Source organism: Syntrophotaleaceae bacterium (genome assembly GCA_041390365.1).
GTDB lineage: Bacteria > Desulfobacterota > Desulfuromonadia > Desulfuromonadales > Syntrophotaleaceae > JAWKQB01.
The window spans coordinates 229,842-287,512 of the sequence record JAWKQB010000003.1 but is presented as its reverse complement, the minus strand read 5'-3'; the positions used below and the strand labels follow the sequence as shown (position 1 = coordinate 287,512).

The 57,671-nt window shown below is 59.1% G+C and carries 41 protein-coding genes and 2 tRNA genes (2 of these 43 cut by a window edge); 17 read left to right on the top strand and 26 right to left on the bottom strand.

Translation table 11 applies throughout. The annotated features are described in order from the left end of the window. From nuoL to R2940_13625, 18 genes are all read right to left on the bottom strand, one after another. Positions 1–1,078 carry the 5' portion of an NADH-quinone oxidoreductase subunit L gene (gene nuoL / locus R2940_13710; protein MEZ4600838.1) on the bottom strand. It extends 779 nt beyond the left edge of the window, so only the first 1,078 of its 1,857 coding nucleotides appear in the window; its start codon is at positions 1,076–1,078; the stop codon falls past the left edge of the window. Beyond that, entirely contained in the window at positions 1,075–1,380 is a 306-nt protein-coding gene (gene nuoK, locus R2940_13705; protein MEZ4600837.1) for an NADH-quinone oxidoreductase subunit NuoK, read from the bottom strand. The genes nuoL and nuoK overlap by 4 nt, the downstream gene beginning before the upstream one ends. Beyond that, positions 1,377–1,892 (bottom strand): NADH-quinone oxidoreductase subunit J, encoded by a 516-nt coding sequence (locus R2940_13700; GenBank protein ID MEZ4600836.1) that lies wholly within the window; start codon positions 1,890–1,892, stop codon positions 1,377–1,379. The genes nuoK and R2940_13700 overlap by 4 nt, the downstream gene beginning before the upstream one ends. 15 nt (positions 1,893–1,907) lie before the next feature. After that, the gene (gene nuoI / locus R2940_13695; protein MEZ4600835.1) at positions 1,908–2,438 is read right to left on the bottom strand and encodes an NADH-quinone oxidoreductase subunit NuoI; all 531 of its coding nucleotides are present in this window, start codon (positions 2,436–2,438) and stop codon (positions 1,908–1,910) included. Further along, positions 2,435–3,436 (bottom strand): NADH-quinone oxidoreductase subunit NuoH, encoded by a 1,002-nt coding sequence (gene nuoH / locus R2940_13690; protein MEZ4600834.1) that lies wholly within the window; start codon positions 3,434–3,436, stop codon positions 2,435–2,437. Before nuoH ends, nuoI begins: the two co-directional genes overlap by 4 nt. Next, positions 3,433–5,823 carry an NADH-quinone oxidoreductase subunit NuoG gene (nuoG, locus tag R2940_13685; GenBank protein MEZ4600833.1) on the bottom strand — a complete coding sequence of 797 codons (2,391 nt, stop codon included), beginning with the start codon at positions 5,821–5,823 and terminating at the stop codon, positions 3,433–3,435. Before nuoG ends, nuoH begins: the two co-directional genes overlap by 4 nt. Before the next feature lie 143 nt (positions 5,824–5,966). Continuing rightward, positions 5,967–7,232 carry an NADH-quinone oxidoreductase subunit NuoF gene (nuoF, locus tag R2940_13680; GenBank protein MEZ4600832.1) on the bottom strand — a complete coding sequence of 422 codons (1,266 nt, stop codon included), beginning with the start codon at positions 7,230–7,232 and terminating at the stop codon, positions 5,967–5,969. Then, positions 7,229–7,717: an NADH-quinone oxidoreductase subunit NuoE gene (gene nuoE, locus R2940_13675; protein MEZ4600831.1), complete on the bottom strand. Its 489-nt coding sequence runs from the start codon at positions 7,715–7,717 to the stop codon at positions 7,229–7,231. The genes nuoF and nuoE overlap by 4 nt, the downstream gene beginning before the upstream one ends. Before the next feature lies 1 nt (position 7,718). Further along, on the bottom strand, positions 7,719–10,097 hold the full coding sequence (locus R2940_13670) for an NADH-quinone oxidoreductase subunit B/C/D (protein ID MEZ4600830.1): 2,379 nt from the start codon (positions 10,095–10,097) through the stop codon (positions 7,719–7,721). Beyond that, positions 10,094–10,531, bottom strand: a complete 438-nt coding sequence (locus R2940_13665) for an NADH-quinone oxidoreductase subunit A (protein MEZ4600829.1) — start codon at positions 10,529–10,531, stop codon at positions 10,094–10,096. Before R2940_13665 ends, R2940_13670 begins: the two co-directional genes overlap by 4 nt. A gap of 206 nt (positions 10,532–10,737) precedes the next feature. Further along, positions 10,738–11,190, bottom strand: coding sequence for a ribonuclease HI (gene rnhA, locus R2940_13660; GenBank protein ID MEZ4600828.1), 453 nt, complete (start codon positions 11,188–11,190; stop codon positions 10,738–10,740). Between the two features lie 83 nt (positions 11,191–11,273). After that, positions 11,274–11,351 (bottom strand) — tRNA-Glu (locus tag R2940_13655). Between the two features lie 5 nt (positions 11,352–11,356). Next, positions 11,357–11,432, bottom strand: a tRNA-Lys gene (locus R2940_13650). A gap of 138 nt (positions 11,433–11,570) precedes the next feature. Then, entirely contained in the window at positions 11,571–12,866 is a 1,296-nt protein-coding gene (locus tag R2940_13645) for an adenylosuccinate synthase (GenBank protein ID MEZ4600827.1), read from the bottom strand. A 27-nt stretch (positions 12,867–12,893) separates the two neighbouring features. After that, a complete protein-coding gene (locus tag R2940_13640) occupies positions 12,894–14,183 on the bottom strand; it encodes an ATP phosphoribosyltransferase regulatory subunit (protein MEZ4600826.1) in 1,290 nt (429 codons plus the stop codon). A gap of 185 nt (positions 14,184–14,368) precedes the next feature. Continuing rightward, on the bottom strand, positions 14,369–15,952 hold the full coding sequence (gene serA, locus R2940_13635) for a phosphoglycerate dehydrogenase (GenBank protein MEZ4600825.1): 1,584 nt from the start codon (positions 15,950–15,952) through the stop codon (positions 14,369–14,371). A gap of 216 nt (positions 15,953–16,168) precedes the next feature. Beyond that, positions 16,169–16,369 carry a cold-shock protein gene (locus tag R2940_13630; protein ID MEZ4600824.1) on the bottom strand — a complete coding sequence of 67 codons (201 nt, stop codon included), beginning with the start codon at positions 16,367–16,369 and terminating at the stop codon, positions 16,169–16,171. A 334-nt stretch (positions 16,370–16,703) separates the two neighbouring features. Further along, a complete protein-coding gene (locus R2940_13625) occupies positions 16,704–18,200 on the bottom strand; it encodes a leucyl aminopeptidase (protein ID MEZ4600823.1) in 1,497 nt (498 codons plus the stop codon). A gap of 300 nt (positions 18,201–18,500) precedes the next feature. Between R2940_13625 and R2940_13620 the strand changes: the two genes are divergently transcribed. Then, positions 18,501–19,310, top strand: a complete 810-nt coding sequence (locus R2940_13620; protein MEZ4600822.1) for a GPMC system MBL fold metallohydrolase — start codon at positions 18,501–18,503, stop codon at positions 19,308–19,310. 67 nt (positions 19,311–19,377) lie between these two features. Further along, a complete protein-coding gene (gene fusA, locus R2940_13615) occupies positions 19,378–21,450 on the top strand; it encodes an elongation factor G (protein MEZ4600821.1) in 2,073 nt (690 codons plus the stop codon). 66 nt (positions 21,451–21,516) lie between these two features. On the opposite strand, the gene R2940_13610 is transcribed toward fusA, so the two are convergent. Beyond that, positions 21,517–21,894 carry a hypothetical protein gene (locus R2940_13610; GenBank protein MEZ4600820.1) on the bottom strand — a complete coding sequence of 126 codons (378 nt, stop codon included), beginning with the start codon at positions 21,892–21,894 and terminating at the stop codon, positions 21,517–21,519. 672 nt (positions 21,895–22,566) lie between these two features. Here R2940_13610 and R2940_13605 point away from each other — a divergent pair. The 8 genes from R2940_13605 (at position 22,567) to R2940_13570 (ending at position 37,613) form a co-directional block, all read left to right on the top strand. Beyond that, positions 22,567–24,561 (top strand): TonB-dependent receptor, encoded by a 1,995-nt coding sequence (locus R2940_13605; GenBank protein ID MEZ4600819.1) that lies wholly within the window; start codon positions 22,567–22,569, stop codon positions 24,559–24,561. A gap of 41 nt (positions 24,562–24,602) precedes the next feature. Beyond that, positions 24,603–25,475, top strand: coding sequence for a cytochrome c biogenesis protein CcsA (gene ccsA / locus R2940_13600; GenBank protein MEZ4600818.1), 873 nt, complete (start codon positions 24,603–24,605; stop codon positions 25,473–25,475). Further along, complete coding sequence (locus R2940_13595) at positions 25,468–26,235, top strand: hypothetical protein (protein ID MEZ4600817.1); 768 nt, start codon at positions 25,468–25,470, stop codon at positions 26,233–26,235. The genes ccsA and R2940_13595 overlap by 8 nt, the downstream gene beginning before the upstream one ends. Next, complete coding sequence (locus tag R2940_13590; protein ID MEZ4600816.1) at positions 26,232–28,040, top strand: SAM-dependent methyltransferase; 1,809 nt, start codon at positions 26,232–26,234, stop codon at positions 28,038–28,040. Before R2940_13595 ends, R2940_13590 begins: the two co-directional genes overlap by 4 nt. Before the next feature lie 296 nt (positions 28,041–28,336). Continuing rightward, positions 28,337–30,004 (top strand): SAM-dependent methyltransferase, encoded by a 1,668-nt coding sequence (locus R2940_13585; protein MEZ4600815.1) that lies wholly within the window; start codon positions 28,337–28,339, stop codon positions 30,002–30,004. Then, on the top strand, positions 29,995–31,314 hold the full coding sequence (locus R2940_13580) for an amino acid permease (protein MEZ4600814.1): 1,320 nt from the start codon (positions 29,995–29,997) through the stop codon (positions 31,312–31,314). The genes R2940_13585 and R2940_13580 overlap by 10 nt, the downstream gene beginning before the upstream one ends. A 435-nt stretch (positions 31,315–31,749) precedes the next feature. After that, positions 31,750–33,423, top strand: coding sequence for an autotransporter assembly complex family protein (locus R2940_13575; protein MEZ4600813.1), 1,674 nt, complete (start codon positions 31,750–31,752; stop codon positions 33,421–33,423). Next, positions 33,417–37,613, top strand: a complete 4,197-nt coding sequence (locus R2940_13570; protein MEZ4600812.1) for a translocation/assembly module TamB domain-containing protein — start codon at positions 33,417–33,419, stop codon at positions 37,611–37,613. Before R2940_13575 ends, R2940_13570 begins: the two co-directional genes overlap by 7 nt. An 89-nt stretch (positions 37,614–37,702) precedes the next feature. Here the strand turns inward: R2940_13570 and R2940_13565 are convergent, their stop codons facing one another. The 3 genes from R2940_13565 to R2940_13555 all read right to left on the bottom strand — a co-directional run bounded on the left by R2940_13565 (position 37,703) and on the right by R2940_13555 (position 40,382). After that, the gene (locus R2940_13565; GenBank protein ID MEZ4600811.1) at positions 37,703–38,599 is read right to left on the bottom strand and encodes an IPT/TIG domain-containing protein; all 897 of its coding nucleotides are present in this window, start codon (positions 38,597–38,599) and stop codon (positions 37,703–37,705) included. Between the two features lie 85 nt (positions 38,600–38,684). After that, the gene (locus R2940_13560; GenBank protein ID MEZ4600810.1) at positions 38,685–39,197 is read right to left on the bottom strand and encodes a peptidylprolyl isomerase; all 513 of its coding nucleotides are present in this window, start codon (positions 39,195–39,197) and stop codon (positions 38,685–38,687) included. A gap of 231 nt (positions 39,198–39,428) precedes the next feature. Further along, positions 39,429–40,382: a chemotaxis protein gene (locus tag R2940_13555; protein ID MEZ4600809.1), complete on the bottom strand. Its 954-nt coding sequence runs from the start codon at positions 40,380–40,382 to the stop codon at positions 39,429–39,431. 327 nt (positions 40,383–40,709) lie between these two features. Between R2940_13555 and R2940_13550 the strand changes: the two genes are divergently transcribed. After that, positions 40,710–42,404: an FAD-dependent oxidoreductase gene (locus R2940_13550; protein MEZ4600808.1), complete on the top strand. Its 1,695-nt coding sequence runs from the start codon at positions 40,710–40,712 to the stop codon at positions 42,402–42,404. 35 nt (positions 42,405–42,439) lie between these two features. On the opposite strand, the gene R2940_13545 is transcribed toward R2940_13550, so the two are convergent. Continuing rightward, entirely contained in the window at positions 42,440–44,749 is a 2,310-nt protein-coding gene (locus R2940_13545; protein ID MEZ4600807.1) for a cbb3-type cytochrome c oxidase subunit I, read from the bottom strand. 389 nt (positions 44,750–45,138) lie between these two features. On the opposite strand from R2940_13545, the gene hcp reads away from it, so the two are divergent. The 3 genes from hcp (at position 45,139) to R2940_13530 (ending at position 50,560) form a co-directional block, all read left to right on the top strand. Then, on the top strand, positions 45,139–46,791 hold the full coding sequence (gene hcp, locus R2940_13540) for a hydroxylamine reductase (protein MEZ4600806.1): 1,653 nt from the start codon (positions 45,139–45,141) through the stop codon (positions 46,789–46,791). A gap of 277 nt (positions 46,792–47,068) precedes the next feature. Continuing rightward, positions 47,069–49,984, top strand: coding sequence for a nitrite reductase large subunit NirB (nirB, locus tag R2940_13535; protein ID MEZ4600805.1), 2,916 nt, complete (start codon positions 47,069–47,071; stop codon positions 49,982–49,984). A 153-nt stretch (positions 49,985–50,137) separates the two neighbouring features. Beyond that, positions 50,138–50,560, top strand: coding sequence for a hypothetical protein (locus R2940_13530; GenBank protein ID MEZ4600804.1), 423 nt, complete (start codon positions 50,138–50,140; stop codon positions 50,558–50,560). Positions 50,561–50,748: 188 nt separating this feature from the next. Here R2940_13530 and R2940_13525 read toward each other — a convergent pair whose 3' ends face one another. From R2940_13525 to R2940_13515, 3 genes are all read right to left on the bottom strand, one after another. Continuing rightward, entirely contained in the window at positions 50,749–50,919 is a 171-nt protein-coding gene (locus R2940_13525) for a hypothetical protein (protein ID MEZ4600803.1), read from the bottom strand. A gap of 31 nt (positions 50,920–50,950) precedes the next feature. After that, positions 50,951–51,916 (bottom strand): transposase, encoded by a 966-nt coding sequence (locus R2940_13520; protein MEZ4600802.1) that lies wholly within the window; start codon positions 51,914–51,916, stop codon positions 50,951–50,953. A gap of 216 nt (positions 51,917–52,132) precedes the next feature. Continuing rightward, a complete protein-coding gene (locus R2940_13515) occupies positions 52,133–53,053 on the bottom strand; it encodes a formate/nitrite transporter family protein (protein MEZ4600801.1) in 921 nt (306 codons plus the stop codon). 974 nt (positions 53,054–54,027) lie between these two features. Between R2940_13515 and R2940_13510 the strand changes: the two genes are divergently transcribed. The 3 genes from R2940_13510 to R2940_13500 all read left to right on the top strand — a co-directional run. After that, entirely contained in the window at positions 54,028–54,177 is a 150-nt protein-coding gene (locus tag R2940_13510) for a hypothetical protein (protein MEZ4600800.1), read from the top strand. Positions 54,178–54,302: 125 nt separating this feature from the next. Then, positions 54,303–55,760, top strand: a complete 1,458-nt coding sequence (locus R2940_13505; protein MEZ4600799.1) for a capsule assembly Wzi family protein — start codon at positions 54,303–54,305, stop codon at positions 55,758–55,760. Between the two features lie 48 nt (positions 55,761–55,808). Then, positions 55,809–57,671, top strand: partial view of an SLBB domain-containing protein gene (locus R2940_13500; GenBank protein MEZ4600798.1) — the 5' portion only. It continues 645 nt past the right edge of the window; only the first 1,863 of its 2,508 coding nucleotides appear in the window; its start codon is at positions 55,809–55,811; its stop codon lies off the right edge, out of view.

Genomic DNA, 57,671 nt, shown 5'->3' with positions numbered 1-57,671 from the left:
CCAGTCGAGACAGGTCCATTTCGCCGGCGGCCAGATGGATGATGCCGCCGGCGGCCATGAAGAGCAGGGCCTTGAAGAAAGCATGGGTCAGGAGGTGGAACATCGCTCCAGACACCGTCCCCGCTCCCACCGCGAGGAACATGAACCCGATCTGGCTCATGGTCGAATAGGCCAGCAGGCGCTTGATGTCGCGCTGGGCCAGGGCGCAGGTGGCGGCGTAGAGAGCCGTCAAAGTGCCGATTGCGGCAATGACGGCCATTCCTGTCGGCGACTGGCTGATCAGGGGGAACATACGGCAGAGCAGGTAGACCCCGGCCGTGACCATGGTGGCGGCATGGATCAGGGCCGAGACGGGGGTCGGGCCCGCCATGGCGTCGGGAAGCCAGGTCATGAAGGGCAGCTGGGCCGATTTGCCGCAGGCCCCGGCCAGCAGCAGGAGCGCCAGTCCGGTGACGGTCGCCGTCTCCAGCGGTGCCTGGTTGATGGCCGGTATCGACAGGGTTCCGGTCAGCTGGAACAGCCAGAGAAAAGCGGCCACCAGGAACAGGTCGGCGCAGCGGGTGACCAGGAAGGCCTTGCGCCCGGCCGCGGCATTTTTCAGATCACGATACCAGTACCCGATCAGGGCGTAGGAGCAGAAACCAACCCCTTCCCAGCCGAGCAGCATCAGCAGCAGATTGTCGGCCAACACCACTGTCAGCATGGCAAAAACGAACAGGTTGAGCAGGGCGAAGAAGCGTACCCTGTCCTCTTTCCGCTCCAGGTAGCCGATGCCGTAGATGTGAATCAGGGTCGAAACCCCGGTCACCATCAGCGCCATGCAGGCAGCCAGACTGTCGAAGCGCAGGGCGAAAGGCACGGTCAGGGGACCGGCCTGCAGCCAGGTGAACAGTTCCGCCGCGGTTCCCGCATTACCGGCCAGCGGCCAGAGCAGGGCGGTCGCGACTGTTGATGAGGCAACGGCGGTAATCGCCACGGACTCGGTCATCCGACTTGACCAGAAGCGGCCGAACACCATGTTGAGCAGTGCTCCGGCCAGAGGCAGCAGCGGTATGAGAAAAATCAGTTGTCCGCTCATCCTTGCATTCCGTCAAAGGTGTTGATGTCCAGCGATCGTTTGATGCCGTGGAGATAGACCACCATGGCCAGGGCGATGGCCACCTCCGCTGCCATGACCCCCATGATCAGGAGCACCAGCACCTGGCCGTCGGCCTGTTGCCAACGGGCCGATCCTCCGACCAGAACCAGGCCCGCCGCATTGATCATGATTTCGATGCCGATCAGGATCATCAGCAGATTGCGTCGGGCCAGAACACATCCCAGGCCCATGAAAAACAGGAGAGTTGCGACGATCAGCACGTGGCTCAAGGGTACGATCATGATTGCTCCTCCCTCTGGATCTGACGGCGGCGCCGTCCGAGGTACCAGGCTCCGGTACCGGCGAAGAGCAGATGGAAAGAGAGGATTTTCACGGCCAGCCCGAAGCGGCTGAACAGGGTGTATCCGAATTCCCGCGGCGAGAGGTGGAAAAGGGGTATTCCAGCCGATCCTGCCGGATCCTGCAATACAATCACGCCGGCCGAAAGGAACAGCACCAGAAAGAGCAGCAGCGCCAGGACTTTTTGCCCCCTCCCGACGGCGTGCATGGCCTGGCCGGGGGCGACATTCAGCATCATGATCACGAACAGAAACAGCACCATGACGGCCCCGGCGTAGATGATGACCTCCCAGGCGGCCACCAGCGGAGCGCCCAGAAGATAGAACAGCAGGGCCAGGGCGAACAGGGCGTTGACCAGGAAAACCACGGCGTGAACCGGATTTTTTCGGGTTATGGAGAGCAGCGTCGCCAGCAGGGCCGCGGCGGACAGCACATAGAACAGAATGGATGCCATAAGAACCTTCCTCGTTCAGGGCAGGTTGGTCTTGATATCCACCGGCGGCCTTTCGTCCTGGTTGCCCCCCCGGGGATTGACCACCCCGATGCCGGCATGCCGGTAGTAATTATACTCCTGATTCTTGCCGCCGTGATCGATCAGCAGATCCTCCTTTTCGTAAACCATTTTCAGGGGATCTCTATCGCAGAATTCGAATTCGGGACTCATCTGGATGGCCAGGGTCGGACAGGCCTCGGCGCAGAGGCCGCAGAAAATGCAGCGGGCAAAGTTGATGCGGAACCAGGCAGCATAGCGGCGGCCGTCTTCCCGCTCGGCCGACTGCATGGAGATGCAGTCGACCGGGCAGGCCGCACTGCACAGATAACAGGCCACACAACGTTCCTCGCCGTCCGGGTCCCGCGTCAGCACCATGCGGGCCCGCGACCGCGGCGAAGGCGGCCGTTTCTGTTCCGGATACTGGATGGTGATCGGCCGTTTGAACAGATAGCGCAAGGTCACCCAGAAAGGCTGCACGGTGCCCTTGATGTCTCGCCAGAGTGTCATTTTGCTCCTCCCAGCCAGAGGCGCAGCCCGCCTGTGATCACCACGTTGAGCAGGGCCAGCGGAATCAGGAATTTCCAGCCGAAGGCCATGAGCTGATCGTAACGCAGTCGAGGCAGGGTGCCGCGGATCCAGATAAAGACAAAGGCCACGGCCAGAACCTTGATGACGAACCAGACGATCGGCCAGAGGAAAGGCCCATGCCAGCCTCCGAGGAACAGCACCGTGATGATGGCGCCGAGAACGATCATATTGAGGTATTCGCCGACGAAGAACAGCCCGAAACGCATGCCCGAGTATTCGGTGTGATAGCCGGACACCAGTTCGTTTTCCGCTTCCGGCAGGTCGAAGGGGATCCGTTTGGCTTCTGCCCCGACACTGATGAAAAAGATCAGGAAAGCGATGGGGTTTGTCACTGCGAAGGGCAGTGTCTTTTGCGCCAGGACGATCTCGGTCAGGGAAAAGGACCGGGCCGAAAGGACCACCGGCACGATGGCCAGACCCATGGCCAGTTCATAGGAGATCATCTGCGACATGGACCTGATCGACCCCAGCAGAGAGTACTTTGAATTGGATGCCCAGCCGCCCAGAGCCACCCCGTAAACCGCCAGGGAGGAAAGGCCCAGGAAGTAGAGAATACCGATGTTCAGATCGCAGATCACCAGCGGGATTTCGCGCCGGAAAAGGGTGACGGGCGGGGCGAAGGGCACCACGGCAAAGGTTAAAAGGGCCGTTGCCACGACCACGGCCGGCGCTATCCGGAAAAGCCTTTTGTCGGCCTGGTCCGGCGTAAAATCCTCTTTGGTCAACAGCTTGATCAGATCGGCCAGGGGCTGCAGCATGCCGCCGAAGCCGACCCGGTTGGGACCGTAGCGACGCTGAATGCGGGCCAGAATCTTGCGCTCCGCCAGCACCAGGTAGGCCGCCATGGTCAGGACCACTACCAGAATCAGACCCAGTTTGACCAGGACCAGCAGCCAGGTTATCAGGACATCGCTCATCGCGAACTCGCTTTCTCCACCTGGCAGGGGACCAAACCTGTACCGGGGTGGAAGACTTCGAGGCTCGTGCCGGGCAGGTGAGGCACGATAATCATTTTTTCGGCCATATCTCCGGAAACTCTTACCGGCACCTGAAACTCCTGGCCCATAACGGTCAGGCGAACGGAATCTCCCTCGGCAAGCTGCAGTTGCCGGGCATCCTTCAGGGAGATCCAGGCCCAAAGCTCGGGCAGAACTGGCGCCAGCGCCGGAGACAGGCGGCCAAGAGGTTCACTGCCGTACAGATTCTGGCAGGAAAGCAGCCGCCACCCCTCGGGAGCGGTCTGCTTGTGAAAAGTCATTTCCCCGGGGATCGATTTTTCGGTTTCGACCCGCAGCCCTTCCTCCCCGGCTTTCAGTCCGGCCAGCCCTTTCAGGCGCGGGTCGCTGGCGGCGATTTTGCCCTGCAGAGCGTCCAGGTCACCGGGCATGCCGATCAGGTCGGCCAGAAGACTCCAGGCGGGACGCGGCAGACTGCCGGGTGTGGCCGCAGCGAAGATGCGGGGAGGATGGCTGCCCCCGCCCGACTGCCGAATCGGCTGCCCCGGAGAAAAGACCTGGTCGAAGCGCAGCATGCGCCCTTCGTTGTTGATCAGTGTGCCGCTGCCTTCCTGGATGGCCGTTGTCGGCAGGAACAGGTCGGCTTTGCGCACGCTGGTTGTCGGCAGATGATCGAACACGGCCAGCATCTCCAGGCCGGAAAGGGCCCGGCTGGCCCTCCGCGGATCGGGACAGGCATCGAGAGGATCGGTTTCGAGACAGATCAGGGCCTTAATCTGTCCCTCCTCGATGCCGGAGAGGACCTGGTCGAAGGTCGCAGCCTGCCCAGCCAACAGTGCGGCGCCGTAACTGTTGGCTTCAGCCAGCAGGGGGAAAACCCGGCACGGCCGCTCCTCAGAGGAGAGTTTTTCGGCAGCTGAGAACAGGAGATTCAGGCCTTTATCACCAAGAAGATCCGCCCCCCCGGCGAGAACCGGTTTTTTCGCCTCACGAAGAGCCTGAACCAGTTTTCCGAAGGCCTCATCGGAGCTTTCGGAGGATGCCGTTTCGGAAAGAGCGGAAATCAGGTCCGGGAGCTTTTCCGGAGGGCAGGGATGATGCTCTGCTGCACAGGGCAACTCGACCGGCCGCGGATCGTAAATCACGACCCGTCCGCCGCTGCGCACCGCCTGCCTCAGGGCCAGGGCGAGGGCCGGTCCTTCATTCAAAGGATCGCTGCCGATGACCACGATCAGATCGGCGGAGCGGACATCGGCCAGGCTGGCATTGAGGCGGTCACCCTGGGCGGCTACTGCCCGGGCCGCCCGGTCCCTTGGCGGATGCACACTGTAGGCGGGGGCGGGGGCGCCGAGCTGCTCGCTCCACTCCCGAAGCAGGTAATTGGCTTCCAGACTGGCCCGGCCGGAACCGACCAGGGCCACTGCCGACGAGCCGTGCCGACCGATCAGATTGGCGAGACGGGTGCCCAGGGTGTCCAGTGCGGTTTCCCAGGTCACGGTATCGCCGTCAATGCGCGGATAGCGCGGTCGGTCCGGGAGATTGACGTAGCCGTACCCGTAGCGGCCCCGATCGCAGATGAAAAAGCCGTTGACTACCCTGTTGACTCCAGCTTTGACCCGCTGCAGTTCTCGATATCGGGCGCCGGGGATCACGGCACAGCCCAGGGAACAGTGGGGACAGACGGAGGGTGCCTGCTCCAGATCCCAATAGCGGGAGGTGAAGCGGAACGGCTTGCTGGTAAAAACCCCGGTAGGGCAGACATCGGTGATGTTGCCGGCAAAGGGACTTTCCAGCGGACCCTCCCGAAATCGCCCGAAGAAGAGGCGCTGGTTGACCCCCATCACGCCGAAATCGGTGCCGCCGCAGTAATCCTGATAGGTGCGGACACACCGGTAGCATTGGATGCAGCGGTTCATCTCCTGATAGACGAAGGGACCGAGATCCTGGTTCATGTAGGTTTTCTTCTTGCCGGTATAGCGGCGGATACTGTGGCCGCCGGCAATGGTCATGTCCTGGAGCTGGCATTCCCCCCCTTCGTCGCAGACCGGGCAGTCGTGGGGGTGGTTGAGCATCAGCCACTCGATCACCTGGGCCCGGTATTCCACCACCTGAGGTTCGAGGGTGGACACGACCATGCCGTCCTTGGCCGGGACCATGCAGGACATCTGGATCCCCTTGATCGGCCCGTCCACAAAGTTCATCGCACAGAGCCGGCATGCCCCCACCGACCCGAGCGCTTCGTGGTAGCAGAAGTGGGGAATGACGATGCCCAGCCGCTTGGCTGCCTCGAGGACGTTGGTCCCCTCCGGGACGGTGATGCTCTGGTTGTCGATAATCAACGTCGGCATGGCGGCCGATTTCCTTTCATTGCCATCTGTTCAGGCTGGAAGGATCATTCGAGATTCTTCCCGGTTTTTGCCTGCCGTACTCGCACGGTACGACGAAAAGCCGGGCACGCGTACAAGTACGAGTACGAAAAAACGGTGCACACCTATCCCAGCGGGCAGCGCCCCAGCTTGATGTGATCGACCACTTCCTGTTCGAAATGACGCAGCAGGCCGTCCACCGGTCCCATGGCGCCGAGTGCCAGGGCGCAGAAGGAGCGGCCGTTGATGTTTTTCAGCAGTCCGCGCAGCATGTCCACATCCTCCGCGGTTCCTTCGCCCATCTCGATCCTTTCCAGCAGCCAGCAGACCATCGGCAGGCCGTCACGGCAGGGGGTGCACCAGCCGCAGCTCTCCCGGGCGAAGAATCGCTGCAGATTGAGGGTCGCCCGGACCATGCAGGTGCGATCGTCGAACACCACCAGGCCGCCCGTGCCGAGGCGGGTTTTCACCGCTTCCAGCGGAACATAATCCATGGGTGTGTCGAAATGCTCCGCCGTCAGGTAGGGGGTGGAAGCCCCTCCGGGCAGGCATGCCTTGAAACCGAGGCCTCCCCGGACCCCTTCGCCGTACTTTTCGACCAGCTCGCCAAGAGGGGTGCCCAGGGGCAGTTCGAAACAGCCGGGGCGGTTGAGGTGTCCGGACAGGCAGAACAGCTTGGTCCCGGCACCCTCTTTGGTCAGGGCCAGATCCGAAAACCATTCCGCTCCCCCTGTGACGATGTGCTGGATGTTGCACAGGGTTTCGACATTGTTCACATTGGTCGGTTTTGCGAAAAGCCCCTTGACGGCCGGAAAGGGCGGTTTGGAGCGGGGGTTGGGCCTCTTCCCCTCCAGACCGTTGAGCAGAGCCGTCTCCTCGCCGCAGATGTAGCGGCCGGCGCTGCCGTGAACGAACAGGTCAAAACAGAAGTCTGTCCCCAGGATATTGCGACCCAGCAGTCCCGCTTCCCTGGCTTCGGCGATGGCCCTTTCCAGATTGGCCCGCCCCTTGTCGTAGGCATAGCGCACGAAGATGTAGCCGGTGGGGATGTTGAGGGCGTAGGCGGAGATGGTCATCCCCTCCACCAGCTGGTGGGGGTCCGATTCCAGCAGGGCCCGGTCCTTGAAGGTCCCCGGCTCCATTTCATCGCCGTTGCAGACCAGGTATTTCTCACCGGTGGCATCTGCCGGAAAGAGGGACCATTTCACACCCGTGGCGAAACCGGCGCCGCCGCGGCCGCGCAGACCACTGGACTTGACCAGATCGCGAACCTCCTCCGGGGTCATTTCGCCGAGGGCTTTTTTCAGTCCTTCGTAGCCGCCGGTTTTCCGGTAGCCTTCGAGGAAAACGGTTGTTCCGGGTTGGCGGTTCTTGAACAGAAGCTGGGTCATCGTCCTGCCTCCTGCCGCTCCCTGACCAGAATCTGGTCGATCTTTTCGGGAGTCAGGTCGCCATAGAGGCGGTTTTCGATGCGCATGGCCGGGGCCAAATCGCAAGCGCCCAGGCAGCAGGTCGGAAGGAGCGTAAACACGCCGTCTTCCGTGGTTTCTCCCGGAGCGATGTCGAGTCGCTGCTGCAGGTACCGGTAGACCTCTTCGCTGCCGCGACTCCAGCAGCAGATGGAATCGCAGACATGAATGACCTTCCGCCCCACCGGGCGGCGATAGATCTTATCGTAAAAGGTGGCGACCTCGTCCACCTGCAGGGGCGAAAGACCGAGTAGCCGAGCGGCCAGCTCGACCCCTTCGTCGGAGACCCAGCGGTGGCGCGCCTGGATTGCCAGCAGGACGTCGACGATCATTTCCCGCGGGGCATGGGCGGCGTCGATCCGCTGTCGCAGGTCGGCCATTTCTTCTGGAGGCAGCAGTGTCGGCATCTCAGCGATCCACATCGGAAAGAACAAAATCCACGGAACCGAGTATGGTGATCAGGTCGGCGACCAGGCCTCCCCGGCTCATCCATGAGACTGCCTGGATGTGAGGGAAGGAGGGGGTGCGAATACGCATCCGGTACGGCACCGTTTTGCCGTCGCTGATGGCGTAATACCCGCACTCGCCCTTGCTCGATTCAATGGCCCGGTAGCATTCTCCCACCGGAGGAGACGGCCCGCGGGTGACGTTGACGAAGTGATGGATAAGGCTTTCGATATCGTTCAGTCCGTCCTCCCGCTGCGGATAGGAATAACGGTAGTCATCCACCATCCAGCGGCCCGGCGGCATGTGGGCTGCAGCCTGGCGGACGATGCTCAGGCTCTGCCGCAGTTCTTCCATCCGGACCAGATACCGGGCAAAACAATCGCCGCCGGTGGCTGTCGCGACCTTGAAGTCGAACTCCTCGTATCCGCCGTAGGGCATGGTTTTGCGCAGATCCCAGGCAAGCCCGCAGCCCCGCAGATTGGGTCCGGAGAAGCCCCAGTCGATGGCCTGCTCCAGGGTCACGGTCCCGACCCCTTCCGTGCGGGCCCGGAAGATGGGCCCGTCCGTGAGCAGCCGCTCGAATTCGGCGATGCGCTGATCGAAACTCGCGGTAAAGGCATCGACAGGTTGTTTCCACCCCTCGGGAAGGTCGTTGGGCAGACCGCCGATGCGGAACCAGGCGGGGTGCATGCGTCCGCCGGTCACCAGTTCAATAATGTTCAGAATCCGCTCGCGGAGCTCGAAACAGTAGAAGACCGGAGTCATGGCACCGATGTCGTGGGCATAGGTGCCGAGCCAGACGAGATGGTTGGCGATGCGGAACAGCTCGCACAGCATGATGCGGATATAGCGGGCCCGGGGCGGAACTTCGACCCCGCACAGGGTTTCGACGCTGTGCAGGTAGGCCAGGTTGTTGAGAACGCCCGACAGGTAATCGACACGGTCGGTGTAGGGGATGTACTGATGCCAGCTTTGCCGCTCGCCCATTTTTTCGGCCGCCCGATGGTGATAGCCGATATCGGCGTCCACATCGACCAGTTCTTCGCCATCGAGCTTCAGAATCATCCGCAGTACACCATGGGTGCCGGTGTGCTGCGGACCGAGATTGAGCAGCATGGTTTCCGCGTCCCCGGCCTGCGGGCGATCCCGGAAAAACTGGTCGACGGGTCGCATCGGCAGGCTGTCGGCGGTGTCCCGGGTATAGGGCGGCATTTCCGTGCCGCGGTAGGGGTGGTCCTTGCGCAGGGGGTGCCCCTGCCAGTTGTCCGGCATGAGGATGCGCCGCAGGTCGGGATGACCGGCAAAGCGGATGCCGAACATGTCGAAGACTTCCCGCTCGTACCAGTTGGCCGATGGCCAGAGCTCGGTTATGGAAGGTGTTTCCGGGTCCTGTCCGGTCAGGGGGACCTTGATCCTCAGATAGCCGGGTTCGTCAAAGGAGAGCAGATGGTAAACCAGGGTATAGTCGTGATCCGCCCGCAGGCTCTCGTCGACGGCCGTCAGGTCTTCCAGGCGGCGATAGCGGTTGGGAGCCTCCTGTTTCAAAAACCGTAGGAGGTCCGAGGCCTTGTCCTTGCTCACGATCCAGGTCGGCATGTCCGCCGCCGTTTCGTCCTTGCGGGCACTTTCGGCAAAACGGACGCTCAGCTGCTGCTCGAGGGTTTCGGTTCCGGCGGGGAAGGTGACCCTGGGCTGGGTTGGCCGCCACATGTCTCCGGAGCGGTTCTTCCAGAAAAGCGGATGCTGCAGCGAAGTGCCGCGGAGCGGGGCATTGCCGTATCCGGGCCCCCGGGGATCGCGGCTTTTGCTGACGCCGTCGACCAGAATGGGCACTTCGGTTCCCTCGCTGCCTCCCTTTAGGCCGAGCACCGGGCGGGCCGGGCGCTCCTCCCGGGCGATCTTCTCCTGCAGCAGCTGAATGCCCTGGATGAAGGCTTCCGGCCGGGGGGGACAGCCGGGGATGTAGACGTCCACCGGCAAAATCTGGTTCACGCCCTGAATGACGCTGTAGACGTCGTACATGCCGCCGGAGTTGCTGCAGCTGCCCATGGAAATGACCCATTTGGGATTCGCCATCTGTTCATAGAGGCGCAGGATGGCCGGTCCCATCTTCTTGAAGGGGGTACCGGCGATGATCATCAGGTCAGCCTCGCGGGGCGATCCGCGCAGGACCTCGGCACCGAAACGGGCCAGGTCGAAGAGAGGGGTCATGCTGGTCATCATTTCGACAAAACAGCAGGAAAGGCCGAAAAACATCGGCCAGAGGCTGTTCTTGCGGCCCCAGTTGATGGCGTCGTCCAGAGTGGTGAGGATGATGTTGGGCGGCAGTTCGTTGTTCATGGTTGTTGTTTTACCTCGTCATGGCGGCGTCGGGGGCCCCAATCCAGTCCGCCCCGGCTCCACAGGTAGACCAGGCCGAGAAAGAGAACAACGATGAAAAACAGGATCTGGAAAAAGCCGTTCCAGCCCAGCAGGTCGTAGGCGACGGCCCAGGAGGCGACGAAAACGACTTCGATATCGAAGATGATGAAGAAAATCGCCACAAGGTAGAATGGTGCGGGTTGTCTCGGGTAGGCCGGACCGCTGCCGGCGACACCGGATTCGTAGGCCGCTCCTTTAAGAGGAGAGACTGTTTTGCGACCGAGCAGGCGGCAGGCTAGAAGTAGAAAGACGATCAGGGCAAGGGCCATCCCGGCATAAAGGCCGAGGGAGATCAGGCCCTCGATGGAGGGGGCCAGGCCGGATGAGGATATGGAGGAACCATCCAGGGGCATGGGGGCGCTCATGAAATAAAGATAGCAAAACCGTGGCAACGGAACTTCAGGCGGCCATCGAGACAGTCGGGAGGTTGCAAGGCCAAACCTGTCTTTACCCGATCAGTAAAATCCGGCCTAAGAATAACACAGTTTGAGGGGATGTCCAACCTGCAAAATCAATCGAAACAGCTAGATATCGCTGTCCAGGAGGCAACTTGCGGGTTTTAATCTTTTCGCCCGACGGCTATGGCGGAGCGGGCCAGTTCGTCGCAACGTTCGTTCTCCGGGTGACCGGCATGGCCTCTGACCCAGTGCCATTCCACCTGGTGCCGGCGGGTCAGTTCGAGCAGTCTTTCCCAGAGATCGCGGTTAGCGACATCCTGCCGATTGGAGTTTTTCCAGCCCTTTCGGATCCAGCCGAAAATCCATTCGGTGATGCCCTTCTTGACGTATTGGGAGTCGGTGGTGAGATGAACCCGGCAGGGGCGCTTGAGGGCTTCGAGTCCGGCGATGACCCCCATCAGTTCCATGCGGTTGTTGGTGGTTTCGGGATCGAAGCCGGAGAGTTCCTTGACATGACCGTCCCAGCGCAGGAGGGTGCCGTAGCCTCCCGGTCCCGGGTTGCCGGAACAGGCTCCGTCGCTGAAGATTTCCACTATCTTGTGGTCGGTCGCCATGGTCAGCTTCGCCGGATGAAAAAAGCGGGCGGTCAAACGGAAACAGCCCCATCACCTGGGGGGTAATGGGGCTGTGTTGTTGTTGGCGTCCCCAGGGGGATTCGAACCCCCGTCGCCGGCGTGAAAGGCCGGTGTCCTGGGCCGGGCTAGACGATAGGGACTTAACTGGTGAGCCGCGTTGGGATCGAACCAACGACCATCTGATTAAAAGTCAGATGCTCTACCTACTGAGCTAGCGGCTCTCGCTCACAACGGAATGCCTTTATACTGAATCGGCCAAAAAGAGTCAACCCCTTTTTTTATTTTTTCCGAGGGTTGGGAATAATTAACAAAATACCTGAAAATCAAACATTTTCAAGGTTCCCGACCTTTTCCCGCCTTTACTTCTGAAACGGATTCCGCAGCTGAATGGTCTGATCCCGGCGAGGGCCGACGGAAACCAGAATCACCGGGCAGCCGGTCACCTCCTCCAGCTTCCGCAGATAGGCCCGCGCCCGCTCGGGCAGTTCCTCGTAGGTGCGCGCTTCCGTGATGTCGCATTGCCAGCCGGGCATTTCCTCGAAAACGGGAGTGCATTCCTTCAGGGTGTCGAGTTCCTTCGGAAACTCCTCCAGCAGGTCGCCCCGATAGGCATAGGCCGTACAGATCTTGATGGTCTCCAGGTCGTTGAGGACATCCATCTTGGTAATCGCCAGTCCGGTCATGCCGCTGGCCCGCACCGCGTCCCGCAAAGCGACGGCATCGAACCAGCCGGTGCGGCGGGGGCGGCCCGTGGTGGACCCGAATTCATGCCCTTCCCGGCGCAGCTTGTCGCCCATTTCATCGGTCAGTTCGGTCGGGAAAGGGCCTTCGCCAACGCGGGTGACATAAGCCTTGGCAATGCCGATGACTTCGTCCAGAAAGCGGGGCCCGACTCCGGTGCCGATGCAGGCGCCGCCGGCGACCGTCGAGGAAGAGGTGACATAAGGATAGGTGCCGTGGTCGATATCGAGCAGGCTGCCCTGGGCCCCCTCGAAAAGCACGTTGCACCCGGCGGCCATGCTGCGGTTGATCAGCAATGAAGTGTTGTCCACATACTTGGCGAGTTCCCTCCCATAGGCCTCGTACTCCTGGATAATCGCTTCTTCGTCGAGCGGTTTATCGTTGAGATAATGCTCGAGAAGGAAGTTTTTCTCCGGCAGCATTTCTTTCACTTTCCGGGCAAAGGTATCGGGTTTGATCAGGTCGGCGATGCGGATGCCGCGCCTCCCCACCTTGTCCTCATAGGTCGGACCGATCCCCCGGCCGGTGGTGCCGATCTTGCTGGCGCCGGACCTGCTTTCGCGGGCGATGTCGATGGCTTTGTGATAGGGCATGATGACATGGGCGTTGCCGTCGATGATCAGTTGCCGGTCATCTTTCAGATAGCCACGTTTTTTAAGCTGTTCGATCTCCTGCAGGAAGACTTTGGGGTCGATGACCACGCCATTGCCGATCAGGCAGCGTTTGCCTTCATGCAGGATTCCCGAGGGGATCAGGTGCAGTACGGTTTTCTCGCTGCCGACCACCAGGGTGTGACCGGCATTGTTGCCCCCCTGAAAACGGACCACCTCGTCGGCGTATTCCGTGTAGATGTCGACGACTTTGCCTTTTCCTTCGTCGCCCCACTGGGCGCCGACAATTACAACATTTGCCATAGTTGTTATTCTCTCCTGGTCGGAATTTTACAGGCGGAAATCCGCCTCAAGCACCGACGGGTATTCGATCTGGCGCTCGTGGCCGTCGGCCAGGCGGATCAGCCTGACCGCCTGGTTCTGTTCGCCGATGACCATCACGAAGCGGTAATTCATTTTCTGAGCATAAGCGATGCTCGCTTCAAGGTCGCGGATGATGATATCCCGGGCTGCGGAGTAGCCTTTACCGCGCAGGGCTCTGGCGGCTAACTGGGCAGGCTGTTTGTCCTGTCCTGACTGGATAATCAGGACGTCGCTGAACTGCAGGGCGGTTTTGTCCAGCTCCCGGTCGAAAGCGCTCAGCAGGTTGAGCAGGTTGAAGGCGAAGCCGGTGGCTGGTGCCGGCAGGCCGTAGCGGGAAGTGAGGTTGTCGTAGCGGCCTCCGGAGCAGACCCCTCGACCCAGTCCGCTGAGAAAGCCTTGAAAAGTGATGCCGGTGTGATAATCGAGGCCGCGCAGTTCGCCCAGATCGAAAGTGACATGTTTTTCCACCCCGTAAACCTCCAGTGTCTGCAGCACCTGCCTGAGGTTTTTGAGGGCGCGTCGGGACCGTTCGTTGGCAACGACCTTCTCGGCCCGGTCGAGTACCTCCCGGCCCCCGAACAGGCGTGGCAGGGCCATCACTTCGCGGCGGGCCTGCTCGGTGAGGGCTGCACCCTCCAGCAGTTCCTGCAGGCCGGAGCTGTCCTTGCTGGCGATGGCGCTCTGCACCAGGCGGAAGTGCTCCGGCGACAGGGGAAGGTCGGCCATGACCCCGCGGAAGAACTCGACCTGGCCGATGTCGATGGTGAATTCTTCAGCTCCCAGGGCCTGCAGGCACTCGACCGCCATGGCGATCATTTCGGCATCGGCCTCGGGTCCTCCAAGGCCGATCAGTTCCACGCCCGCCTGAAAAATTTCCCGGTCCTTTCCCGCCTGCAGCTCCGTATGGCGCAGAACCTGGCCGTTGTAGGAGAGGCGCAGCGGCAGGGGGGCCTGGTTCATCCGTGTTGCCACAATACGGGCCACCTGAGGCGTGATGTCCGGTGAAAAAGCGATCAGCTGACCGTCCTGACGATCGTCGAAACGGAAGGTCTTTTCCCGCAAACCTTCCCCCAGCCCCCTTTCCAGAACGTGGAGGTATTCCAGGGAAGGGGGGATGATCGGCCGAAAAGCCCAGCGCCGGAACACTTCCTGGAGCGTCTGCTGCAGATATTCGATTTTGGCGGCCTTTGCCGGAAGGAAATCCTTGACTCCCTTGGGAAGCATGGCTTCCGACACATTCGGCAGGGTGATAGTCACTATATGCAATCCTTTTTCGTTCGCTACTCTGGCTCAATGCCATTCCCGAAGGTCCTGTTTTCGGGAATCCAGCTTTTCGAAACTTGACATCATGGATCACCGAACGAGCCACTCGTGCATGGCGACCCCAAATCGCGAATAGACGAACTTATTTGCGGGTTGTTTCGAAACGGGTTTCCGCTTGACTATAGGGTTACCTGCACGGCGGAAGTGATGTGCGGGTAGGCGCGCAGCTGCTCCAGCACACTCTCGGGGATCTTGCTGTCCACGGTCAGCAGCGAAATCGCCCGGCCGTTGATCTTGTGCCGGGACAGGTTCATCATGGCGATATTGATGCCTGCCTGACCGAGCACCTGACCGATAAAGCCGATCACTCCGGGCCGGTCTTCGTTATGCAGTACCAGAATGTGGCCGCAGGGTTCGGCCTCGACGTGGTGGCCGTCAACGCGGACAATGCGGCAGTCGTTTTCGCCGAATAGCGCGCCGCTGACCGAACTTTCCCCCTCGTCGCTGCTGACGCTGAGGTTGATGACGTTGCTGAATTCGTTCGAAGTTACGCAGCTTCTCTCGATGACCCTGATGCCCCGTTCGCGAGCCAGATGCGGAGCATTGACGTAATTGACGACCGGTCCAAGGATCGGGGTCAACAACCCTTTGAGCAGGGCGAAGGTCAGTGGCCGGGTCGGATAATCGGTGATGCTGCCGGCAAATTCTATGGTTACGCTCTTCATGCCTTTGAAGCCTCGCAGGGTCTGAAAGGTCCCCAGACGTTCAGCGAGGTCGACGTACGGCCCGATCTTTGTCAGCAGGTCGGAACTGATCGAGGGCATGTTGATTGCGTTGACCACGATCCCTTTCTGCAGGAAGTCGACGATCTGCCTGGCCACCTGAACCGTGACATTGACCTGAGCATCCACCGTGGCAGCGCGCAGGTGCGGTGTGCAGACGACCTTGTCGAGAGCCAGAAGGGGATTCCCCTTCGACGGAGGCTCCTTGCGAAAAGCGTCCAGGGCCGCGCCGGCAACCCGCCCATCGCTGATGGCATGAGCCAGGGCCTCTTCATCGATCAGACCGCCTGCGGCGCAATTGATGATCCGGCACCCGGGCTTAACCCGGGCCAGTGCCTCCTCCCCGATGATGTCGATGGTTTCCGGCGTCACCGGCACGTGGAGACTGATGAAGTCGGCCTCGGCCAGTAAACGGTTGAAGTCCACCGGTTCAGCGCCGATTTTCCGGATCATGTCGTCGGCCAGATAGGGATCGCAGACGATAACCCGCATCTTCAGGCCGAGGGCCCGCTCGGCAACCAGTTTTCCAATCCTGCCGGAGCCGATGATGCCGAGAGTCTTGCCGCTGATTTCGACACCAAGATAACGGTCCTTGTCCCAATTGCCGTTCTTGATGGCCCGGTGGGCCTCCGGGATCTGACGGCTCAGAGCCAGGAGCATGGCGATCGTGTGCTCGGCGGCGGTAGTGGAGCTGCCGAAGGGGGTGTTCATGATCACCACGCCCTTGCGGTTGGCCACTTCCAGATCCATGTTCTCGATACCGATTCCTGCCCGGCCAATGACTTTAAGATTGCGGGCGGCCTCGAGGACTTCCGCGGAGACGTGAGTGCCGCTGCGCACCACCAGGGCCTCGACATCGGTCACCGCGTTGAGCAGTTCCGCGGGTGAGATTCCGGGACGGTACAGCAACTCTATTCCCGTGGCATTTTCAAAGACCGCGAGACCTTCGGTGGAAAAGATATCGGACACCAGTACTTTCATTTCCAGCCCGGAACGGGTTAGGCCTGCCAATGCGAAAAGGAAGGAAGGCCGAAGCAACCACTTAAGTTAGCAACAGGGACCCAGGATGTCAAGAACTTGAAGTTCCGTTTCGCCCGTGGTTATTGGCATATAGAGGGGACCGGACGGAAACTGAAAAGGCTCCGCAGGGGTCTGCGGAGCCATGGCGATTGGAAGGGCCGGGAAAAGAGCCGGTATTCAAAGCTTGTTCACATTGGCGGCCTGGGGGCCTTTCTGACCCTGGGTGACCTCGAAGGTGACCCGCTGTCCTTCTGTCAGGGACTTGAAACCATCGCCGGTTATGGATGAAAAATGGACGAAAACATCAGGGCCGTTGTCCTGAGCAATAAATCCATAACCCTTGGCATCGTTAAACCACTTGACCGTACCTTGTGCCATAACTTTTTTACTCCTTTTTCAACCTGAGCGGGGGAAAAGTTGCCCCGGTCGTTCATGAAGTTGTCCGACAAGGATCCAGGGTTGCGTCGGGGAAGGGAGGAACGGCAACAGCGGGTTCACCTCAAGTTGCGGCAGCCGGCTTCATGAATGATCGGGGTTCGGACACCCTGTCCTGAAGGTCCCTAAGCCGTCGGATCGGGTGGTCCGGCGACCTTGGAAAAAACCAATAATCGTATTGACCTATAGCACAAGTTGCCGGGCATGCAATCTCCCGCCTTAGAATTTTTTCGAAAACGCACTGTCCGGCCCCAATTGCCCGTCCCATGAATCGCCCCTACAGGCCGCATTGTTTCAGATACTGCACCAGGAGCCGGACGCCGACGCCGGTTGCCCCCTTCGGACGGTAACCGCCGCCGTTTTCTTCCCAGGCGGTGCCGGCGATGTCGAGATGGGCCCAGCGGAAGTTTGCGGCGAACTTGTGCAGAAAGGCAGCTGCGGTGATGGTTCCGGCGGGCCGGCCGCCGATGTTCTTGACGTCGGCGATGTCGCTCTTGATCTGTTCCGCATATTCGTCCCACAGGGGCAGCTGCCAGAGCTTTTCCCCGGTCAGCTCGCCGCAGCGCATCAACTGGCGGATCAGCCCCGGATGATTGCCGAGAACGGCGGTGGCATGGTGACCAAGTGCGATGATACAGGCGCCGGTGAGGGTGGCGAGGTCGATGACGACACGGGGCTGGAACCGTTCCACATAGGTCAGGGCGTCGGCCAGGATCAACCGGCCTTCGGCATCGGTGTTAAGCACTTCGATGGTCCGACCGGAAAGAGAGGTCAGGATGTCGCCGGGACGAATGGCCGTGCCCGAGGGCATGTTTTCCACAGCGGGGATCACCCCGACCAGGTTGACAGGCAGCCTGAGCAGGGCGGCGGCACGGAAGGTGCCCAGAACTGCCGCGGCTCCGGCCATGTCCATTTTCATCTGGTCCATCTTTTCGCCGGGTTTGAGGGAGATGCCGCCGGAGTCGAAGACGACCCCCTTGCCGACAAGGGCGATCGGTTGGGCATCTTCCGTGCCTCCCCGATACTGCAGGACAATCAGGCGCGGTTCCCGAACGCTCCCCTGAGCCACGCCGAGCAGGGCGCCCATGCCTTCTGTTTCCATCTCCTGTTTGTCCAGTATGGTGCAGACCAGCCCATGTTCCTGTGCCAGATTGCGAGCCTGATCGGCCAGGTATTCCGGAGATTTGACGTTGCCGGGCTCATTGACCAGATCCCTGGCCAGATGAACTCCACTGCAAAGATGCTGCGCCTCCCGAATCCCGGCTTCGGCAGCAGGCAGGGAGTTTTTTTGCGACACCAGCAGCAGCAGAGACATCAACGCTGGCGTGGAGTTCTGGTCCTTGTCGGTCCGATAGCGTTCAAAACGGTAGGAGGCGAGAAGGATCCCCTCGACGACGGTTTGAGCGTTTTCCTTGAGGGCAGGTTCCGGGAACAACTCTTCCGGGAGGAGGAACGCGCAATCGGTAATGCTCCTCTCTGCCAGGAATCGGGCCGCGGTGGCAGCTGCCGAACGGAGCACCTCCCCTTCCGCTTCCCTGGTTTTTCCCAGACCGACCAGCAAAAGGCGTTCGCAGGGGAGCCCGCGCGTATGCAGAAGCAGGGTCTGGCGCCGCTTGCCGGAAAATTCACGGCTTTTCACAGCGCCGGTGATCAAACCCCCCAGGGCCTGGTCCGCTTCCTTGGCCAAGGGATGCAGCTTGCCCTCGGGAAGACACATGACCAGACAGGAGGTTTTCTGTTTCAGGGCATGGCCGGATTTGACTCGGATATCCATGGAAGTCCTTTCTTAAAATGGGTTTTTTGATTTAAATCGGTATCGGTATCGGTATCGGTATCGGTATCGGTATCGGGTTTTAGGATTCAACTTAACATTCAAGATCAAAGGCCCATCCCGATCCCGATTTGGATTTTTACGATAAGGCAAATCTTTGAAAAAGAATCCCGACGGATCCCGCCGACTCCCGCTATTGAATTATATGTAATAATAATGATACCTTAAATCACTTAATCGGGCTAAATTTTTCGCCACTGGCAATTGCGGTTGCGGCGAGGATCGGAACAGGAAAGGATTTTCATGGCGGCAAGGGCATTTCAGGTCACCCTTCTCGGGTCCGGTACAAGTACCGGGGTGCCGATGCTCGGCTGCGATTGCGAGGTCTGCCGCTCCTCCTTCCGCAAAAATCACCGCACCCGCTGCAGCGCCCTGATCACCTGTAACGGCCGGCAGATCGTCATCGACACCTCCACCGATTTTCGGCAGCAGGCCCTGCGGGCAAAGCTCGATCATGTCGATGCCGTACTCTACACCCACGCTCATGCCGATCATATCCACGGCATCGACGACCTGCGCGCTTTCAACATGGTCTCCCGAGCGGCGATTCCGATTTTCGGCACGCCGGCGACCATGGCCGTGATCCGGAGCAATTTCCGCTATATCTTCAGCGGTGCGGTCAAACCCGGATTCCGCCCCCAGCTCATTCCCTGGGAGATCGGCGGTGAATTCATGCTCTGCGGACTGCCGATACAGCCCGTTCCGCTGCGGCACGGAGAGGAGCAGGAGTCTTGCGGTTATCGCATTGGCACCTTTGCCTACCTGACCGATTGCAACGGTATCCCTGACGGGTCGCTGGCGCTCTTGCGGGGACTGGACGTGCTGGTCATCGACGGTTTGCGCTTCCGCTCACATCCCACCCATTTCAGCATTCCGGAAGCGATCGAAATAGCCGCTGTACTGGGAGCTCGGCGCACAGTGCTGACCCATATCAACCACGAGGTCGAACACCGGCGGGATGGTGCTTCCCTGCCGAAAGGGGTGGAGCTGGCCTATGACGGACAGCAGTTTCGAATGCCAGTCCCGCAGGAAAGCCGTAATCAAATTCCATAAATGTTTCAGCCGCTTGCAAGGTGTGCCAATCCTTGTATGATTAATCTCCAGCCACTTGAGAGGAGTCATGGAATCTTCCCCGTCTCTTGAAGCGATCCGCAACTTCGGCATTATTTCCCATATCGATGCGGGAAAAACCACTGTTTCGGAGCGCATTCTGTTCTATACCGGTCGAAGCCACAAGATCGGCGAGGTTCACGACGGTGCGGCGATCATGGACTGGATGGAACAGGAACAGGAGCGGGGCATCACCATTACCGCCACCACCACAACCTGCCGCTGGCACAACTGGTCGATCAATCTCATCGACACTCCCGGCCATATCGACTTCACTATCGAGGTGGAGCGTTCCCTGCGGGTTCTCGACGGGGCGGTGGTCATTTTCAGCGCCGTGGAGGGGGTTCAGTCCCAGAGCGAGTCGGTCTGGCGCCAGGCCGATCGTTACCGGGTGCCGCGCATCTGTCTGATCAACAAGATGGACCGCATCGGCGCCGACTACCGGGAGGTGCTGAAGCAGATTGCCGACCGATTTCAGGCCAGGCCGGTGCTGATGCAGCTGCCGGTCGGGGAGGAAGGTGGGTTTTCGGGGGTCGTCGACCTGCTGCGGGAGGTCATCCTGACCTTCAACGAGGAGGATCAGGGAGCGTCCGTGCATTCCTCCCCCCTTGATGGCCGGTACCGGGATGAAGTTCGCATCGCGCGGGAAAAAATCATTGAAGCCGCCGCGGATTTCGACGACGGCATCCTAACGGATTTTCTGGAAGGCCGATTTATCGAGGGGGACCGGCTTTCAGCCGCCCTGCGGCGCGGGGTGCTGGAATGCCGCCTTTTCCCGGTGTTTCTCGGGACGGCCCTGCGCAACAAGGGGATCCAGCCGCTGCTCGATGCCGTCGGTACCTTTCTCCCCTCACCCCTGGAAACCCCGCCGGTAAGGGCTCATGCCGGGCCTGACGGGAAGGACGATCTGGTCCTGCCTTGCGATCCCAAAGGGCCTTTGTGTGCCCTGGCCTTCAAGGTGCTTTCCGACGAGGGCCGGAAGCTGACCTACCTTCGGGTCTATTCCGGAACGCTGCATGCCGGGGATACACTGTTCAACGGCACCCGGCAGATGCCGGAGAAGATCGCGCGACTGTTCCGCATGCATGCCCATAAGCGGGAGAAAATCGAACTGGCAAGGGCGGGGGATATCGCCGCGGCGGTGGGACTGAAGCATGCTCTCACCGGCGACACCCTCTGCCGTGAAGATCAGCCACTGGTCCTGGAAGGGCTGACGGTGCCGGAGCCGGTGGTCTCCCTGGCGGTGGAGGCCAAAAGGATCGACGACCGGGAGAAGCTGCTGCCGGCTTTGGAAAAGCTGCAGTGGGAGGATCCGACCTTTCGGGTTCGCGAGGACTCCGGGACCGGGCAAACCATTCTCACCGGCATGGGACAGCTGCATCTGGATATCATTGTCGAACGTCTGCTGCGGGAGTTCGGCGTGGAGGTGAAGACCGGGCGGCCCCAGGTCGTTTACCGGGAAACCATTCAGCAGGCGATTGAACATCGTGAGATCTTCAATCGGGAAGCGGAAGGAAAAGTTCAGCATGGGGAGGTGCTCTTGAAGCTGCAGCCGCTCAAGCAGGGGGAAGGGCTGCGGGTCGTTCTGCCGTCCGAAGGGGAAAAATCCCTGCCGCAAGAGTGGCGCAAGCATCTGGAGAACAGCCTTTATCAATCCTGTGCGGCCGGTGTCCAGGCGGGATATCCTCTCACCGATCTCGAAGTTCGCGTTACGGAGCTGCCTTACGAGACAGGGTTGACCACCGAGGTAGGTCTGCTGGCCGCCGCACAGCGAGGACTGAGCCTGGCCGCACGCCAGGGGAAGCCGATCCTGCTTGAGCCGATCATGGCCCTGGAGCTGTTCGTGCCGACGGAATATGCGGGCAAGGCCCTCGGTTCGATTCAGCAGAAGCGCGGACGGGTGGAGGGGATGCAGAGCCGGGCCGGTATGGAAACCATCCGCGCCAAAGTTCCCCTGTCCGAAATGTTCGACTACATGACCGAGCTGCGCAGCGCCACCAAGGGCCGGGGCACCTTCACAATGGAATTCGCCTATTACGACCAGGCGCCTTTGGAAATATTGAAAAAATTCGGGTTGGCATAACCTGGTTGCTCGTGGCTCGTAGCTCGTTCAGAGGCTTAAAACCAGGGCGGATACATGGGGCCTCCCCTACGGTCCCTCATCGGTGGGCAGGGGTTCCAGGCCACGGCGGGCCAGCTCCAGTCGCACATCGTTCCGTTTTATCTGCAGGGCTTCCACCGGCGTCTCTCCGCCGACCCCCTTGCTGGCTCCCAATCCGACGGCCCCGCCGTCGAATCCGAAACCAAATCCAAGTCCCAGTCCGAAACCCAGTCCGCCTCCACCGGACTCCCGTCCTGCGATCCGGTCATCCAGCTGCCGGTAATATTCCACCAATTCCTGGTCCGTCATGTCGGTATAGTCCGTTGTCAGCAGTTCCTGGTTGGAGAGGCGGGAGGTTGAGCATCCGGTGGCAACCAGGGTAAAAAGAAGAACCGGCAAAAGAAACGGAACACAGAACCTTTTCATGTTTTCTCCGTTTTTGAAAGCGCAGACAAAGAAAGGCATATAGGTAACGATCCAGCCGCAAATCGATTCTCCATGCCCGAGGAGGTTTTCGTATCCCTGATTTCAGGACTTTTGCTCTGGATTCTCGATCAAAAACCGCCTCGGGAATGATGGTTATTAATAATAGCAGAAACAGCAATAACTTTCTGCCTGGTTACGACCATGCATTTGTCTGATTTAACAAGAAGTGGGGCCGGTTAAAAATATTTTACTTGTTCTCCGATATGTATTCTGATACATAGCGACTGTTCACATCTAAAACCTTGTTTTCTTTCTCGTTTGATCCATCGCAGCGAAACAGCGAAAATCTGCTCCGTCCAGGCATTTATCAGGCACCGGAACCTGAGCATTTCGAGGAGTTGGAAGAGCCTTTCATATCAATTGTGTCGAGACAGGCGAATCGGATTCCCTTTTCCCCACCGTTTATCCACATGACGTCATTGGAAATGGGTTATTGCGGTCCGATTGTTCTTTCGAGAGTTGGTCGGTCAGGTCCGCCCCCACGAAATGGAATGCCGTTTGGAGTCAACCTTTAGGTGCGCAATGGGCGCCGGCAGGGTTAGACCCGCTGGTGCCCTTTTTATTGGACCCGGAGACCTGTGAGGTATTCCAATTCCATTGGAGGAGGCATTAATGGAAAAAAAGAGGCTGAAAGTGGCAGCCTGGACATGGCTGTTGGTACTAATGCTTGCAGGACCATGCTACGCGGCGGAGGATGTTAACGGAGAGGTTTTCTCTCTGGGCGAAGTCATTGTTAGCGGTGAGGACCAGGTGGTTAATCTGGCAACTACCGTCAATGAAGTAACAGCGGAGGACATCAAGCAGCGCGGTGCCCAAACGGTGGCCGAGGCACTCACCCTTTTGCCGGGGCTTTATGTCGCGATGGGAGGCAAGGACCAATCTTTTGTTAATATCCGGGGTTTCGACCAAAGTGATGTCAAGCTGCTTATAGACGGCGTACCCGTATATGAACAATATTTCCGGACATTGGACCTGTCCCAAATACCAACCGACTTTATAGCTAAAATCACCGTGACAAAAGGCGCTTCTTCAGTGCTATACGGCCCTAATACCTTAGGTGGTGTAATCAATATCATTACCAAAAAAGCTGGGAGCAAACCTTCTGCTTCTGCCACCGCTGCTTGGGGGGATTATAACACTCAGGAATACAGCGTAAGTGTCGGTGCTCCGATTGACGATTTTAATTTTTGGCTGGGTTACAGCTACCGTGATTCCGACGGTTATCGCCTCTCGGATGATTTCGAGCCGGATGCCAAGTTCTATGGCGAAAATAATTTTTTGGAGGACGGAGGAAAGAGGGATGACAGTGCCTATATAAAACGTACCTTCAATACGAAAGTCGGTTGGGACCCGGCCAAAAATACGAGTCTTTATCTTACTTTTGATTACCAAAATAATGTGAAAGGTATACCTGACAGGGTTTGGACATTCACTGACTGGGAACAATACAATATCAACCTGGTCGGACAAGTGCAGATTGCCGAGTGGCTGCGCTTGAAATCACGTGTCTTTTACGTTGATCATGATGATACGATTGAAGATACTGACTTGGCTTTTACAGGAACAAGGCATTTCTTTCTAAAGTCTGCTTACGATAACTACTCAGTTGGCGGCGATGTCCAATCTTTTATGGACTTTGGAAAGTGGAGCTTCCTCAAGGTCGGTCTTTCCTTCGTTCGGGATAATTGCGAACAAACCGAAGTGCCGCTCTCCGGAGGTGGTTGGGTCGATGCAGGAGAATTTGAATCCGATACCTATTCGATAGGTGTCGAGGATGAAATTCGCCCTCTTGATTGGTTCGCTATTACGGTTGGAGCCAGCTACGACTATTATGATCCACGAAAAGCCGATGATCCGCGCAACCCCAATGATGGAGATGTGCCGTCAAGCATCGACGTTTTCAATCCCCAGATGGGCGTGGTTGTTGATGTAAGCGAAAATACGCAGCTGCATGGTTCTGTTGGAAAAAAGACACGTTTTCCGCATCTCCAGGAACTCTACAGTTCAGTTGCCGGTGGCAATCCGGACCTCGATCCTCAAAAAACGATTGCCTATGAAATTGGTGTGACCCAAGTCTTTTCCGATAATATCACTGGCACGCTGGCCTATTTTTACAATGATATTGAAGACTTGATTGAGCGTATCACCATTCCGGGCACAAGGGATAGAATCTACGTCAATATCGGCGAGGCGCGAACTCAAGGGGTTGAAGCAACGCTGGGTGTGGATATCACAGATAACTTCTGGGCAGGCTTCAACTACACTTACCTGTCTACGAAAAATAAGGATACCGGGAACGAACTGGAGGCCCGGCCACGGCATCGGGCCAATATCGACCTTCGTTACCGCTTCCCATTCGGTCTGACCACCGCAATGCAGGCATCCTACACCCAGAGACAGTATTACGAAGACTTTGACGGCAATTGGAAGAGAGGACCCGATTATTTTTTGCTCAATGCCCGAGCAGAACAGATTTTGGGCAGTCTCTATAATGTCCAAGGACGAGTTTTTATTGAAGTGCAGAATATTACCGACAAGTTCTACCATGAATCGGAGCATCTGGCTCCCGGCCGCAACTTCCTGGCCGGCCTGAACTTCACGTATTAGATGTAATGTAGAAACTTCTTTCCACCGCGAGGGCTTGTAGCATGACCCTGCAAACTGCCTCCTCTATGTTATTCAATGCGGCTGCCGGCGTTTACGTCGGCAGCCTTCTCTTTTATCTTTTTCGGCGAATCACAGTCTCGCTCTGGCTGCTGGCCGGCGGTTTCGCCCTGCACACCGTCAGCCAGATCCTTCGTTGCTGGCGCTGGGGGATGTTTTCCCTCGACGGGGTGTTCAACGGGGCGCTGTTTCTGCCCTGGTGTCTGGCTCTGCTGGGACTGCTGCTCTGGCTGAAGGGACGGCGGCAGGAGGGTGCGTCCTTGAGCTGGCTGACCGCCCTGTCGATCCTGATCACCCTGGCCCTGCCGGTGGATATTCCTCCGCCGGGTCCTTTCACCGCCACCTGGTCGTCGCCGATGTTCTTCCTGCTCGAGGTGGCGGCCATCGCTCTTTTCCTGGCTGGCGGCTGGTTTGCCTGGCGCCAGTTGCGTCTGCGCAACGGTGATATGCTGTTCGATCAGTTGGCCATCTGGGGCTTCATTTTTTACAGCCTGGCCCAGGTCGTCGGCGCCGTATGGAGCTACCTTGGCTGGGGCGGCCCTTTCCACTGGGGAGAGCGCCATCTTCAGTCGGCGGCCATCTGGTGCCTGTATTGCGGATACCTTCACACTCATTTCGATCGTTCCTTCGATATTCGCAACAAGGCTCGCTGGGCTTTTGGCGGAGGGGTGATTGTCCTGGTGGTGGCCTATGCCCTGCAGGTGGCGGCTCATCTGACCGTTCTCAATCCGGCCAAAGGGTCCGGCAGGGGTTCGGCCCATGTCACCGCCCAGGAGCAGGTGCACGGCGTTGTGCCCCATGGGGCGGTACCCAACGCCTGCCGGAACTCTGAACTGGTGGAGGAAGGCAATGATTGATCGTCTCTGGAAATTTCTGGCCGGAATCCGTCTGACCCTGTGGCTGCTGGTTCTGCTCACCGTCAATCTTTTTGTCGGCAGCTTCTACGCTAAATTCATGCCGGTGTTCGGCCGGCTCAATCATCGGCTTTTTCCGGAATGGATGCTGGACCATGCGGACATCCACAGCTGGTGGCTGTTCACACTCTTTTTCCTGCTCTTCCTACTCGGCGCAAATACCCTGGCCTGCACCCTTGAGCGGATAAATTTTCTCTGGCGCCGGCGCAATCATCACCGGAGAAGCATATTCTCCCTGCTGATGGCGCCGTCGATCATGCATTTCTGTTTTCTGTTCATCATTGGCGGCCATGCGCTGACCGAATTTGCCGGCAGCAAACAGCGCCTGCGGGCGGAGGTTGGTGAGGCCGTTACGTTGGACGACCGGGAAATTACCCTGCTGGATCGTCGCTTCGACTTCTGGCAGGAACCTCAGCTGCAGGGGGCTCTGCGCCGAGCCACGGCGATCCTGCAGCTGAAAAAGGGCGAAAGCGTCGAGCAGCGGGAAATTTCCATTCTCGAGCCGGTTTTCTGGGAAGGCTACAACCTGCATCTGGGGAGGGCCGGTAAGCCCGGAACGGATGCCCTGCCGCCGCTTGAAATTGTCGTCAAACGGGATCCCGGTCTGATGCTGATCCTGTTGGGCAATACCGTTCTGTGCCTGTTGATGCTCTGGTATTTTCCCCAGATCAACAAGATTCGCAATGGAGGACACAGCAAATGATGAGAAAGTCGGTTCTATTGCTCGGTCTCGCCGCGGTTTGGCTGCTGTCTGCCGGCCCTGTCCTGGCCATGGATGTTCCCCCGTCCTCTTCCTCCCCGGCCCTGACCATCACCGGAGAGGTCAAGCATCCCTTGAATTTGACCGTCGAGGACTTGTCCCGTTTTCAGTCGATGGAAATCAAGCTGAACGAAGTGGCCCGGGACGGGAGCTTCCACGGCGTTTACCTGCATCAGGCGGTTCCCCTGCGCACCCTTCTCGATATGGCCGAAATCAAAAAGCAGGCCCAGCCTTTCGAAAAGGAGATCGACCTGGCCATCCGGGTCACCGACCGGTCCGGCCGGCAGGTGGTGCTGTCCTGGGGAGAAATCTATTACAGCAATGCCACCGAGTATAGCGTCGCCTTTGCCGCCACGCCGATCAAACCGATGATGGCCGAGGCCCGTTGCGCGGGCTGCCACGGTCCTGAGATCTACCAGAAATCGCTGATTCAGGCGGAACGGCCGGCCATCATGCCCAAACTGCTGGTCAAGGGCGATTTCTATACGGATCGCTGTCTGGAGGGGATCACCCGCATCGAGGTGATCGATCTCTATCCCGACCTCAAGGTGGACCGGTCGGCGAAGCTCCATTCGGATGGATTTGTGGTGACCGGCGCAGTCAAGAAGGAACTCAGGCTGTCCAGCCTGAAGGGTTTCCCGAGCATGGACATGATGAAGAAGGTGGTCGGCGTGCACATGGGTTATCACGGCCTGCACAGCTACAAAGGCGTCTCTCTCGTCAAGGTGCTGGAAAAGGCCGGCGTGGGGGACGAGCTGACCAAGGTTGTGATGATTTCCGCGCCGGATGGCTACCGGGCCCTGTTCTCCTTTGGCGAGTTGTACCAGTCCTTCGCCGGAAAGCGGATCATGCTGGCGGAAAGCGACAACGGCAAACCCCTCGAGGGGCAGCGAGGCGGCAAGTGGCGCATCATCGTGCCCGAGGAACTGGTGGACGACCGGGATGTGCTGGCAGTGGATCGCATCGAGGTGATCGACCTGAAACCGACGCCGAAGATCAGCGTGATCGGGGTCGGCCCCGGCGACACCGATCTGATCACCCTGGAAGCGATCGGCGCCCTGGCCAGGGCCGATGTGCTGGTGGCGCCGGAGGATATCCAGAAACGCTTCGCTCCCTACCTCGGCGGCAAGCCCGTACTGTTCGATCCTTTGAAAATGATCAAGCACGTCTACCGAATGGATCATCCGGATCTTTCCCAGGATGAGCTGGAGAAACGCCTGATCGAAGAACGGGACTCCAACGTGGCCAAGATTCGGGAGGCTCTTGCCAAAGGCCGGAACGTTGCCTTTCTTGACTGGGGCGATCCGATGATCTACGGCAGCACCCGCTGGATCCGGGCCTTCTTCGATGACGATCAGCTCGAAAGCGTTACCGCCCTCAGCGCCTTCAACGCCGGCAATGCCATGATCCAGCGGGATGTCGGGGCCGGGGGCTCCATCGTCATTACGGTCCCCAGCGGCCTGAAGAAAAATCCGGATCTACTTGCGTCGGTGGCCAAAAGCGGAGATACCCTGGCCATTTTCATGGGGCTGAAGGAGTTCCAGGACCTGCAGGCTCTTTTTGACCGGCATTATCCGGCCGATACTCCCGTGAACCTGGTCTACAGTGCCGGCATCGCCAAGGACGAGCGCCTGGTGCGCACCACCCTGAAAGAGGCGGCGGGGAAACTGCAGGCCGATCCGGAGAAGTTCCTCGGCCTGATCTACATGGGGCCCCGGTTGAATGTGCGGTTCGGGGAATGCCATTAGTTTTTTGAATACAGCACGGACAAGGGGCAGGGTCGATTCGTATCTGGCATGCGGCTGCGGACCCTGCCTCTTTTTTTGTTCCTCAACCGAATCGGTATCGGGGTCGGGGTCGGGGGCAGGATCCTGGCAGAAGGATCCCTCCTGCCCCTAGTCAGCATGTGTTGCTAGTTGAAAATTTATAAAGGCTAAAAATCCTATTCGAAATCGAAATCGAAATCGAAATCGAAATCGGGATCGGGTGTTGGCCTTTTTTATGTAGGGGCGAACCTGCGTGTTCGCCCGTTTTAGGGGGAAATATGAAAAGAGTTTGCACTCTGCTCCTACTGTCGATACTGCTCCTCGCCGGCGTCGGCTTTGCCGCCCCCGTTTCCTCAGAACCCGTCTTCACCCTGACCGGCCTGGTGAAACATCCCTTGCAGCTCACTCAGGAGGATCTGGGCAGTTATCGCGCCGTCTCCGTCCGGTTAACGGAAGTGGCCAGGGATGGGTCTTTCCAGGGCGTCCACATCTACCAGGGAGTCCCTTTGCAGAACCTGCTGCAGGCGGCCGGAGTGGAAAAGGAAGGCGGTGAATTCCCCAAGGCCATCGATCTTGCCCTCCGGGTGCGCAACCGTGAGGGAAAGAGGGCCCTGCTTTCGTGGGCCGAGGTGGCCTACGGGCGGCCGGAGGATGTGCTGGTTGCCTTTTCGGACAAAGTCCTCACGATTGAGACAGGGGAATCTGCCGGTGTTCCTCATGCCCTGCCGAAACTCGTCCTGGCCAACGATTTCTTCAGCGATCGCTCCCTGGACGGTCTTGTCTCCATCGAAGTGGTCGATCCAACACGGGAGGCGAAGTCCGCAACCGTACCTCTGCAGATGAAGCCGGGGAGAAGGGTGGAAGAGGTCGCGACAAAGATTGTTTGGGGAGGCAACCGGTTTGAAGGGGTGCAGCGTTTTTCCGGCACCCCCCTGGTGGACCTGCTGAAGAACACGGGGATTGAGAACGATCCCGAAATCACGGTTCTGGTCCATTCCAAAGACGGCTACCGTTCGCTGCTTTCGATGGGTGAGCTGTTCTGGTCCCCCCTCGGACGCCGCATTCTTCTGGCCGACCGGATGGACGGCCGTCCCCTCGGAGAGAAGGGGGAGCTGTGGCTAATCTTGCCCGATTCCTCTGCCAACCGTTACGTCCGCAAGGTCGAGAGCATCGAGTTGCTGCATCCTTCTCATCAGGCAAAATTGATGGTCATCGGCGTCGGTCCGGGTGACACCAGCCTGATCACCCTCGAAGCCCTTGCCGCCTTGGCGAAAGCGGATGCGGTGGCGGCGCCCGGCGATATCCAGCAACGGTTCGCCCGCTATCTGGTCGGCAAGGAGATCCTGTTCGACCCCTTCGCCTTTGCCGATCCCGATCGGGCTCAGCCCTTGTCGGTTGAAGAGCGGGAGAGGTTGAAGCAGGAAGAGTGGCGGGCCAATGCCGATAAGATTCGCCGGGTCCTGGAGGCAGGTCGCGACGTGGCTTTTCTCGATTGGGGCGATCCGATGATCTTCGGCAGTTCCCGCTGGATTCGTGAATTTATCGAGGATGACCGGATCGAAACCGTGCCCGGACTCAGTTCCTTCAATGCCGCCAACGCCGTCATCAACCGCGACCTCAGTGCTCATGGCGCCCTGGTGATCACCGCGCCCCGGGGCCTGCGACAGAACCAGGCTTTATTGGCAGCCGCGGCCAAAAACGGAGACACCCTGGTCATCTTCATGGGCCTCCCGGATCTGCCCGATCTGGTGCCTTTGCTGCAACGGCACTATGCCCCTGAAACCCCGCTCCGCCTGGTTTACGCTGCCGGCATCAGCGGACGAGAGCGGCAGGTTGACACAACCCTGGAAACGGTGTTGCAGGCCGTCGAAAACGAAAAGGAAAAATTTCTCGGACTGATCTATGTCGGCCCCTGCCTAACTGAGGGGAACGCGGCATGCAACTGAATCGAAGCCTGGGCCTGGGGGACGCCCTGCTGCTGATCATCGGCAACGTCATCGGAGCCGGGATCTTCACCACCAGCGGCTTTCTGGCCGGCGAACTGCCCCATCCCTGGCTGTTTCTCGGCATCTGGGTTCTGGGCGGAGTGCTGACGCTGTGCGGGGCTTTGACCTACGCGGAACTGGCCGGCATGTTTCCGCTTCATGGCGGGGATTATCAGTTCCTGAAGGAAGCCTATGGACGCTGGGCGGGTTTTCTGCTGGGGTGGGTGCTGTTCTGGGTGATCAACCCGGGATCGATCGCCGCTCTTTCCATCGGCCTGGTCAGCTATCTGAAAATGTTTTTCCCGGGACTGGGTTCGGGAGGGGAAAAACTGCTGGCTGCGGGACTCATTCTGGCTTTTTCCTCTATCAATTTTCGCGGCATCCGGCTGAGCGGGACCACTCAGAACATTTTCACCCTCGGCACGGTCCTGACCCTGCTGGCTCTGATTGGCGCCGGTCTCCTGTCCGGCGGCGGTGCATGGGGGAACCTGACTGCGGCCGGGCCGGTGACGATTTCTCCGGGAAAACTGTTCGCCAACCCGATGATCGCGGTCATCTTCACCTACAGCGGATGGTTCGCCTCGGCCTACATCGGCAGTGAGATCAAGAACCCTCAGCGCAATCTGCCCCTGTCGCTGATTCTGGGTACGCTCTGCGTGGCACTGGTCTATACCCTGATCAATCTGGTCTATCTTTATGCCATGCCCGTCGAGGCAATGAAGGGACTGGTCAATGTCGCCCAGGAGGCGATGGGGCGGCTGTATGGCCCGACCATGGCCAGCCTGGTCTCGGTGCCCATCGCCCTGGCGATTGCCGCGGGCATCAACGCCACCATCCTCACCGGGGCCCGGGTATCCTTCGCCATGGGGGAGGATAACGTCTTCTGGTCCCGCCTGAAAAAAATCCATCCGGTTTACCAGACACCGGGGTGGGCTCTCCTTGTCCAGGCGCTGCTCTCCTGTCTGCTGGTGCTGTTAGGCACCTTCAATCAGCTGCTGGGGTATGTCGTTTTCGTCATGGTTCTCTCCAGCATCGCCAGCGGCCTGGCCCTTTTCGTTCTGCGCCTGCGCCAGCCCGGCACCATAAGGCCCTACCGCACCTGGGGCTACCCTTTCGTGCCCCTTGTGTTCGTTTCCGCCTATCTCTGCATCCTGGTGCAGATCGGCCTGGCCAATCCGAAAACATCCCTGCTGGGAATCCTGATCGCGCTTGCCGGCCTGCCTGTGTATCTCCGCATGAAAATGAGAGCCGCCTTTCCGGTGGAAAGTTAGGAGCCCGTCGAAGACAGAAGCCAAAGCCGATTTCGATCCCGATCCCGATTCCGATTTGGATGAAAACCTTTTCAAAGCCCCTTTGCAGGTCCGCCTTTAGGAGCATTTTGAGGGCAAGTCATCGCGGCTGAAGCCGATCTCACATTGACACGTCAACGCCTGCGCAATCCCGGGATATCCTATAGACCTAGCCTTTCCCCCGGCAGTTCACACCTGGAAGCCTGTCATTTTCCCAGAGGCTTTCTGCCCCGTAATCGGTTAAAATGATTGGAATCGCAGACTCATTCCCTTTTACCGGAGCGGATGCTGACCCCGATGCCAAAATACACCTCTGCCAATTCCTGTGGGGGCAGAAAAGGGCTTTTCTGCTGCCTGCTGTTTTTGCTTTTCGGGATGCTTTTCCCTGCATCGGGCTTGGCTGCGGATCCCCTGTCATTGAACATAGAGGGTGTTTCCGGTGAGGTTCTCGACAATGTCAAAGCCGCCCTGGCCTTTCCGCCCGGTCTGGTTCAGAACGGAACGGTGGACCAGCGCTGGCTGAACCGGTTCGTCGACCAGGCGGAGGAAAGGACTAGAAGAGCCCTGCAGCCTTTCGGTTTCTATTCAGCGAGTGTAAAAACCGTGCTCTCCTCCACTCAGGAAGGAAACCAGGTGCTGACGGTTCAGATCGAACCGGGGGTGCCGGTCCGTTTATCGAATGTGCAGACATTCGTTGAAGGGGAGGGGGCCGAGCGACTTCGGGAGAAAAAACGTTTGCCGGAGTTTCCTCTGAAGGCCGGAGAGGTGCTTCACCAGGGGCGGTATGAAGAGGGCAAAAAAGCCTGGCTGGATACCGCGCGGACCCAGGGTTTTCTGGATGCAGCTTTCAAAGTCCGCGAGATCCGGGTGGATCCCGTGAAACATTCCGCGGAAATCAGGCTGGTGCTGGAGACCGGCCCCCGATACCGTTTCGGAGAGGTCGCCTTCAGCGGCGCCGAAACCTATCCAGAGCCCTTTCTGCGGCGGTATCTCGCTTTTGAGCCCGGCGATGTTTTTTCCTATGCCGACATCGGCCAGAGCCAGTTGAACTATCTCGACTCGGATCGCTTCGAGCAGGTGCGTCTCCTGCCGGATCGCGAGGCTGCCGAGGACCACCGTATCCCCGTCGAAGTGGACCTGAAATCCTCACCCCCCAAACGGTTGCGGCCGGGTATCGGCTATGGCACCGATACGGGGGCACGGGCCAGTCTGCTTTTCGAAAACCTCAATCTGTTCCACCGGGGGCATGAGCTGCGCCTGGAGCTGAATCTCAGCCAGTTACGCCAGGCGGCCACCGCCGCCTATATCCTGCCCGACCCGGATAACCTGAACAGCTTCACGGCCTTTCAGGCAGGCTATGAGGCGGAAGACACGGACACCTTCGACACGGAGAAAATAACGGTCGAAGCCGAACACACACGGGATTTCGGGCGGGGCCGGAAGGGCTCCGTTTACCTTCAGTATCTCTGGGAGGATTATACGGTCGGAGAGCAGAGCGACATCTCGACCATGCTGATTCCGGGGGTCCGTTTTTCCCAAAGACGGTATCGCGAAATTATCCGTCCCCGCAAAGGTTATCAGTATTCCCTGGAAGTGCGGGGCGGCCATGAATACCTTCTTTCCGATACCAACCTGCTGCAGGTCCTGGCTGCCGGCAACGTCCTGCTTCCGCTGCCCGCACGTCTGAGCCTGTTCCTGCGCTTTGAGGGAGGAACCACCCTGCAGAGCGATCCCCTGGAGGACATTCCCGTGTCGCTGCGCTTTTTCGCCGGGGGGGATCAGAGCGTCCGGGGGTATGCGTATCAGTCGCTCGGCCCGGAGGACGAAAACGGCGACGTTATCGGCGGCAAGCACCTGCTGGTGGGGAGCATCGAGCTGGAGCGGGCCCTTTTTAAAAACTGGGGAATCGCCGCCTTCTACGATGTCGGTAATGCCTTTAATGATTTTGCCTCTTACGACGTGTTCCAGGGGGCCGGACTGGGCGCCCGGTATTATACCCCGGTCGGGCCGGTCCGCCTGGATCTGGCCCGACAGATCGGGGAGGACGATCCCAGCTATCGCATTCATCTCAGCATCGGTTTCGGATGGTAAAGATTTTTTGGAAACATTGGATCGGCGTTTTTCTGATCATGGTGCTTGTCCTGGTCGGAGGGGCTGCCTTCTGGCTGCTGGCCACCACCGGCGGTGCCCGCTGGCTGGTTGGAAAGCTCACCGCAATGACCGATCAGCAGGTTTCCGTGGCACAAGTGAAAGGCAGCCTGAGCGACACGCTGATCTTGAGCGGTATCGAAGCCCGGTACCCGGAAATGAGGGTGGATCTTGACCGGTTGAAGGTCAGCTGGCGCCCGGGCGCCCTGCTGCGGGGCAAGGTGCTGATCACGGGGTTGGAGGCGCAGGGCTTGTCCTGGATGGATCTGGGAAAGTCCGAGGAAACCGAGTTTGAACTGCAGTGGCCAGAGCTTCCGGGCTGGCTGCAAAGGATCCGGGCGGAAGTCCGCCGTTTCGAACTGCGTGACCTGGTTTATCAGGGACCGGATCGGGAACCCCAATCGCTGGATCACGTTTCCGGCCAGATCCGGTGGACCGGAGAGTTGCTCGACATATCGTCCATGACCATGAGCGGTCCGCCTGGAGATCTCTCTGCCGCCCTGCGCATGCACTGGCCGCAGCGCCGGCTTAAACTCCGGGTTGCCGCCCGGCTGGAAGAAGTCGTCGAAGGGGAAGCCCGAGGAGAAATGATTCTGGAACTGCACCCGGCGAAGCAAGGACCGGGGCTTGCCGGAGCGGTGACTCTCAAGGTCGACAGCCGGCCGACCGGCAAGGTCGATCTCAGCGGCAGACTCGAACTGGAAAACAGTACGGTCGCATTGCGGAGCCTTTTGCTGCAGGCAGCCGAGAATGGAAAGATAAGCGGGGATCTGCAACTGGGACTGTCCTCCGAAGCGCCGCAGGTGGCGGCGGATCTCAGGCTCGATTCCATCAACCTGGCACGGTTCATCGATGAGCCCACCAGTATTTCCGGAAGTTTGCAGGTGGACGGTAACCTCGATGATTACCGCGGCCGTTTCGATCTCGAAAATCGGGTCGAAGACTGGCGGGCGGTAAAGCTGGCCGCCAATTTTTCCGGAAATGCCCGGCAGGTTCATTTTTCGGAACTTCAAGCGCGCTTTTCCGGAAATGGGAAGATTAACGGAGATCTGCGATTGGATATGTCCTCCGACTTGCCGGATATGGCCGCGGACCTCAGGCTCGATTCCGTCAACCTGGTGCCTTTCACCGGGCAGGCCACCAACATTAACGGCATGCTGCGGGTTGCCGGCAGCATGGATGATTACCATGGTCGGTTCGACTTGGAGAATCGCTCCGACGACTGGCGGGCCGTTAAACTGTCCGGTGACTTTTCCGGAAATACCCGGCAGGTCGTCCTGCCCGATCTGCAGGCGCATCTTCTCCGGGGACGGCTTGGCGGGGCATTGACGGCTGCCTGGGAGCCCGTGCTGTCGGTGCAAGGGCAGTTGACCGGGAAAGGGCTCAACCCGGCCGCCTACGATGCCCAGTGGCCGGGGGATCTCAGTTTCGACCTGCAGGGTCGGTGGCGGCAGCCTCCGGAAGGTCCCATGGATCTCGCGGTTAAAGGCCGCCTGCTGGAAAGCACCCTGCGCGGCTACGGATTCCGCGGCCGGATCGATGCCAGTATGCAGGGAACCGAGCTGGATTTGACCGCCCTCGAACTGCAGGGCGAGGGAATCCAGTTGACGGCCCGGGGCAAGTTGAGCCGGCGCATCGACTACCAGGCCCGGGTCGGGAACCTCGCTACCCTGCTGCCCGATGCGTCCGGATCCCTGCAGAGCAGCGGCTGGCTGCGCCGGCGGAATGATCAATGGACCGGCACCGCCGAGGGCACGGGACGGAACCTCCGTTATGAGGATCATGCAGCGGAAAACATCGCTTTTTCCGCCAAGGCAAGCGACAGCGGGAGCGGCGACCTCAACCTGCGTCTGCGGCAGCTCAAGTCGGGCGATTTTCTGGTGCCCGGCCTCGACCTCCAGGCGTCCGGTTCTCTTCAGGATCATCGTGCTGAAAGCACCATTCGGTTTCCTGAGGAGACCAGCCTGGAGCTGGCCGTTTCCGGAGGCTATCGGGAAAAAGTCTGGCGCGGCACTCTGCAGAAACTGCTGTTGCGGGAGCCGGTCGGCCCCTGGCGTCTGCAGCAGCCGGTTTCTGTAGCGGTCTCTGCCAACTTCGTGAAGTTCGACAATCTGCGCATGACCGGAACCGGCGGCGAGGAATTGACGGCTTCAGCCGACCTGACGTTCCCGGATCTCGCCGGCCGTGCCCAGGTCCAGTGGCAGGCGCTGCGTCTGGGGCGGCTCGAGCCCTGGCTGCAGCAGGGGGACATCAGCGGCCAGACCAGCGGGCGGGGCCTTCTGTTGCTGCCTTCCGGGGGAGAGGCGGCCGTCTCTCTGGAGGTCGAGCTTTCCGGCCGCTACGAGCAGGAAGATTTCGATCTGACCGTGACCCGGGCCCAGGGAGATCTCGAATGGAACCGCCAGGGACTGACGGGAACGCTTGCCGTCAATCTGGCCCGGGGTGTCCGGCTGGACGGCCGGGTGCGATCCGATGAACCTGCCGGAAGGGAACTGCCCCGCTCAGGGGAATGGGAACTGGTTTGGAACGGCCTGAACCTGCAGCATCTCGAACCCTGGTTGCCGACCGGAATAACCGCCCGGGGCGAGATATCCGGCACCAGCCAGGGCAACTGGGCACCGGGGGGCGTGCTGGCCGCCCGGGGGTCCGCGTCTCTGAATCAGGGACTGGTGGAGACCAGCGTGGCGGAAACCGTGGTGTCCCTGCCCCTTGAAAACGCCGAGCTCACCTGGGACTGGCGGGACGATCGGCTTGAAGCCCAATCCCGTTTGATGCTCGCGGACCGCGGTCGCCTGACCGGACGGCTTCGCCTGCCCCTGCCTGCCCGGATGCCGGTCTCGCTCGAGCCCACAGGACGGCTGGCCGGTCAGGTGGAGGGCTCGTTTCAGGAGCAGGGGCTGGTTGCCGCCCTTTTCCCGGGTCTGGTTCAAGAAACCCGAGGCAATATGGAGATGGATGTCGACATTGCCGGTACCTGGGCGCAGCCGGAATTCGATGGCGGGCTGCAGCTGAGTGATGCGGGAGCCTTTCTGCCTGCAGCCGGCATCGAACTGAAAGACATCCGTTTGCAGGCCGCTTTCAAAAAGGACCGGGTGGAGCTGGCGTCCTTTTCAGTGAAATCCGGTCCCGGGCAGATCAACGGAACCGGAACCCTGCGTTTGAGGGAGTGGGAGCTGGCCGATTACCAGGGCACCCTGCAGGGGGAACGGTTCGAGCTGATCGATCTGCCCGAGCTGCAGGCGCTGATCAGTCCGCAATTGGATATTCAAGGCACGGCGGAAGAGGTCTTTATCCGGGGAACGGTCCGGGTGCCCGATCTGTTGTTGCGGGAGATCGAAAGGGAGGAGATGCTGCTGCCCAGCGAAGACGTGGTCATCGTCGGCGAAGCGGCTCCCCCCGAACCTGTCGAAGAGCCTGCCCCGCTGACCGTCAGGGCCGATATCGACATCATTCTCGGGGACCACGTCCTGGTCAAGATGGCCGGACTGGATGCCCGCCTGACAGGCAATCTGAATCTGAAGATGGCGGGGCTGGACGATGTCAAGGCCAACGGCCGCATCAGCGTTGCCGAGGGGGATTATCGGGCCTACGGGGCCAAGCTGAAGATCGAGCGGGGCAATCTGCTGTTCAGCGGCCCGGTGGAACAGCCGACGCTGGACATCCTCGCCCTGCGCTCCGTGGGTGACGTCAAGGCCGGTGTCCGCGTCACTGGCACCCCGCGCTCCCCGACGGTGGAGCTCACCTCCGATCCGGCCATGAGTGACAGCGACAAGCTCGCCTATATCGTCCTGGGGCGCCCCTTCGCGGCGGACGGAGGGGAAGCCAGCCTGCTGATGACCGCCGCCGGGGCCCTGCTTGGCCGGGGCGAATCGGTGGTTCTGCAGGATCGGCTCAAGCGGCAGCTGGGAGTGGATGTTCTGGGCTTCGAAGCCGGGGAGGGAGATATCACGGAATCGATGCTGACCATCGGCAAATATCTGAACCCCGACCTCTACGTCAGCATCGGCCAGTCCCTGTTCACCGAAACCACCGAATTCCGGATGCGCTATACCCTGGGCGAACACTGGGAGTTGGAATCTAAAACCGGCACAGAGAGCGGCGTCGATCTGTACTACAAGATCGAATTCCGGTGAATGATAACTTCGTTCCTGACGCTAAGGGATAAACCGGATGCCATTTTATTTGACTTGTAGGGGCGGACCTGCGTGTCCGCCCACCCACATTAAGGCCCGGTATAGCTGAACACCCCGCTCTCCGAGCCGTCCGGATTGATGATTTGCAGGGTCAGGGTCTTGGTTTGACTGGTGGTGGGATGCCGCACGTAGATCATCGTCCTGCAATCGACGTAATACACGGAGTCGAGCCCGGGCTGGTTCAGGTTGTAGGGGGTGTATTCGAATTCACCGATATCCGGCGTGGTCGGATTGAAAGAAGGAATCTGTTGACCATTCACCAGGAGTATCGACCGGTAGGTGAAATTTTTCCCGGTAATCATCAGTTCATAGGATGTGACAGACTCTTCCCCCATGGAGGCGTTTTCTATCTCGGGGGTGTTGTTGATGACCAGGACTACCGGAAGCGATTTCTGCTCGTCGGGATTGACCAGTTGGATCTGATGAAGCCCCGAATCCATCCGGGGCACGGCGAATGTCAGGGCATCCTCGGCACTGCGTTGCGCCGCCAGCACTGCTCCATCCAGCAGCAGCAGGGTGCCGGCCTGTAGGCCCTCGCCCCGGACCACGACCTGGCGGCCTGCTCCCATATCACAGGTGTCGATCGTCTGCGGCTCCAAAGAAAGGATGGCCGGAGGGGGCAGAACCACGCGGAAGAACATGCTCCGTTCCGACGTTTCCTCCCCCGTCTGGAGTTGCAGCAGGTACTGGCCTGCCGGCAGGTCGGGAACGACGAAGGTCAGCTGCCGTTCAGCGAGGCTGGCTGGTGCCACCAGCCTGTCCCCGAACATTATCCTGACGTCTTTCGTAAAGGGGCCGCCGGTCACGATAACCCGGCTGCCCGGCCGGGCCACACTGGGGGCGATTCCCGTCAGACGGGGAGGTTGGGCCAGGACCAGGGCGGGAAGCAGCAGCAACAGCAGGATGCAGAAAAACTTGCGGGTCATCTTTACTCCTTGTGAAGGGATACCCTCAAATTAAAACATCGCCCAGGCAAAAAACAAGTTGTGCTGACGTCTTGTCCGGAACCCTTCAGTCGATCACTTCCACCTTCAGAATCACCACCGGTTTCACCGGAACATCCTCATACCCCCCCGCAGTCGCGGTAGGTTCCTGTTCGATGGTATAGACCACATCCATCCCGTCCACCACCCGGCCGAACACCGCATATCCGTAATTCTCCGGATTTGTTCCGGAATGATTAAGAAATTTGTTGTCCTCGGTATTGATGAAGAACTGAGCCGTCGCGCTGTCCACCTCGGAGGTGCGGGCCATGGCAATGGTTCCAGCCTTGTTTTTGAGCCTGTTGTGGGCTTCGTTTTTGATCGGCTCATTCGTCGGTTTTTCCTGCATGTCCGGGGTCAGCCCTCCTCCCTGGATCATGAAGCCTTTGATGACCCGGTGGAAAATTGTGCCGTCGTAATGCCCGGCCCGAGCATAGGCGATGAAGTTTTCCACGCTGATGGGAGCTTTCTCGACATCGAGCTCGAGCAGGATTTCGCCCAGAGAGGTTTCCATCTGGACCAGGGGGTTGGATGCGCTCATATGAATTCTCCTCTTGAAGGGATGGCAAGTTGGCGAAGAGATAATAAAAGGGTGTCGCGGGCAAGGCAAGACGGGATGCGAAACGGGATGACAAATCCGATCAATGGGAATTGGACAAATGGTCTGTTCCTTGTAGGGGCGGACCTGCGTGTCCGCCCGCATTGGTCGTAACCGGGCAGCCACACAGGCCTGCCCCTACGGATGTATGGCCCCGTTGTGAGGGGCGGCGCCTTACAAACACATCGTGTCGATCATCGCCACCAGCTCCGGGATCTGCGGTTTGCTGATGGAGGCGTCGGCGCCGACCGACTCGCATTTGGCCGACATCTGCTCCGTAATCAGGGAGGAGAACATGATGATCTTGAGGTTTTTCAGTCCCAGGGTCTCGCGGATGCGGCGGCACAGGGTCAAACCGTCCATTTTCGGCATTTCGATATCACTGATCAGTAATTTGACATGGTTTGTCAGCTCCTCTTCGGACGTCACCTTCTCCTTCAAGGACTTCAGTGCCTCATAGCAATCCTCCCCGTCAACGAAAGTCCTGATCTGGGTGTATCCGGCTCCGGTCAGCATTTTCTGCATTCCTACGCGGATGATGGTCGAATCCTCTGCGATCATGAGTTTGACCCGGGCCCGTTTTTCGGCGATGGTTTCAATGTCTTGAAGTCCTTCAGATTCGAGCTTTTGCTCGTAATTCATGCCGATGTCGGGGTCGATTTCCGAAAGGATGTGTTCCAGATCCACGACCAGAATCTCCTTGCCGCCGATATGGATACTGCCGGTGAATCGGGGTTGATACTGCTCGAACAACGACGGCATCGGCATGACATCCTGCCAGTTGATGCGGTGGATCTGATTGACGCCGTCGACCAGGAAGCCGCTGATCCTGTTGTTAAACTGGCAGACCAGGACAATCGGGCGTCCAGCCTCTTCGGCCCGGGCGTTCCTTCTGAGATGAACGTTCAGGTCCACCAGGGGAATGCTCTGGCCCCTGACCAGAAGCGTGCCGATCATGGAAGGATAACTTTCGGGGAGGCGGGTGGCTTTTTCCGGTTCATACTGGATGATTTCCCGCAGCTTCTGGACATTGACTCCAAAGGATTGCCCGCCCAGATAGAATTCCAGAATTTCCATTTCATTGGTGCCGCTCTCCAGCAGAATCTCCTGAGTCCCTTTTTCCTTCATGCCATTGCTCCAATTCGGAAATAAAGTCAGATCTCTGACAGCAGATAGTCCATATGGTTGATCCTTGACAGAAAACTGTCAAGCCGGAGGGTTAAGCCCTGCATAATATCTCCTTGCAGGAATCGTGACAACCTGTGGAAATTGATCGCACTTCGGCACCACCGATGGGTTTTCACCCGCCGTGAAAAAATGGTTGCCATTCAGGCGATTCTTGTATAAATTACAAATACCATTTATATGGATTTTACGAATATATAAGGAATGCGGTGATTGTTTGCCACCGCCATAAAACGATAACCGAAAACCAGATACAAAAGGAGGATCTGCATGTCCAGAAAGCGCATTATCGTGATTGGAGGGTCGGCGGCCGGCCCCAAGGCGGCCGCCAAGGCCAAGCGTCTCGACCAGAACGCCGAGGTAACCATTATCCAGAAGGATCCGGAGATGTCGATGGCATCCTGCGGCTATCCCTATTACGTCGCCGGCGTATTCAACGACCGCAATGCCCTGTTGAGCACTCCTTACGGCGAGGTGCGGGATTCGGGATTCTTCCTCCACACCAAGGGGATCAGCGCCCGCACGGAGACCGAGGTGATTGCCATCGATCGGGAAAACCATGAAGTGCGCGTGCGTGATCTCAAAAACGGCATGGAGGAGGAGCTGCCTTACGACAAGCTGATCATCGCCACCGGCGCTACGGCCCGCAGGCCGCCGATCCCCGGGCTGGAACTGGAAGGGATTACCACCCTGCAGTCGATGCGGGATGCCGACTTCATGCGCAGGATCCGCGACGACAAGCAGATTACCAAGGCGATCGTCATCGGCGGCGGCTTGATCGGCATCGAGACCTGTGAGGCGCTGCAGCTTTCCGGCATCGATATTACCGTGGTGGAAATGCTCCCGCAGATCCTCATGTTTCTCGACTGGGAACTGGCCAAAGTACTCGAAAACCATGTTCGATCCAAGGCCGCCAACGTGCTGACCGATGTCGGGGTGACCGAATTCATCGGTCAGGATGGCAAGCTGTCGGCGGTCAAACTGAGCAACGGTACCGAGCTCCCCTGCCAGCTAGCGGTTCTGGCCATCGGCGTGGCCCCGAACACCAAGCTGGCGGCCGCTGCCGGTCTGGCCATCGGCGCCACCGGCGGCATCCTGGTCGACGATTACATGCAGACCTCCGATCCGGATATCTACGCGGTCGGGGACTGTGTCGAGATCAAAAACCGCCTGACCGGCGAAAAAACCCGGGCGCCCTTTGGCGACCTGGCCAACCTGGAGGGACGGGTGGCCGGAGAAAATGCGATCATGGGCAACACCGTGACCTTCCCCGGGACCATTCATACCGGAATCTGTCAAGTCTTTGATTTCGCGGCCGGATCGACCGGATTGTCGGAAGCCAAGGCCCGCAAAGCCGGGTACGACATTGAAACCGTCATCAACGCCAGCCTCGACAAGCCGGGCTTCATGGGGGCCAAGCTGCTGATCTCCAAAATGGTAGCGGATCGGAAGACCGGCAAAATTCTCGGCGTGCAGGTCGTCGGCCCCGGCGATGTCGGTCGGCAGGTGTCCATCGCTGCCATGGCCCTTCTGGGCAACATGACCGTTACCGACCTGGGGAATGCCGATCTTCCCTATGCACCACCCTTCTCCCTGGCCATCGACCATATCATCGCTACCGCCCATCTGATGGAAAACAAGATCAAGGGCCGCCTGAAAGGGATTTCATCCGTCGAGGTGAAAAAGAAGCTCGAGCAGGAGTCCAAACCCTTTATTCTCGATGTGCGCACCACCGACGAATTCGATCAGATGCGCATCGGCATTGGCGAGACCCTGATACCTCTGTCCGACCTGCGCCATCGCTTCGGTGATCTCCCCGCCGACAAGGATCGGGAAATCATCTGTTTCTGCAAAATTTCGCTGCGCGGCTACGAGACGCAGCTTCTGCTGGAAGCCAACGGCTGGACGAATGTGAAGGTTCTGGAAGGCGGCGTCATGGCCTGGCCCTTCGGGCGGGAGAAATAGGGGGTAGGGGCGGACCTGCGTGTCCGCCCCGTTTTTTACCCCGGGGGCTCCATGAATTCCTCCACCGTCGTTTCCGCCGGCAGTTCCCCAACCCGATTTCGATGGATGAACATGCGCAGGGCCAGATAGACCACCGGCAGGATGCCGCCGACGATGAAGAGGGTGTCTCCGGGCATCCGCAGCCATTCGAAAACCCTGACCGTCGGCTGGCGGAAGAAATCGATGCTGCGGGCGTGCCAATAGGAATTCTTCAGGCTTTCGGAGAGCTGCAGGAAGCCGACCGGAAAAAGGTTGACGAACAGCATCCAGGCGAGTCCGATATTGAGGCTCCAGAAGGAGATCTTCATGGCACGTTCGCTGTTGCGGTCCCAGGGGATGAAATAACGGGCGACGAACATGAAAAACCCCATGGCCAGCATGCCGTAGACGCCCATCATGGCGCCGTGGCCGTGGTTGGCGGTAAAGGCGGTGCCGACCTCGTAGTAGCTCACCACCGGCAGATTGATCAGGAAACCGAAAACCCCGGCGCCGAGAAAGTTCCAGAATCCAACCGCGATCAGGAACATGACCGCCCATTTGTGGGGGAAGGCGGTACTGGCGGTGCCCGCCACGCTCCGCTCCCCAGGGGGGGCGCCGAGCTGCATGAAATGCCAGGCCTCGTAGGTCAGCAGCAGCAGCGGAATCACCTCCATCGCGGAGAAAAAGGCGCCGAAGGCCATGTGAGCCGCGGTGGCGCCGTTGAAGTACATGTGGTGCATGGTGCCGATGACCCCGCCGACGGAATAGAGGATGATGTCCAGGTAGATGACAGTGGTGGCGACAGTGGGCCGCACCACGCCGAGCAGGACAAAGATGTAGGCGACCATGATGGTGGTAAAGAGTTCGAGGAAATCCTCCACCCAGAGATGCACCACCCAGAACCGCCAGAAATCGGCCACCACGAAGTTGACGTTCTTGCCGAAAACCATTCCCACGGCGTAGAAAACCGGGATCGACAGGGCACTGTAGAGAAACAGCCAGGGCATGTTGCCCAGATGTTCATTGGGCAGGCGGTTCCAAAGGCCCCGGACCAGGATCACCACCCACAGGAACATGCCCACCACCAGCAGCATCTGCCAAAGGCGTCCCAGATCGAGATATTCCCACCCCTGTGATCCCAGCCAGAACCAGAGATCGTCCCCGGGCATCAACCCCGCCAGGCTGATCGCTTCGCCTCCCAGGCTGCCCAGCACCACCAGCACCAGGGCTCCGAACAGGGCCAGCGCCAGCGTTTTCTGGAATTTCGGCTCACGGCCGGCGATCATCGGCGCGAGAAAGATGCCAATGGCCAGATAGGCCGCCGAGACGAAAAACAGCGCCAACTGCACATGCCACATGCGGGACAGGTTGTAGGGCAGCAGGCGGGCGATCTCCAGGCCGTAAAAACCCTCCGGCTCCACATGATAGTGGGCATTGGCGCCCCCGAGCAGGCCCTGCAGCAGAAACAGTCCGGCCACCACCAGGAAATACCAGGGGGTGGCCCTCTGCGACGGGGTTAGAGGCACGGTGTTCGGATCCCGGAAGCGACGCTTCTCCCCTCCTTCGATCTCCTGTTTCCAGCCAAGCCAGTTCCAGCGGCCGAAGGCGAACAGCACCAGCCCGCTGCCGCCGAGCAGGGCCACCAGGCTGAGCACGCTCCAGATCATGGCCTCGGGAGTCAGGCTGTTGCCCGCCAGTGGCTCCGGAGGCCAGTTGTTGGTGTAGGAGTAGCCGGCGCCGGGTCGGGTGGCGGCCGTGGTCCAGGCCGCCCAGGAGAAGTAGGCGGTCAGCTGCCGGATCTGCCGCGAATCGGAAATGTGCGGCCGGGCCAGCCCTTCCTGCTGTTGTTGAGGGCCGAACCAGTCGCGGTAGAAGTCCTCCAGCCTGTCGAAAGCCAGGGCCTGGGCCGGCGTATAGACCAGCAGGCCCGTCTCGGGCTGATAGCGGTTTGTCTTCAGGTCCCGTCGCACCTGTCCTGCCGCCTCGTCCTCCGACACTCCCCGGGCCCGATAGAAATTTAGCATCTCGAGGCCGGAAAGGTGCAGGTACTGAGCGGTGAAATCGGGCCCCAGGTAGGCGCCGTGGCCGAACAGAGTGCCGAACTGCATCAGACCCCGCTTCTGGAACAGATGCTGCCCCGCCATAATGTCGTCGCCGCTGAAAAGGACAGCGCCGTTTTCCGTCTGAACCATGCGGGGGATGGGAGGCCGGTTCTGATAGATGCTGACGGTCAGATAGCCGAGGACGCTGAAACCCACAAGAAAAGTCAGGATTGTCACCTGCAGCCAGGTGGGGGAGATGACCATCCTTTTTCGGGATTTTCCCATGGCGCGCCCTCCTCTGGTGCGAGTTGCTGACGTACTCAGCTTAGCAGTCGTTAAGGGAGGTGCAAGTTGAAACCTGCAATGCGTGAGGAGTGAGGGGTGAGGAAAAGGCCAGGCAAAGGCAATTGGACGCAGATGAACGGGGATAGACCTTACCCATAACGAATTGCGTGTTCCCAATAATTTATTTTCAACCCATTGGCGGACCTGTATCTGCCGTTGCTGCCCAACGCGGGCGGACACGCAGGTCCACCCCCACAACGGCCATACATTTTATTCAGATTTACGTTTAACGCATTAATGGACTCCAGCCTTGCAGGTCCTTCCAAACCCGATAGAGTTTTACTTTCCGCCATTTATCCATCCATCCGAACGAGAGGAGGATTGAGACCATGTCGAAGATGTTCTGTCATCAGTGCGAGCAGGCGGCCAACGGGGTCGCCTGTGAAGTCCATGGGGTTTGCGGCAAGAACCCCGAGGTGGCCGCCCTGCAGGACCTGATGCTGTACGGTCTGAAGGGAATGTCCCTCTATGCCGCCAAGGCCCGCGAGTTCGACGCCCGGGACGAGGAGATTGACCTGTTTCTGTTCGAGGGGCTGTTCAGCACCGTCACCAACGTCGATTTCGACCCGGACCAGTTGATCGCCAAGCTGCACCGCTGCTATCAGCTCAAGGAAAAGGCGCGGGAGATGTACGAGAAAGCCTGTCGGGAGAAGACCGGCAAGGAGGCGCCGCAGGTCACCGAAGATCCCGCCCAGTGGACGATCGCCGGCGACCGGGAAGGGATCCTCGAACAGGCGCGGCAGCACGGGGTCAAGACCCAGGCCGACGATCCCGACCTGCTGTCCGTCATCGAGATCGTCAATTTCGGCCTCAAGGGGATGGCCGCCTATGCCGACCACGCCTACATCCTGGGGAAAAGGGAGGAGGACGTTTTCGCCTTCTTCCACCGGGCCCTGGCCGCGACCACCGACAAATCGCGGGATGTGATGGATTTCGTTCAGATCGCCATGGAGATCGGCCAGATGAACCTGCGGGTCATGGGGATGCTGAATGACGGCCACACCGAGCGTTTCGGCCATCCGGTGCCGACCAAGGTGCCGATCGGCATGCGCAAGAACAAGGGCATTCTGGTCTCCGGTCACGACATGGTCATGCTCGAGGAGCTGCTCAAGCAGACCGAAGGCAAGGGGATCGACATCTACACCCATGTGGAGATGCTGCCCGCCCACGGCTATCCGGGCCTGAAGAAATATTCGCATCTCTACGGCAACTACGGCGGCGCCTGGCAGGATCAGGCCAAGGAGCTGCCCGACTTTCCCGGAGCGATCATCTTCAACACCAACTGTATCCAGCGCCCCGCGGAATCCTACAAGGACCGCCTGTTCACCTGGGGCCAGGTGGGCTGGCCCGATGTCAAGCACATCGAAGGCTGGGATTTCAGCGAAGTGATCGAAAAGGCTCTGGAATGCCCCGACCTGCCGCATGAACCCGACAAGGAGATCATGACCGGTTTCGGCCACAACGCCGTGCTCGGCGTGGCCGACAAGGTCATCGAGGCGGTCAAGAGTGGGGCCATCAAGCGTTTCTTCCTCATCGGCGGCTGCGACGGTGCCAAGACCGGCCGCAACTACTACACCAAGTTCGCAGAAGCACTGCCGAAGGATACGGTGATTCTGACCCTGGCTTGCGGCAAATACCGCTTTAACAAACTTGACTTCGGGGATATCGCCGGGATTCCGCGCCTGCTCGACGTCGGCCAGTGCAACGATTCCTACAGCGCCATCCAGATCGCCCTCGGCCTGGCCGAGGCCTTCCAGTGCGAGGTCAACGAGCTGCCGCTGTCCTTCATTCTCAGCTGGTACGAGCAGAAGGCCCACGTCATCCTGCTGACCCTGCTCTCGCTGGGGATCAAGAACATCAAGCTCGGCCCCAGCCTGCCGGCCTACGTCACCCCCAACATCCTCAATTTCCTGGTGGAAAACTTCAACATCCAGCCGATTTCCACCTACGAGGAGGATATGAAGGAGGCTCTGGGGGGATAGAGTTTTCCGGAATAGCGGAAAAGGAACGGCGCGGGGGCAACCCTCGCGCCGGTTCGTTTTGAGGCATTTGGTTCCCGTAGGGGCGGACCTGCGTGTCCGCCCGCCCTTGTCCTGAACCGGGCAGGCACATCGGTCTGCCCCTACGAATGGGATGACCCGATTTCTCTCGAAAAAACTATCAACTTGATCCATATCAATCCCCCCCTCTGCCGTTGACGCTACATTGCCAACCAATAATGCAGCGACTAAACCGCGCAATATAAAAGGGGAGAGGACTATGGCTGAAAATATCGTGATTGTCGGCAACGGCATGGTGGGGCATCGTTTCTGTGAAGAGCTGATCGAGCGGGGGATGACGGAGAAGAACCGGGTGATCGTGTTCGGCGGCGAGAAGCGGCCGGCCTACGACCGGGTGCATCTCTCCTCCTGGTTTTCGGACCAGCCGGTGGACCTGACCCTGCAGGACGCCGACTGGTATCGGGACAACAACATCGAGCTGAATCTCGGTGATCCGATCGTGACCATCGACCGCGGCAGCCGCACCGTCGTCACCGCCTCGGGGCGCAAACAGCCTTACGACAAGCTGGTGCTCGCTACCGGCTCCTCGGCCTTCATGCCGCCGATCCCCGGAAAAGATTTGACCGGCGTCTTCGCCTACCGCACCATCGAGGATCTGGAGGCGATCGCCGCCTACAGCCGCCAGGCGTCCCGCGTCGCCGTCATCGGCGGTGGTCTGCTGGGGCTGGAAGCGGCCAAGGCCTGCGTCGACCTGGGGCTGGAGACCAAGGTCGTGGAGATGGCGCCTCGTCTCATGCCCCGCCAGCTCGATGACCGGGGTGCGGCGGTGCTCACCGAAGCGATCGAGCGCCTCGGCATCGAGGTTTTGACGGGGGTGGCCACCACCGGCATCGAAGGGGATGACACGGTCACCGGCCTCGGATGCAAGGACCGGGACCCCCTCCCCGTCGATATGGTGGTGGTGTCCGCGGGCATCATTCCCAACGACAAGCTGGCCCGGGACTGCGGGCTGGAGGTCGGTCAGCGCGCCGGCATCGTGGTCGACGGCAACCTGCAGACCAGCGACCCGGCGATCCATGCCATCGGCGAATGCGCCCTGTTCGAGGGGATGATCTACGGCCTGGTGGCTCCCGGCTACGAGATGGCCCGCATCGTCGCGGCCCGCTTCGACGGCGAGGAGAAGGAGTTCACCGGCTTCGACATGTCCACCAAGCTCAAGCTGCTCGGCCTCGACGTGGCCTCCCTTGGGAATCCCTTCGACGACAATCCGGAGAACCGGGTGGTGGAGGTGCACGACACCGTCACCGGCATCTACAAGCGGATGGTCATCGACCCCAGCGGCCGCAAGCTGCTCGGCGCCATTCTGGTGGGCGACGCCGAGCCCTACGGCATGCTCTCTCTTTACGTGAAGGGCAACAAGGACCTGCCGGAGCAGCCCCAGTCGCTGATCGTCAAGGGCGGGGGCGGGGCCGGTCTGGCCATCGACCAGCTGGAGGACGCGGACATCATCTGCTCCTGCAACAACGTCACCTACGGCACCATCTGCAAGGCCATCGACGAGCAGGAGCTGCGCACCGTGGACAGCATCCAGAAGGTCACCAAGGCCGGCACCGGCTGCGGCGGTTGCCTTCCGATGGTCAAGGCGGTGCTCAAGCACGAGCTGGCCAAGGCCGGCATCGAGATGGACAACTCCATCTGTGAGCATTTCCGCTACTCCCGGCAGGACCTGCTGCACATCGTCAAGACCAAAAAGATCCGCACCTTCGACGAGCTGCTCGCCCAGTACGGCCAGGGCGCCGGCTGCGCGGCCTGCAAGACCCAGGCGGCCTCGATCTTCGCCTCCCTCTGGAACGAATACGTCCTCGACCATGCCCACCTGCAGGACACCAACGACCGCTTCCTTGGCAACATCCAGCGCAACGGCACCTACTCGGTCATCCCCCGCTCGCCCGGCGGCGAACTGACCCCCGAGCAACTGATCGTCATGGGCCAGGTGGCCAGGGAGTTCAACCTCTACACCAAACTCACCGGCAGCCAGCGGGTGGCCCTGTTCGGCGTCCATCTGGAGGATCTGCCCAAGGTCTGGGCCAAACTGGGCGAGGTGGGACTTGAATCCGGCCACGCCTACGCCAAGGGGCTGCGCATGGTGAAAAGCTGCGTCGGCGATACCTGGTGCCGCATGGGCATGGGCCCCTCCGTCGACTTCGCCATCCAGCTGGAGAACCGGTACAAGGGCCTGCGCTCGCCCCACAAGCTGAAAGCGGCGGTGTCCGGCTGCACCCGCGAGTGCGCCGAGGCGATCTGCAAGGACTTCGGCCTGATCGCCACCGAAAACGGCTGGAACCTCTACGTCGGCGGCAACGGCGGCGCCTTCCCGCGCCACGCCGACCTGCTGGCCACCGACATCGATCGCGAAACCGCCATCCGCTACATCGACCGCTACCTGATGTACTACATCCGCACCGCCGACAAGCTGGAGCGCACCGCCACCTGGCTGTCCAACCTAGATGGCGGGGTGGAGAAGCTGAAGAAGGTCATCATCGAGGATTCTCTCGGCATCTGCGCCGAGCTCGAAGCCGACATGCAGCGCATCGTGGATGGCCAGCACGATGAATGGGCCGTCACCCTCGGCCGGCCGGATCAACTGGCCCGCTTCCGCCACTTCTCCAACGCCGACGGCAAGGACCCGGTGAAGCTGATCACCGTGCGCGGCCAGGAACGTCCGGAAAACTGGCAAAAGGAATACCCCATGCCGGAAATCGCACCCGAAGTGCTGCAGGGGGCGCGGGAGTGGGTCCCTCTCGGCCGCGCCTCGGCGGTGCCCAGGGACGGCGGCGCCACCTTCCGCTACGGCCGGCACCAGATCGCGGTGTTCCACTTCGCGCAGCGGAACGAATGGTACGCCTGCCAGAACCTCTGCCCACACAAGCAGGAGATGGTTCTGTCCCGCGGCCTGCTCGGCGACACCGCCGGCATCCCGCAGGTCACCTGCCCGATGCACAAGAAGTCCTTCTCCCTGGCTGACGGCAAGGGCCTGACCGACGAAATCTACTCGATCCAGACCTTCGAGGTGAAGGTGGAAGGCGACGAGTTGCTGGTCAAGCTGCCGAGCCAGGAAAACCTCGACCGGCTCCACGCCTGCAACGACGAAGAACCCTGCACCTGCTTCGCGTAGGTCATTTGTAAGTACGACGCTGAAAAAGGCCTCCTGATGACAGGGGGCCTTTTTCGTTAAGCATGGGCAGGCCGGTTGGAGTCCTTTGTCTTCCGGACCAGAGGTGCTGTAGAATTAATGAAAAGATTCGGCCGCATATTTCAAGGAGGAGCTATGAACACTATCCGTCTCACGGCAGGTCTTTTTGCATTGATGTGCCTTTTGACCCTGAATGCCGAGGCCGCCGATTCTGTGGTCCGGCAATGGCAGCAGGGATTGAGCGGCGCAAAACTGACCGCTTATTCAGGCTCTGTGATCAGGAACAACAGCACACTGACGACCATCGATTTTTGCAGCAACGGCCGCTACCGCTATTACAAGGAGGGGAGCTGGTCGGTGCCTGGCATGGCGGGAGGCGCCTCCAATAACACGGTCACCGGCAACTGGCAAGTGCAGGAGCTTGGCGGCCAGGTGTACCTGCTCTACAGTACGGATGCCGGCCAGCAGGGGTCCTATCCCATCTACCTGCAGAACAACGGCCGCGTCAACATCGGCGGTGAAGCCTATGCCGTACAGCAAGGTGGAGCGGGGTGCTGAAAAACCAGGGGCGAACCTGAGAAACCTCACTGCGCAACCCAAAGACAGAATTGACAGGGATTGGCAGGATGTACAGGATATATTCCTGAAAACCGTAAATCGCGAGACGTAATTCCGATTTGGGTTGCTAAATCAAGGGAAAAGGGCAGACACACAGGTCTGCCCCTGCGACAATTGTTTGGTATAAATCAATATGGCGAAAAGGCCACTTCGTCGCCACTCTTCAATTTGGAATTTATGGTCTTCTCTTCGTGATTGACGAAGATCAACTTGATATGATCCGGTTCAAGGCCGACCTTGACGGCCAGATCCCTGGCAGTCGCGCCCTCGGGGAGATCATAGGTGTGGCGTCGTAGCATGAGGGGACGCTGGTAAGTTATGTAAGTTATTTCAAATTTTCTGCTCTTCTTCCTCCAGTTCAGCCTGCTCGATGGCCAGCTTCACGGCCACATGGCTCCTCCCGGTCAACCTCGCCAACATCGTTATGGTCACACCAACTTTCCGGCTCGCCATGAGGTAGAACCGCCTTCGAGCTCGACTGATCACTCGATTGCGACTTGTCCCGAGAATTTGCTCGGAATTAACACCACTTTTGATTGCCACCGCCCTCAAAATATCCTCGACAGATGCCTTCCTCTCCTCATCGCCCTTATCATCGAGATTGAGAACCTCCTCAACAAAATGACCGCCGCCAAGAATTCTCTCATCCGAAAGCTCCCTTTCCTCGGAATTGGACAATCTCTCTCCTCCGAGACTCCGGGCCAAGCCTCCGCCGCGCAACTCCTCTCTTCTTCCTTGGGAAATCCCAGCCGCTAAATAATCTAGATAGCCATTTAAAGCAACATTCCGCCTATCAGCGAATCTCCCCAATACCGCATCCTCTTCCTGGGCCTGAAATTTTCTTTGCCCGACAAGCACGGAATGACCTGTATACCGATATCTTGCCAATTCTTCCATATTCTGGAGGATGCCGGCACGAACAGGATTAAGGTGAATATATCGAACTAACTCCAGGAAATAGGGCTCTTCCTCCACCACAATGCTCTTGTATCGGTTCTGAAAAAGATGTCCTTGTCTTTTATGCCTTAAATTATAGGACACGGCATGCCCGGTCATCAGCCGGCGCATCATCGGTGACAAAAGACCTTCACCGTTTCGGATGAGCAGATGAAAATGGTTTGGAAGCAAGGCCCAGGCATATAGGTGAGGCCCGCCGGGTTTGCTGACTTCATCAGCCAACCTCTTTAAAAATCCTTCTCGGTCCTTATCGTCCTGAAAGATATTCCGCCCCTCTATCCCTCGACCCATAATATGGAAAACCAAACCGGGGATATCCAGTCTCGGCTGTCTCGGCATTTCATCTTCCTGTGCGAGTATATTTTTTCCAAATAACTTACATAACTTACCAGCGTCCCTTCACATTAAAGAATGTTTAAAGATAATAAAACATAGAAGTTTCTGGATGACAAGATGAAATTGGGTGGGGATCAAAAGTGAAGGGCGATCGCGAGGATCGCCCTTTCCGGTCGGCTGGTTGGCAGGACGGCGGTGGTTCTACAGTCGGGGGGCGCTTTATCCTCGCACGGCCGATTCCCGGACCGCATGGACGGCCACCGGTTCCACCGGTTTGGCCGGTTCCGCAACGGGGACTTCGACGTTTTTGGCGGTTCCGCGGACAAAGGCCCACCAGTAGACCGCCCCGCACAGCACGGCCCCGCCGACGATGTTGCCGGCGGTGACGACCAGCAGGTTGTTGGTCCACATCGATGCCCAGTTCAGCCCTGCGATCAGTTCGGCAGATTTGCCGGAGGCGGCGACGGCGGCGGCTGAGGATTTGGCAAGAATGCCGGCCGGAATGAAGTACATGTTGGCCACGGAGTGCTCGAATCCGGCGACGACGAAAGCCATGATGGGGAAGAAGATACCGAGAACCTTGCCGGTAATATCCTTCGAGGCGGCAGCCATCATGATCGCCAGGCAGACAAGCCAGTTGCAGCCGACGGCGCGCCAGAAATACATGGACGTGTGGGCGGCTCCCCCGGCCGTGATCTTTTCATAGGCGATGTTGATGGCTGTGCCCCCGACCGGTCCGGATAGCAGGCCGGAACCGGAGGCGATCATCCAGGCCAGGGCCAGGGAGCCAACCAGGTTTCCGGCATAGACGATAAGCCAGTTGCGCAGCATCTGGCCGATCGTGATCTCCCTGTTGAGCAGGGCGATGGTCAGGAGGTTATTGCCGGTAAAGAGTTCCGAGCCGGGAATTACGACCAGCATGAGGCCGAAGCTGAAGACGGCGCCGATAAAGAATTTTTTCAATCCTAAAATGGTCCAGTCGCCGGTTCCGACGGTGGTGGCGACATGGGCGGCGAAGCCGATGAAAACGCCGGCCAGGATGCCCAGCACGAAAAGCTTCAAGGCGGTATTGGTCGCCTTGGCCTTGCCGATGCTGATAAACGCTTTGGACAGTTCCGCGGGTGGTGCAAAGTTCGACATAGTGTCCTCCTCCGAGAAAGGGGTGATCCGGTCCTGGGTTGGGTTATGGAATTCCTTAAGACGATGAGGATGACGATGAATTCCAGCAGTTGAGTGCAGGAGCAGACTATCATCCGCTTTGGCGGGGAGAATTGAGCTGAGTCAAGTTTGGGTCGCGATTTCCCGACAGACGAAAGTGGCCAAAGAAGCGGATGCCGGTGGATGATTCATTTTTCACTTCTAATTAGATTAGTTAAACTAATGGTCAACCGTTTTGAAAAGGTCGCGTTCCAACGACAGGGGATCGGCAAGGAAGACAGAGAAAGGTTTTTTAACGGCCAGAGGAAATAATGGGACACGCCGGGGAAAAAATAGAATCCGGAAGGAATAATGGGGCGCTACCCGGGGCACTTCTGTGGCATAAGTGGGGTGAATGGGTCATTTTTTTGTCATGAGAAGCAGAAGGGTTAGAAGAGGACAGTTATTTGGCTAATTTATGGACAAAACTTTGACATGTACGTTGACATGTGAATAAGTGCCTGGAATTATTCGTTGACGGGATTTCCAGCGTCGTCAGTTCGCCACATAAAAATTGAATTTGTCAAAAACCTGTATTAAATTTAATATTAATCCGCTTCCCTCCTGCCTGTGATATGTGTAAAATCCAACCCAAAAATGCCCTAATGGTTTTTGGCAAATGACCCAAAATTTTCTTATCTGCTTGATACCATTGGAAAATTTCTCTCTTCCCTTAAAAAAAGTCCTTTTTCCGATCGGTCTGCAACAACCTCCATAATTGGCCCGCTGATTGCTTAAGTCCGAACAGGATGCGAAGGCTCGGCCGGCCGGCTGTTTCCCGAGCCCCGGACAGTAGAGGTATGAGATATCGAAAATTCCGGGTAAAAGCATGTAATCTATTTCGATTTCAGATGTCCCTGGCTTTTTCGAGTGAACTGTCCCGGACCAGGTGTTTTCTTGACTAGGAGGGTTAAAAAATGAGCTTTCTTAATCTTTTCTGGATTTTACTTGCGGCCTCGGGTTTTTCCCTGGTTATCCGCTTGTTGTTTAGAGGAAAAGAAACCGTCGATACTCGGAGCATTGGCCAGGTCTCGGCTTCAGGCGCCAGATCTCAGGCTAAGACCTGAAACCTGAAACCTTACCTAGAATTATTCTGCAAGGTTGAGTATCGATGTTGCGAAAGTGCAGGTGTTGGATCCTCCTGGTTTTGTCAGTTGCAATGTTGCTGGTTTGCGCGCCGACGATGGCCGCAGTGTCCGACACACTACCCCTTGATAGCTGGGTCTATCCCGCCCTGGACAAGCTCGCCGGTTTGGGACTGATCGATTCCGTGCTGCAGGGTGCCCGTCCCTATTCCCGGATCGAGGCGGCTCGCCAGGTGCGGGAAGCTCTCGCCAAATCCGAGTCTGCCGACCCTCCCCCTGCCGTCCATGAACTGCTGGACAGGCTGGAGCGGTTTTTCGGTGATGAACTCGGCGAGGGAGCCGCTCCGGGCAGCTATCTCAAACCGCGGGAGCTGCAGTTCACCTACCTGTATCAGGACGGAGACGAATCGGTCTATGCAGGGACCGATCGAGTCGACGCCCGCCAGTACGCCCTCAATTACAATAATGACGGCATCGACTACGGCGAGCATCACAATGGCCAGTTGATTTTCCAGGCCGAGGCCAAGCTGGGGGAGCATGTCCTGCTGAGCGCCCGGCCGCTGCTGGAGATCCTGGAAGACGGGGACTCCACCTCCTTCTCGCTTCTGCATGGCAAGGCTGCCCTTGGCCTGGGGCCCTTCGAAGTCTCCGTCGGCCGCCAATCCCTCTGGTGGGGACAAGGTCGGCACGGCTCACTGGTCCTGACCAATAACGCCAAGCCCCTCGACATGGTGCGGATCACCAACCCCACCCCCGTTCTGATTCCCTGGATATTCAAATACCTCGGCCCTTTCCGCTTCGACGTCTTCTGGAGCGAACTGGAAGAGGACCGGGTCGTCCCGGAACCCTATTTCGCCGGCCTGCGGCTCAACGTCAAGCCCCTGCCCTGGTTCGAGGTGGGCGCTTCGCGGACGGTCATTTTCGGCGGAGATGGCCGGCCGGACGTTGGCTGGGATGACTTCCTGACCATTCTGGGCGGCAAAAACCTGGAAGGCGACGAGGACAACAGTAACAACATCGCCGCTCTCGATGCCCGCCTGCGCCTGCCCTTTCTCTGGGGGGCGGAAATCTACGGCGAGTACGGCGGCGAGGACGAGGCCGGGTCCTTTCTGGCCAACAGGGCCTGGCTTGCGGGCCTGTACCTGCCGCGGATCGAGCCGTCCGGCAGAGCCAGCATGCGGCTGGAGTACGCCGACCTGTCCGAAATCGATACCAATTCCCCTCCCTGGTATCGGCACGGCATTTATCGTTCCGGCTACACTTACGAAGGCAAGATCATGGGTCACCACGCGGGGGGTGGCGCCAAGGACATCTATGGCGAGGTGCAGCTCATTCTGCCTCAAGACCTGCTGATGACCATGGGCATCGATTACGAGAGCCGAGGATATGACCAGCCCGTGCGAGAGAAGCACTACCAGGGGCTTTTGAAGCTCAACTGGGAATTCAGGGAACATCTGGCCCTGAATCTTGGTCTGGGATATGGACGGATTGAAAACGCAGATTACGAGGACGGCAACGACGAGACCCATTTTTCGGGTTCTTTCGGATTAATGGGGACATGGTAGGCAATTCAGAAGGATGAAAGTATGAAGGGACGCAGGATTCAACATTTGATGCAGTGTTTTTTGATCGGGATGGCGGTCCTCACCGGTTTCGGTTCCGCCATGGCTGAGCCGGCCGCGATGGGAGCCGGCGGCACAGGTGCCACCTCCATAAGTGGTGGGACGACAGGAACGGCCACCTTGAGCCCGATGCAGATGGATGCATCCGGCCCCGTTCAGACGGGCCCAGCCCTGTCGCCCGAGATCGGAGCACAGCCCTCTGCGGCAGACGCAGGCCCTGAGAGTGCCGATTTGCAGCAAGCCGAAATCGATGTCGAGCAAATTTTCCAAGACTCCGGCGATGAGGCTTTCAAGTCATCGGTCTCCGGTCGCATGGATCTCAACCTGAAGCGTTTCGGCTTCAGCTTTTTCCATAACCGGGCCCGACTGCAACCGGATCCTCTGGCTCTGGTCGGCCCCGACTATGTCGTCGGCCCCGGGGATACCCTGCGCATCGACGTGTGGGGCAATATCGAGGGCAACTACAGTGTGACCGTCGACCGCAACGGCGAAATCACCCTGCCCAAGGTGGGGGTTATCAATCTCTGGGGGCAGACCTTCAGCGAAGCAAAGCAGACCATCAAGACCCAGGTCTCCAAATACTTCAAAAATTTCGAAATGAACGTCACCATGGGGTCGCTGCGCTCCATCCAGGTGTTCATGGTGGGTGAAGTTGCCGCGCCCGGCAGCTATCAGTTGAGCTCCCTTTCTACCCTTCTGACCGCATTGTCGGCGGCCGGCGGGCCTTCCGGTCGCGGCAGCCTGCGAAAAGTACAGGTGCTGCGGCAAGGCGCCCTCCTGACCGAATTCGACTTCTACGATTTCTTTCTCTCAGGCGACAAGAACCGCGATGTGCGCCTGCAGGCCGGCGATACGATTTTCGTGCCCATGTCCGGCCCCCTTGTCGGCATCGCCGGCAACGTCCGGCGTCCGGCCGTCTACGAGCTGAAGGGCGGGGAAACGCTGTCCGACTGCCTGGCCCTGGCCGGCGGTGTCAACCCGACCGCTTACCTGAACAAGGTACAGATCGAGCGGATCCAGGCTCATCGGCAGCGGCTTGTGCTCGACCTCGACCTGGGCAGCGTAGAGCAGAAGGAAGCGGCGGCTCTGACTTTCCCCATGCAGGATCGAGATCTGGTCAAGGTCTCTCCCATCGCCATGGCCGGTGGCTTTGTCAGCCTGCAGGGTTACGTGGTGCGGCCCGGAAAGTACGAGCTGACCAAAGGGATGCGGCTGGCCGACCTGCTCATCCCCTACGACAACCTCCTGCCGGAATTCTATCCCCACGCGGCGCAGATCATTCATCGCTTACCACCGGAATATCGGCCGGAAATCGTGACCGTCGATCTGCAGCAGGCCCTCGAGGGGAACCCGGAGCACAACCTGGTTCTGCAGGAATATGACGAAGTACGGGTTTTTTCCCGTGCCGAGATGGAGGAGATGCCGGAGGTCTCCATCGCCGGAGCGGTCCTCAAGTCGGGCACCTATCGGCTCTTCGACAAAATGACCGTAAAGGATTTGGTCACCGTTGCCGGCAGTCTCAAGCGAGGCGCCTTCCTCGATCAGGCCGAAATCACCCGCTACATACCCAGTGCCACCGGCACTCGGGTGGAACGCTTCAACATCAATCTCGAAAAGGCCCTGTCCGGTCATCCCCAGCACAACTTGCTGCTCCAGCCGGAAGACCATCTCGTGGTGCGCTCGATCCCCGATTACGGCGAACGGATGCGGGTGGTTGTCAAAGGGGAAGTTTTGTTTCCCGGTATCTACGCAATCAGCAAGGGCGAGACGCTCAGTTCGGTACTCGAAAGGGCCGGCGGCTATACTGGCGAGGCCTATCTGCGGGGGGCGATTTTTACCCGCGAGTCGATTAAG

Coding starts and splice junctions, on each gene's coding strand:
- nuoK (MEZ4600837.1), bottom strand. CDS start 1,380: ATGATCGTACCCTTGAGCCACGTGCTGATCGTCGCAACTCTCCTGTTT.
- R2940_13700 (MEZ4600836.1), bottom strand. CDS start 1,892: ATGGCATCCATTCTGTTCTATGTGCTGTCCGCCGCGGCCCTGCTGGCG.
- nuoI (MEZ4600835.1), bottom strand. CDS start 2,438: ATGACACTCTGGCGAGACATCAAGGGCACCGTGCAGCCTTTCTGGGTG.
- nuoH (MEZ4600834.1), bottom strand. CDS start 3,436: ATGAGCGATGTCCTGATAACCTGGCTGCTGGTCCTGGTCAAACTGGGT.
- nuoG (MEZ4600833.1), bottom strand. CDS start 5,823: ATGCCGACGTTGATTATCGACAACCAGAGCATCACCGTCCCGGAGGGG.
- nuoF (MEZ4600832.1), bottom strand. CDS start 7,232: ATGACCCAGCTTCTGTTCAAGAACCGCCAACCCGGAACAACCGTTTTC.
- nuoE (MEZ4600831.1), bottom strand. CDS start 7,717: ATGCCGACACTGCTGCCTCCAGAAGAAATGGCCGACCTGCGACAGCGG.
- R2940_13670 (MEZ4600830.1), bottom strand. CDS start 10,097: ATGAACAACGAACTGCCGCCCAACATCATCCTCACCACTCTGGACGAC.
- R2940_13665 (MEZ4600829.1), bottom strand. CDS start 10,531: ATGCCCCTGGATGGTTCCTCCATATCCTCATCCGGCCTGGCCCCCTCC.
- rnhA (MEZ4600828.1), bottom strand. CDS start 11,190: ATGGCGACCGACCACAAGATAGTGGAAATCTTCAGCGACGGAGCCTGT.
- R2940_13645 (MEZ4600827.1), bottom strand. CDS start 12,866: ATGGCAAATGTTGTAATTGTCGGCGCCCAGTGGGGCGACGAAGGAAAA.
- serA (MEZ4600825.1), bottom strand. CDS start 15,952: ATGAAAGTACTGGTGTCCGATATCTTTTCCACCGAAGGTCTCGCGGTC.
- R2940_13630 (MEZ4600824.1), bottom strand. CDS start 16,369: ATGGCACAAGGTACGGTCAAGTGGTTTAACGATGCCAAGGGTTATGGA.
- R2940_13625 (MEZ4600823.1), bottom strand. CDS start 18,200: ATGGATATCCGAGTCAAATCCGGCCATGCCCTGAAACAGAAAACCTCC.
- R2940_13620 (MEZ4600822.1), top strand. CDS start 18,501: ATGGCGGCAAGGGCATTTCAGGTCACCCTTCTCGGGTCCGGTACAAGT.
- fusA (MEZ4600821.1), top strand. CDS start 19,378: ATGGAATCTTCCCCGTCTCTTGAAGCGATCCGCAACTTCGGCATTATT.
- R2940_13610 (MEZ4600820.1), bottom strand. CDS start 21,894: ATGAAAAGGTTCTGTGTTCCGTTTCTTTTGCCGGTTCTTCTTTTTACC.
- R2940_13605 (MEZ4600819.1), top strand. CDS start 22,567: ATGGAAAAAAAGAGGCTGAAAGTGGCAGCCTGGACATGGCTGTTGGTA.
- ccsA (MEZ4600818.1), top strand. CDS start 24,603: ATGACCCTGCAAACTGCCTCCTCTATGTTATTCAATGCGGCTGCCGGC.
- R2940_13595 (MEZ4600817.1), top strand. CDS start 25,468: ATGATTGATCGTCTCTGGAAATTTCTGGCCGGAATCCGTCTGACCCTG.
- R2940_13590 (MEZ4600816.1), top strand. CDS start 26,232: ATGATGAGAAAGTCGGTTCTATTGCTCGGTCTCGCCGCGGTTTGGCTG.
- R2940_13585 (MEZ4600815.1), top strand. CDS start 28,337: ATGAAAAGAGTTTGCACTCTGCTCCTACTGTCGATACTGCTCCTCGCC.
- R2940_13580 (MEZ4600814.1), top strand. CDS start 29,995: ATGCAACTGAATCGAAGCCTGGGCCTGGGGGACGCCCTGCTGCTGATC.
- R2940_13570 (MEZ4600812.1), top strand. CDS start 33,417: ATGGTAAAGATTTTTTGGAAACATTGGATCGGCGTTTTTCTGATCATG.
- R2940_13565 (MEZ4600811.1), bottom strand. CDS start 38,599: ATGACCCGCAAGTTTTTCTGCATCCTGCTGTTGCTGCTGCTTCCCGCC.
- R2940_13560 (MEZ4600810.1), bottom strand. CDS start 39,197: ATGAGCGCATCCAACCCCCTGGTCCAGATGGAAACCTCTCTGGGCGAA.
- R2940_13555 (MEZ4600809.1), bottom strand. CDS start 40,382: ATGAAGGAAAAAGGGACTCAGGAGATTCTGCTGGAGAGCGGCACCAAT.
- R2940_13550 (MEZ4600808.1), top strand. CDS start 40,710: ATGTCCAGAAAGCGCATTATCGTGATTGGAGGGTCGGCGGCCGGCCCC.
- R2940_13545 (MEZ4600807.1), bottom strand. CDS start 44,749: ATGGGAAAATCCCGAAAAAGGATGGTCATCTCCCCCACCTGGCTGCAG.
- hcp (MEZ4600806.1), top strand. CDS start 45,139: ATGTCGAAGATGTTCTGTCATCAGTGCGAGCAGGCGGCCAACGGGGTC.
- nirB (MEZ4600805.1), top strand. CDS start 47,069: ATGGCTGAAAATATCGTGATTGTCGGCAACGGCATGGTGGGGCATCGT.
- R2940_13530 (MEZ4600804.1), top strand. CDS start 50,138: ATGAACACTATCCGTCTCACGGCAGGTCTTTTTGCATTGATGTGCCTT.
- R2940_13525 (MEZ4600803.1), bottom strand. CDS start 50,919: ATGCTACGACGCCACACCTATGATCTCCCCGAGGGCGCGACTGCCAGG.
- R2940_13520 (MEZ4600802.1), bottom strand. CDS start 51,916: ATGCCGAGACAGCCGAGACTGGATATCCCCGGTTTGGTTTTCCATATT.
- R2940_13515 (MEZ4600801.1), bottom strand. CDS start 53,053: ATGTCGAACTTTGCACCACCCGCGGAACTGTCCAAAGCGTTTATCAGC.
- R2940_13510 (MEZ4600800.1), top strand. CDS start 54,028: ATGAGCTTTCTTAATCTTTTCTGGATTTTACTTGCGGCCTCGGGTTTT.